This is a genomic window from Cronobacter turicensis (assembly GCF_041222865.1).
GTDB classification, from domain to species: Bacteria; Pseudomonadota; Gammaproteobacteria; order Enterobacterales; family Enterobacteriaceae; genus Cronobacter; species Cronobacter turicensis.
Genome location: NZ_CP165997.1, coordinates 3,606,504 through 3,663,438, shown reverse-complemented (window position 1 = coordinate 3,663,438; position 56,935 = coordinate 3,606,504). Strand labels below are relative to the sequence as shown.

General features: G+C 59.1%; 51 protein-coding genes and 1 riboswitch (2 of these 52 only partly in view). Of the genes, 19 read left to right on the top strand and 32 right to left on the bottom strand.

What is annotated here, in order from left to right; translation table 11 throughout:
- From lspA to ispH, 3 genes are all read left to right on the top strand, one after another.
- Positions 1 to 449, top strand: the 3' portion of a protein-coding gene (gene lspA / locus AB8W27_RS17500; RefSeq protein WP_007699831.1) for a signal peptidase II. The gene continues 49 nt to the left of window position 1, outside the view; only the last 449 of its 498 coding nucleotides appear in the window; its start codon lies off the left edge, out of view; it ends in the stop codon at positions 447 to 449.
- Between the two features lie 114 nt (positions 450 to 563).
- Positions 564 to 1,034 (top strand): FKBP-type peptidyl-prolyl cis-trans isomerase, encoded by a 471-nt coding sequence (fkpB, locus tag AB8W27_RS17495; protein WP_004386255.1) that lies wholly within the window; start codon positions 564 to 566, stop codon positions 1,032 to 1,034.
- Positions 1,015 to 1,965, top strand: coding sequence for a 4-hydroxy-3-methylbut-2-enyl diphosphate reductase (gene ispH, locus AB8W27_RS17490; protein WP_012815239.1), 951 nt, complete (start codon positions 1,015 to 1,017; stop codon positions 1,963 to 1,965). Before fkpB ends, ispH begins: the two co-directional genes overlap by 20 nt.
- Before the next feature lie 60 nt (positions 1,966 to 2,025).
- Here the strand turns inward: ispH and AB8W27_RS17485 are convergent, their stop codons facing one another.
- The 9 genes from AB8W27_RS17485 to AB8W27_RS17445 form a co-directional block, all read right to left on the bottom strand.
- Entirely contained in the window at positions 2,026 to 2,808 is a 783-nt protein-coding gene (locus AB8W27_RS17485; protein ID WP_012815240.1) for an SDR family NAD(P)-dependent oxidoreductase, read from the bottom strand.
- A gap of 12 nt (positions 2,809 to 2,820) precedes the next feature.
- Positions 2,821 to 3,726 (bottom strand): dihydrodipicolinate synthase family protein, encoded by a 906-nt coding sequence (locus tag AB8W27_RS17480; protein ID WP_012815241.1) that lies wholly within the window; start codon positions 3,724 to 3,726, stop codon positions 2,821 to 2,823.
- Complete coding sequence (ilvD, locus tag AB8W27_RS17475; protein ID WP_012815242.1) at positions 3,723 to 5,432, bottom strand: dihydroxy-acid dehydratase; 1,710 nt, start codon at positions 5,430 to 5,432, stop codon at positions 3,723 to 3,725. The genes AB8W27_RS17480 and ilvD overlap by 4 nt, the downstream gene beginning before the upstream one ends.
- Before the next feature lie 21 nt (positions 5,433 to 5,453).
- On the bottom strand, positions 5,454 to 6,827 hold the full coding sequence (locus AB8W27_RS17470) for an MFS transporter (protein ID WP_041923175.1): 1,374 nt from the start codon (positions 6,825 to 6,827) through the stop codon (positions 5,454 to 5,456).
- Positions 6,828 to 6,851: 24 nt separating this feature from the next.
- Complete coding sequence (locus AB8W27_RS17465; protein ID WP_041923176.1) at positions 6,852 to 8,276, bottom strand: sugar porter family MFS transporter; 1,425 nt, start codon at positions 8,274 to 8,276, stop codon at positions 6,852 to 6,854.
- Between the two features lie 24 nt (positions 8,277 to 8,300).
- Positions 8,301 to 9,164, bottom strand: coding sequence for an SMP-30/gluconolactonase/LRE family protein (locus tag AB8W27_RS17460; protein WP_041923177.1), 864 nt, complete (start codon positions 9,162 to 9,164; stop codon positions 8,301 to 8,303).
- Complete coding sequence (locus tag AB8W27_RS17455; RefSeq protein ID WP_041923178.1) at positions 9,164 to 9,814, bottom strand: 2-dehydro-3-deoxy-6-phosphogalactonate aldolase; 651 nt, start codon at positions 9,812 to 9,814, stop codon at positions 9,164 to 9,166. The genes AB8W27_RS17460 and AB8W27_RS17455 overlap by 1 nt, the downstream gene beginning before the upstream one ends.
- The gene (locus AB8W27_RS17450; RefSeq protein ID WP_012815247.1) at positions 9,811 to 10,713 is read right to left on the bottom strand and encodes a 2-dehydro-3-deoxygalactonokinase; all 903 of its coding nucleotides are present in this window, start codon (positions 10,711 to 10,713) and stop codon (positions 9,811 to 9,813) included. The genes AB8W27_RS17455 and AB8W27_RS17450 overlap by 4 nt, the downstream gene beginning before the upstream one ends.
- A gap of 105 nt (positions 10,714 to 10,818) precedes the next feature.
- A complete protein-coding gene (locus AB8W27_RS17445; protein WP_012815248.1) occupies positions 10,819 to 11,550 on the bottom strand; it encodes a FadR/GntR family transcriptional regulator in 732 nt (243 codons plus the stop codon).
- A 94-nt stretch (positions 11,551 to 11,644) separates the two neighbouring features.
- On the opposite strand from AB8W27_RS17445, the gene rihC reads away from it, so the two are divergent.
- Positions 11,645 to 12,562 carry a ribonucleoside hydrolase RihC gene (gene rihC / locus AB8W27_RS17440; RefSeq protein WP_012815249.1) on the top strand — a complete coding sequence of 306 codons (918 nt, stop codon included), beginning with the start codon at positions 11,645 to 11,647 and terminating at the stop codon, positions 12,560 to 12,562.
- Here rihC and AB8W27_RS17435 read toward each other — a convergent pair.
- Positions 12,559 to 13,455 carry a LysR family transcriptional regulator gene (locus tag AB8W27_RS17435; protein WP_012815250.1) on the bottom strand — a complete coding sequence of 299 codons (897 nt, stop codon included), beginning with the start codon at positions 13,453 to 13,455 and terminating at the stop codon, positions 12,559 to 12,561. The genes rihC and AB8W27_RS17435 overlap by 4 nt on opposite strands.
- Positions 13,456 to 13,549: 94 nt before the next feature.
- On the opposite strand from AB8W27_RS17435, the gene AB8W27_RS17430 reads away from it, so the two are divergent.
- The 7 genes from AB8W27_RS17430 (at position 13,550) to AB8W27_RS17400 (ending at position 22,083) form a co-directional block, all read left to right on the top strand.
- Entirely contained in the window at positions 13,550 to 14,182 is a 633-nt protein-coding gene (locus AB8W27_RS17430; RefSeq protein ID WP_012815251.1) for a hypothetical protein, read from the top strand.
- A gap of 190 nt (positions 14,183 to 14,372) precedes the next feature.
- Positions 14,373 to 15,194, top strand: a complete 822-nt coding sequence (gene dapB / locus AB8W27_RS17425; protein ID WP_012815252.1) for a 4-hydroxy-tetrahydrodipicolinate reductase — start codon at positions 14,373 to 14,375, stop codon at positions 15,192 to 15,194.
- Positions 15,195 to 15,661: 467 nt separating this feature from the next.
- Positions 15,662 to 16,810 (top strand): glutamine-hydrolyzing carbamoyl-phosphate synthase small subunit, encoded by a 1,149-nt coding sequence (carA, locus tag AB8W27_RS17420; protein WP_041923179.1) that lies wholly within the window; start codon positions 15,662 to 15,664, stop codon positions 16,808 to 16,810.
- 17 nt (positions 16,811 to 16,827) lie between these two features.
- Positions 16,828 to 20,052: a carbamoyl-phosphate synthase large subunit gene (gene carB / locus AB8W27_RS17415; RefSeq protein WP_012815254.1), complete on the top strand. Its 3,225-nt coding sequence runs from the start codon at positions 16,828 to 16,830 to the stop codon at positions 20,050 to 20,052.
- 159 nt (positions 20,053 to 20,211) lie between these two features.
- Positions 20,212 to 21,075: a hypothetical protein gene (locus AB8W27_RS17410; RefSeq protein ID WP_041923180.1), complete on the top strand. Its 864-nt coding sequence runs from the start codon at positions 20,212 to 20,214 to the stop codon at positions 21,073 to 21,075.
- Positions 21,076 to 21,208: 133 nt separating this feature from the next.
- Positions 21,209 to 21,442, top strand: a complete 234-nt coding sequence (locus tag AB8W27_RS17405) for a YgdI/YgdR family lipoprotein (RefSeq protein WP_012815256.1) — start codon at positions 21,209 to 21,211, stop codon at positions 21,440 to 21,442.
- 149 nt (positions 21,443 to 21,591) lie between these two features.
- Positions 21,592 to 22,083 carry a toxin-antitoxin system YwqK family antitoxin gene (locus AB8W27_RS17400; protein ID WP_282913954.1) on the top strand — a complete coding sequence of 164 codons (492 nt, stop codon included), beginning with the start codon at positions 21,592 to 21,594 and terminating at the stop codon, positions 22,081 to 22,083.
- Positions 22,084 to 22,207: 124 nt separating this feature from the next.
- Here the strand turns inward: AB8W27_RS17400 and AB8W27_RS17395 are convergent, their stop codons facing one another.
- Positions 22,208 to 22,573: a putative T6SS immunity periplasmic lipoprotein gene (locus AB8W27_RS17395; RefSeq protein ID WP_012815258.1), complete on the bottom strand. Its 366-nt coding sequence runs from the start codon at positions 22,571 to 22,573 to the stop codon at positions 22,208 to 22,210.
- Positions 22,574 to 22,746: 173 nt separating this feature from the next.
- Here AB8W27_RS17395 and kefF point away from each other — a divergent pair, with 173 nt between their 5' ends.
- Together kefF and kefC are read left to right on the top strand one after the other, a co-directional pair.
- Positions 22,747 to 23,277, top strand: coding sequence for a glutathione-regulated potassium-efflux system oxidoreductase KefF (gene kefF / locus AB8W27_RS17390; protein ID WP_041923181.1), 531 nt, complete (start codon positions 22,747 to 22,749; stop codon positions 23,275 to 23,277).
- Positions 23,270 to 25,132, top strand: a complete 1,863-nt coding sequence (gene kefC / locus AB8W27_RS17385; RefSeq protein ID WP_041923182.1) for a glutathione-regulated potassium-efflux system protein KefC — start codon at positions 23,270 to 23,272, stop codon at positions 25,130 to 25,132. Before kefF ends, kefC begins: the two co-directional genes overlap by 8 nt.
- A 51-nt stretch (positions 25,133 to 25,183) precedes the next feature.
- Here kefC and AB8W27_RS17380 read toward each other — a convergent pair whose 3' ends face one another.
- Positions 25,184 to 25,798 (bottom strand): LysE family transporter, encoded by a 615-nt coding sequence (locus AB8W27_RS17380; protein ID WP_012815261.1) that lies wholly within the window; start codon positions 25,796 to 25,798, stop codon positions 25,184 to 25,186.
- Between the two features lie 265 nt (positions 25,799 to 26,063).
- On the opposite strand from AB8W27_RS17380, the gene folA reads away from it, so the two are divergent.
- Positions 26,064 to 26,543, top strand: coding sequence for a type 3 dihydrofolate reductase (gene folA, locus AB8W27_RS17375; protein ID WP_004386239.1), 480 nt, complete (start codon positions 26,064 to 26,066; stop codon positions 26,541 to 26,543).
- Between the two features lie 170 nt (positions 26,544 to 26,713).
- Here folA and apaH read toward each other — a convergent pair whose 3' ends face one another.
- From apaH to lptD, 6 genes are read right to left on the bottom strand one after another with little or no spacing between them, the layout of a single operon-like run.
- On the bottom strand, positions 26,714 to 27,565 hold the full coding sequence (gene apaH, locus AB8W27_RS17370) for a bis(5'-nucleosyl)-tetraphosphatase (symmetrical) ApaH (RefSeq protein WP_012815264.1): 852 nt from the start codon (positions 27,563 to 27,565) through the stop codon (positions 26,714 to 26,716).
- A gap of 4 nt (positions 27,566 to 27,569) precedes the next feature.
- Positions 27,570 to 27,947 (bottom strand): Co2+/Mg2+ efflux protein ApaG, encoded by a 378-nt coding sequence (apaG, locus tag AB8W27_RS17365; protein ID WP_007764350.1) that lies wholly within the window; start codon positions 27,945 to 27,947, stop codon positions 27,570 to 27,572.
- Between the two features lie 2 nt (positions 27,948 to 27,949).
- Positions 27,950 to 28,771: a 16S rRNA (adenine(1518)-N(6)/adenine(1519)-N(6))-dimethyltransferase RsmA gene (gene rsmA / locus AB8W27_RS17360; RefSeq protein ID WP_007764351.1), complete on the bottom strand. Its 822-nt coding sequence runs from the start codon at positions 28,769 to 28,771 to the stop codon at positions 27,950 to 27,952.
- Positions 28,768 to 29,763, bottom strand: a complete 996-nt coding sequence (pdxA, locus tag AB8W27_RS17355) for a 4-hydroxythreonine-4-phosphate dehydrogenase PdxA (RefSeq protein ID WP_012815265.1) — start codon at positions 29,761 to 29,763, stop codon at positions 28,768 to 28,770. Before pdxA ends, rsmA begins: the two co-directional genes overlap by 4 nt.
- A complete protein-coding gene (surA, locus tag AB8W27_RS17350) occupies positions 29,763 to 31,049 on the bottom strand; it encodes a peptidylprolyl isomerase SurA (RefSeq protein ID WP_041923183.1) in 1,287 nt (428 codons plus the stop codon). The genes pdxA and surA overlap by 1 nt, the downstream gene beginning before the upstream one ends.
- Before the next feature lie 53 nt (positions 31,050 to 31,102).
- Positions 31,103 to 33,466 (bottom strand): LPS assembly protein LptD, encoded by a 2,364-nt coding sequence (gene lptD / locus AB8W27_RS17345; protein ID WP_041923184.1) that lies wholly within the window; start codon positions 33,464 to 33,466, stop codon positions 31,103 to 31,105.
- Between the two features lie 183 nt (positions 33,467 to 33,649).
- On the opposite strand from lptD, the gene djlA reads away from it, so the two are divergent.
- The gene (gene djlA / locus AB8W27_RS17340; protein WP_007765051.1) at positions 33,650 to 34,462 is read left to right on the top strand and encodes a co-chaperone DjlA; all 813 of its coding nucleotides are present in this window, start codon (positions 33,650 to 33,652) and stop codon (positions 34,460 to 34,462) included.
- Positions 34,463 to 34,530: 68 nt separating this feature from the next.
- Here the strand turns inward: djlA and rluA are convergent, their stop codons facing one another.
- The 6 genes from rluA to araB form a co-directional block, all read right to left on the bottom strand.
- Positions 34,531 to 35,187, bottom strand: a complete 657-nt coding sequence (rluA, locus tag AB8W27_RS17335; protein WP_041923185.1) for a bifunctional tRNA pseudouridine(32) synthase/23S rRNA pseudouridine(746) synthase RluA — start codon at positions 35,185 to 35,187, stop codon at positions 34,531 to 34,533.
- A gap of 12 nt (positions 35,188 to 35,199) precedes the next feature.
- Positions 35,200 to 38,106, bottom strand: a complete 2,907-nt coding sequence (gene rapA / locus AB8W27_RS17330) for an RNA polymerase-associated protein RapA (protein WP_012815271.1) — start codon at positions 38,104 to 38,106, stop codon at positions 35,200 to 35,202.
- A 133-nt stretch (positions 38,107 to 38,239) separates the two neighbouring features.
- Positions 38,240 to 40,600, bottom strand: a complete 2,361-nt coding sequence (gene polB, locus AB8W27_RS17325) for a DNA polymerase II (RefSeq protein WP_012815272.1) — start codon at positions 40,598 to 40,600, stop codon at positions 38,240 to 38,242.
- A gap of 133 nt (positions 40,601 to 40,733) precedes the next feature.
- Complete coding sequence (araD, locus tag AB8W27_RS17320) at positions 40,734 to 41,429, bottom strand: L-ribulose-5-phosphate 4-epimerase (RefSeq protein ID WP_012815274.1); 696 nt, start codon at positions 41,427 to 41,429, stop codon at positions 40,734 to 40,736.
- 87 nt (positions 41,430 to 41,516) lie between these two features.
- The gene (gene araA / locus AB8W27_RS17315; RefSeq protein ID WP_041923186.1) at positions 41,517 to 43,019 is read right to left on the bottom strand and encodes an L-arabinose isomerase; all 1,503 of its coding nucleotides are present in this window, start codon (positions 43,017 to 43,019) and stop codon (positions 41,517 to 41,519) included.
- A gap of 10 nt (positions 43,020 to 43,029) precedes the next feature.
- Complete coding sequence (araB, locus tag AB8W27_RS17310) at positions 43,030 to 44,742, bottom strand: ribulokinase (protein ID WP_012815276.1); 1,713 nt, start codon at positions 44,740 to 44,742, stop codon at positions 43,030 to 43,032.
- Positions 44,743 to 45,081: 339 nt separating this feature from the next.
- Here araB and araC point away from each other — a divergent pair, with 339 nt between their 5' ends.
- Both araC and AB8W27_RS17300 read left to right on the top strand, forming a co-directional pair.
- A complete protein-coding gene (gene araC / locus AB8W27_RS17305; RefSeq protein ID WP_146376772.1) occupies positions 45,082 to 45,927 on the top strand; it encodes an arabinose operon transcriptional regulator AraC in 846 nt (281 codons plus the stop codon).
- 116 nt (positions 45,928 to 46,043) lie between these two features.
- Positions 46,044 to 46,814, top strand: a complete 771-nt coding sequence (locus AB8W27_RS17300; RefSeq protein WP_012815277.1) for a DedA family protein — start codon at positions 46,044 to 46,046, stop codon at positions 46,812 to 46,814.
- Here AB8W27_RS17300 and thiQ read toward each other — a convergent pair.
- The 4 genes from thiQ to sgrR form a co-directional block, all read right to left on the bottom strand.
- On the bottom strand, positions 46,808 to 47,509 hold the full coding sequence (thiQ, locus tag AB8W27_RS17295; RefSeq protein ID WP_041923187.1) for a thiamine ABC transporter ATP-binding protein ThiQ: 702 nt from the start codon (positions 47,507 to 47,509) through the stop codon (positions 46,808 to 46,810). The two genes, AB8W27_RS17300 and thiQ, sit on opposite strands and share 7 nt — an antisense overlap.
- On the bottom strand, positions 47,493 to 49,103 hold the full coding sequence (gene thiP / locus AB8W27_RS17290; protein WP_012815279.1) for a thiamine/thiamine pyrophosphate ABC transporter permease ThiP: 1,611 nt from the start codon (positions 49,101 to 49,103) through the stop codon (positions 47,493 to 47,495). Before thiP ends, thiQ begins: the two co-directional genes overlap by 17 nt.
- The gene (gene thiB / locus AB8W27_RS17285) at positions 49,079 to 50,062 is read right to left on the bottom strand and encodes a thiamine ABC transporter substrate binding subunit (protein WP_041923188.1); all 984 of its coding nucleotides are present in this window, start codon (positions 50,060 to 50,062) and stop codon (positions 49,079 to 49,081) included. The genes thiP and thiB overlap by 25 nt, the downstream gene beginning before the upstream one ends.
- A 32-nt stretch (positions 50,063 to 50,094) precedes the next feature.
- A riboswitch (TPP riboswitch) is annotated at positions 50,095 to 50,196 on the bottom strand.
- Between the two features lie 35 nt (positions 50,197 to 50,231).
- Positions 50,232 to 51,896, bottom strand: a complete 1,665-nt coding sequence (gene sgrR / locus AB8W27_RS17280; protein WP_012815281.1) for an HTH-type transcriptional regulator SgrR — start codon at positions 51,894 to 51,896, stop codon at positions 50,232 to 50,234.
- Between the two features lie 86 nt (positions 51,897 to 51,982).
- Between sgrR and sgrT the strand changes: the two genes are divergently transcribed.
- Together sgrT and AB8W27_RS17270 are read left to right on the top strand one after the other, a co-directional pair.
- Positions 51,983 to 52,147: a glucose uptake inhibitor SgrT gene (sgrT, locus tag AB8W27_RS17275; protein ID WP_012815282.1), complete on the top strand. Its 165-nt coding sequence runs from the start codon at positions 51,983 to 51,985 to the stop codon at positions 52,145 to 52,147.
- Positions 52,148 to 52,266: 119 nt separating this feature from the next.
- Positions 52,267 to 53,445, top strand: coding sequence for a sugar efflux transporter (locus AB8W27_RS17270; protein WP_041923189.1), 1,179 nt, complete (start codon positions 52,267 to 52,269; stop codon positions 53,443 to 53,445).
- 120 nt (positions 53,446 to 53,565) lie between these two features.
- Here AB8W27_RS17270 and leuD read toward each other — a convergent pair whose 3' ends face one another.
- The 4 genes in view from leuD to leuA are tightly spaced (at most 10 nt apart) and all read right to left on the bottom strand, a layout consistent with a single transcriptional unit that may run on beyond the window.
- Positions 53,566 to 54,171 carry a 3-isopropylmalate dehydratase small subunit gene (gene leuD / locus AB8W27_RS17265; RefSeq protein ID WP_012815284.1) on the bottom strand — a complete coding sequence of 202 codons (606 nt, stop codon included), beginning with the start codon at positions 54,169 to 54,171 and terminating at the stop codon, positions 53,566 to 53,568.
- Positions 54,172 to 54,181: 10 nt separating this feature from the next.
- Entirely contained in the window at positions 54,182 to 55,582 is a 1,401-nt protein-coding gene (leuC, locus tag AB8W27_RS17260; RefSeq protein WP_012815285.1) for a 3-isopropylmalate dehydratase large subunit, read from the bottom strand.
- A 2-nt stretch (positions 55,583 to 55,584) separates the two neighbouring features.
- Positions 55,585 to 56,676 (bottom strand): 3-isopropylmalate dehydrogenase, encoded by a 1,092-nt coding sequence (leuB, locus tag AB8W27_RS17255; protein WP_012815286.1) that lies wholly within the window; start codon positions 56,674 to 56,676, stop codon positions 55,585 to 55,587.
- Positions 56,676 to 56,935: the final stretch of a 2-isopropylmalate synthase gene (leuA, locus tag AB8W27_RS17250; protein ID WP_012815287.1), read on the bottom strand. The gene runs 1,312 nt beyond the window's last position; only the last 260 of its 1,572 coding nucleotides appear in the window; its start codon lies off the right edge, out of view; its stop codon occupies positions 56,676 to 56,678. Before leuA ends, leuB begins: the two co-directional genes overlap by 1 nt.

Below are 56,935 nucleotides of genomic sequence, written 5' to 3'. Positions count from 1 at the left end.
TGGTCGTGCTGATTGTCGATCTGGGTAGCAAGGCGTTAATCCTCCAGCACTTCGCGCTGGGGGAGACGGTCTCGCTGTTCCCGTCGCTCAATCTGCATTATGCGCGCAACTACGGCGCGGCATTCAGCTTCCTCGCGGACAAAGGCGGCTGGCAGCGCTGGTTCTTCGCCGGTATCGCTATCGGTATCTGCGTGCTGCTGGCGGTCATGATGTATCGCGCGAAGGCGAGCCAGAAGCTCAACAACATTGCTTACGCGCTGATTATTGGCGGCGCGCTGGGCAATCTGTTTGACCGTCTGTGGCACGGCTTTGTGGTCGATATGATTGATTTCTACGTCGGCGACTGGCACTTCGCGACGTTCAATCTGGCCGATACCGCTATCTGTATCGGCGCCGCATTAGTCGTGCTGGAAGGCTTCCTGCCTTCCAAACAGAAAGCCACGGCATAAACCCTGGCCGGGCAGCGTTCGCTGACCCGGCCCACAGAATGTGCGGCCTTCCGTAGGCCCGATAAGCGTAACGCACCGGGCAAACAGACGACCCAAAATAAGTGAGCAACCTGCATGTCTACATCCATACAGAGCAACAGCGCGGTGCTTGTGCACTTTACGCTGAAGCTTGAAGACGGCTCCACAGCGGAGTCCAGCCGCAACAGCGGCAAACCCGCGCTGTTTCGCCTGGGTGACGGCTCGCTGTCGCAGGGCCTGGAGCGCGAGTTGCTCGGCCTGCATGCCGGCGACAAAAAAGCGTTTACGCTACTGCCGGAAGACGCTTTCGGCACGCCAAGCCCGGATCTTATCCAGTACTTTTCCCGCCGCGAGTTTATCGACGCGGGCGAGCCGGACATCGGCGCTATCATGCTCTTTACCGCAATGGACGGCAGCGAAATGCCGGGCGTCATCCGCGAAATCAACGGCGACTCCATCACGGTGGATTTCAACCATCCGCTCGCCGGGCATACCCTTCATTTTGATATAGACGTGCTGGAGATCGATCCGGCGCTGGAGAGTTCTGATGCAGATCCTGTTGGCTAACCCGCGCGGCTTCTGCGCAGGCGTGGACCGCGCTATCAGCATTGTGGAAAACGCGCTGGCCATTTACGGCGCGCCTATCTACGTTCGCCATGAAGTCGTGCATAACCGTTATGTGGTGGACAGCCTGCGCGAGCGCGGCGCGATTTTTATCGAGCAAATCAGCGAAGTGCCGGATGGCGCGATCCTGATTTTCTCCGCCCACGGCGTCTCTCAGGCGGTTCGCAATGAAGCGAAAAGCCGCGATCTGACGGTGTTTGACGCCACCTGCCCGCTGGTGACCAAAGTGCATATGGAAGTGGCGCGCTCCAGCCGCCGCGGCGAAGAAGCCATTCTTATCGGCCACGCCGGACACCCGGAAGTGGAAGGCACGATGGGCCAGTACAGCAACCCGGAAGGGGGCATGTACCTGGTGGAATCGCCGGATGATGTCTGGAAAATCACCGTGAAGGATGAAAATAATCTCTCCTTTATGACCCAGACGACGCTGTCAGTGGATGACACATCCGAGGTGATCGACGCGCTGCGCAGCCGTTTTCCGAAAATCGTCGGCCCACGTAAAGATGACATCTGCTACGCCACCACCAACCGTCAGGAAGCCGTGCGCGCGCTGGCGGAGCAGGCGGACGTAGTGTTAGTGGTCGGGTCGAAAAACTCCTCTAACTCCAACCGTCTGGCGGAGCTGGCCCAGCGTATGGGCAAAACGGCCTATCTTATCGACGACGCGAACGACATTCAGGAAGCCTGGGTGAAAACCGCCGACTGTGTAGGCGTGACCGCAGGCGCCTCAGCGCCGGATATTCTGGTGCAGAACGTCATCACGCGCCTCAAAGCGCTCGGCGGCAGCGATGCCCATGAGCTGACCGGCCGTGAAGAGAACATCGTGTTCGAAGTGCCGAAGGAGCTGCGCATCGACGCGCGCGAAGTGCAGTAAATTTCACGCGCGAGAAGCGATGACATCACAGACGGGGAGCCAGGCGCTCCCCGTTTTCATTCAGGCTTCGTCTTCATCCTGCATCAGGGCGCTGCGTCCGCCGTCCATGACGATAGTGGTGCCCGCAATAAACCCGGCGCGCTCGCTTGCCAGAAACAGACACAGCTCGCCGACCTCTTCGGGGCGGCCAATGCGCCCGACCGGATGTTTACGTACCGTTTTTTCCCGCACACGTTGCGCATCCGGGTGGCTGTCAAACCACGCCTGGTTGCCTGCGGTGTCGATAAATCCCGGCGCGATGCCCACGGTACGAACCTCCGGGCCCCATTCGATGGTGAGGCTCTGCACCAGCGAGAGCAGGGCGCGCTTGCTGATGTTGTAAGGCGCGCAGCCTGGCATTGTGGAAAACGCATGGTTAGACGTGATGATTAACATCACCCCATGGCTTTTTGCCAGCGGTTCACGCGCGCATTTCGCCAGAAACCAGTGCGAGCGCAGGTTGAGCTCAAGATTATGCGTCCATGTTTCCAGGCTGCAATCGACGCCTGCAAACACATTTTTCCCGGCGTTCGACACCACAACGTCAATACGTCCCGCCAGTGCCAGCGCCTCCTCAACAAACTGCTGGATGTGCCCGGTTTGCGTCATATCTACGGAAAAGTAAAAAAACTGCCCGGGCCAGGCCGCCAGCAATGTCTGTACCTGCGGCGCGTTTTCAGAAGACGGGAGCGCGCAGCCGATCACCAGGTCGCCGTGCGCTAAAAAAACAGTGGCGATGGCGTGGCCGATCCCCTGACTGGCGCCGGTCACGATGACCACGCGCGGAGTCTGTCGTAATGTCATGGCGTTATTCCCTCACAAGGAAAATTCTTCGATAAGCCGGGCAATAGCCTGACGATCGGCCTGCGTCAGCGGCCAGCCTGGATGGCGGCAGTAGTCGCTCGCGATAATGCCCCGGCGGTACAGCAGCGTTTTTTCCGCCTGGATGATGTACTCACAATGGCTCATCCACTGCTGGATCCAGGGCAGGAGCCGCTGATGCAGCGCCTGCGCTTCGGCTTCCTCCCCCGCCTGCCAGTGGCGGTAAATCCGCACATAGACTTCGGTAAACGAACAGCCAGGCATTACGCCTCTGGCGCCAGCCTCCAGCATTTGCAGCATATACAGGCCCGCATAGCCATTGAGCACGCCCGCCTGCGGCGCGTCGGCGAGAAACGCCCGGGTATATTCCACCGGCGGGTTGCATTCGATTTTGAACACCGCGTGCGGGTAGCGCGTCGCCACGGCCGCCAGCTGTTCCGGCGGGACAGACAACCCAGTTTCACCCGGCGCGTACTGCACCATCACCGGAATATCTACCGCTTCCAGCACCGCGAAAATATGTTCCTGGATAGCCTGCGGGCGAGGTTGCAGGAAGAATGGGGGCAGCAACATCAGCGCGTCAGCGCCCAGCGCCTGATACTCTCTGGCGCGTTTTACCGCCAGCTCGGTACTGTGATCGGTCACAGAGAGGGCGCGAAATAAAGGGCTGCCGGAGAGCGTATGGATAAACCTCTGCGCCAGCCGATCGCGCTCTGTGTCGCTGAGTTTGGGAAACTCGCTGGCGATGCCAAACAGCGTGACGCCATCCGCGCCGGTCGCGGCGAGATGCTCCAGTAAGCGAACAAAGCTGCGCTCGTCGATATCGCCGTTCGCGGTAAACGGCATCGCCACGATGGGATTTACGCCTGCGATACTGGCAGCGTCATAAGCGTTACTCATGCCTCATCCTCCCGGTCTGCCAGCACGGCGCCCTGCGCGGCGGGCAGCGCCCAGCGGCGATAGAGACGCAGAAAGCCGCGCGGGACTTCCTTATAGACCGGCTGCCACACGGCGCGGCGCAGGGCCAGCGTGTCGTCATCCACATGTAAAATCAGAAGGCGATCCGGAATATGGATGGAGATTTCATCGCCGTCTTTCACCAGGCCCAGCGCGCCGCCGTCGGCCGCTTCCGGCGAGATATGCCCGACAAACAGGCCTCGATTCGAGCCGGAGAAACGCCCGTCCGTGATCAGCGCGCAGTGGTCAGATAACCCCATGCCTTCCAGACATTTCATCGGCTTATACATTTCCGGCATCCCCGGCCCGCCTTTTGGCCCTTCGTAGCGCAACACCAGCACGCTGCCAGGCGGAATGCTGCCGGACATAATGGCCTCCACGGCCTCCTGTTCGCTGTTGAACACCACGGCCGGGCCACGGAAGATCATTAAATGCTCGGGAACGGCAGCGGGTTTCACTACGCAGCCCAGCGGCGACAGATTGCCGTGCAGTACCGCCACGCCCGCCTCGTTACGCACCGGGATGGCTAAGGTATGAATAACGTCCGGGCGCGGGCTGCGATGGCCTGCGGCAATGAGCTGCGCTTTGGTTTTCCCGGAAACCGTCATGGCGGACGTCTTCATCAGCGAGGCGATCTCCCGCTCCACCGCCGGTACGCCGCCTGCCTCATGAAAATCGATCATGTCGTATTCCGATGCCGGATATAACGACGCCACCAGCGGCACCTGATGGCTGAGCGCGTCAAACGCCGCCAGCGGCAGATGGCCCAGCCCGGCTTCATAGTGGATGGCCTGCAAATGCAAAATAGCGTTGGTCGAGCCGCCGGTCGCCAGCAGATAGACCATCGCATTGTGGATGGATTCCGGGGTGATTAGCTGGCGGGCGTTCATGCCATGGGTGACCAGCTTCACGGCCTGACGCCCGGTTTCTGTCGCACAGGTACGGCGCTGCGCTGAAATCGCGGGTAGCGTGCTGCTGCCCGGCAGGCTCATGCCTAATACTTCAGCGATGCAGCACATCGTGTTGGCGGTGCCGTACATGGTGCAGGAGCCGGGGCCGGGCTCTGCAATGTTTTCGATGTGGGCGAACTCGGCCTCGGTTATCTCTCCACGTTTCTTCCAGCCGATGGCTTCGGTGACGATATTGCCATCCCAGTGCTTGCCCTGGTATTGCGCCGGGTACATCGGCCCGCCGTTTACCATAATCGCCGGAATGTCCAGACGGGCGGCGGCCATCAGCATCGCCGGAACGATTTTGTCGCAGGAGCCGAGCAGCACCATGCCGTCAAAGCGATGGGCGCGCACCATGGTTTCAATCGAGGCGGCAATCACTTCCCGCGCGGCGAGAATGTAGCGCATGCCCAGATGCCCTTCGGCGATGCCGTCGCAGGGCGCGATAGTGCCAAACACCATCCCGACGCCGCCCGCTTCATCGATGCCCTGTAAAACGTTCGCCGTCAGCTCGTTCAGATTGACATGCCCGGCGGTGGCGTTGGTATAGCTGTTGACCACCGCAATGACCGGGCGGCGCAACTGTTCGTCCGTGTGGCCCATCGATTTATACAGCGCGCGTTTCAGCGCGCCGTTATCGCCTTCCAGTATCGGATTAAAATGGGTATTACAGTGGGCGCATCCTTCGTTACAGCTCATAGTCATCCTCTTTTACATCAGTTAGCGACGTGCCGTCGCATCGACAGAAGGGGCAGTGTCAGACTGCTCATCATGGGGTTCAGATGCCGCAAGGCGTTTTTTGGGGTTCGCCAGACGCGCGGGCAGGGCAAGGATCAGCGGCGCGCACAACAGCAGGAAGCCAGCCAGAATGTAGAGCCCCGTGTCGGTGCGGCCGGTGGCGTCTTTCAGCCAGCCCAGTACGGTCGGGCCGAAGAAACCGGCGAGGTTGCCGATGGAATTGACCAGCGCGATGCCTGCCGCGGCGGCGGTGCCGGACAGCATCGCGCCCGGCAGACTGATATAGGTGGGAATGAGCGCCAGCGTGCCGGACATCGCAAGGCAAATCCACGTCATCATCCAGAAGGTGGACGTGCTGCACCAGGCGCTCAGCGCAAGGCCAATGCCGCCGATGAGCGCCGGGACGGCGATATGCCAGCGGCGCTCCTGCTTCAAATCGGAGTGATGGCTGTTCCACACCATAAACACCGCGCCGCACACATACGGCAACGCGGCGAGTAAGCCAATGTAGATATCGTCGCTGACGCCGGAGGTTTTAATGATCGACGGCAGCCAGAAATTAATGCCGTAATAACCGATGTTGAAGCTAAAAAAGATCAGCGCCAGCAGCCAGACATAGCCGTTGTTAAACATATCTTTCAGGCTGCGATCGGCTCTGCCGTGGCGGGCGCGCTCGCGGTTCAGCGCGTCTTTCGCCATATCGCCGATAACCACCTGTTTTTCGGTTTCGCTCAGCCAGCGTGCGGCCTTCACGTCATTATCGAGATAGCGCAACACCACAAACGCCAGCACAAAAGAGGGGATCGCCTCGACAAGAAACAGCCATTGCCAGTTATGCAGCCCTTCCACGCCCTCAAACAGCGTCAGAATTAGCCCCGACAGCGGACTGCCGATAATGGTTGAGAGCGGCGTGACCAGAATAAACAGCCCCAGCGTGCGGGCGGAGCGCCAGGAAGGGAACCACAGCGTTAGATAGAAGACGATGCCCGGAAAGAATCCGGCTTCGGCGACGCCCAGTAAAAAGCGCAGCACGTAAAACTGCGTCGGGGTGCTGATAAAAATCATCGCCGCCGACAGCACCGCCCAGGTCACCATAATGCGGGCTATCCAGAAACGCGGGCCGAAGCGCTGCATCAGCAGATTGCTCGGCAGCTCAAACAGAAAGTAACCGATAAAGAAAATCCCGGCGCCGAGGCCATAAACCGTGTCGCTGAAGTTCAGCGCATCCTGCATATGCAGTTTGGCGAAACCGACGTTGACGCGGTCAAGGTAGGCGAAGAAATAGCACAGGATCAGAAACGGGATGAGCCTGCGGGTTATTTTGCGATAGACCTTATCTTCAGATGTCAGAAGCATGTCATTAACCTCCAGGAGAGCAACTTAGCGCGCGGTCGCAGCGCGGGGAGCATCAGACGCAACAGGCTGACCAATAAGGCGCAGCGGCGCGCCGTTCATCAGGTTGCGTTCGATGTCTTCCAGAGAGATATTTTTGGTTTCCGGCACAAACAGCAGCGTCAGAACAATGCACACGACATTGAGCAGGCCATACAGCCAGAAGGTGTTCGGACTACCGATAGTGTCGATAAGCGTCAGGAAAGAAGCGCCAATGATCATATTGGCTATCCAGTTCGCCATCGTGGAACAGGTGACCCCGAAATCGCGCCCGGCCAGCGGCTGGATCTCCGAGCACAACACCCAGATAAGCGGACCGGCGCTCATGGCGAAACCCGTGATGAAAAGCAGCAGGATCAGCACCGCCAGATATTGCCCGACGGCGCTGTGCAGCCCGCTGTAAAACATGAAGCCGAGAATGCCCATGCAAACCGCCATCACTGCGAACCCCAGTTTCAGGACAGGCTTGCGGCCCCAACGATCCACAAGGCCAATCGCAATAAAGGTGGCGAGCACATTCGTCAGCCCGGCGATCACGGTGCCCCACATCTGCTGTCGGGTTGTGGCGAATCCGGCGATTTCAAAGATTTTCGGCGCGTAGTACATGATGACCGTCATGCCGGTGAACTGCTGCATAAACTGCAACAGAATGCCAAGGCCGGTGGAGCGGCGAAAATGGGCGTTGTGACGGAATAATTGCCAGCCGCGCTGTTTTATTTTTACGCTTTCACGGATCTGGTTTAGCTCGTGCTGCGCGTCTTTATCGCTGTTACGCAGTCGTTTAAGTACGCTCGCCGCCAGCGCATCACGGCGTTTCATCATCAGCCAGCGCGGGCTTTCCGGCAGCGTCAGCACGCCGATAAACAGCACCACTGCCGGAAAGGTGATAATGCCCAACATCCAGCGCCAGTGGCCGCCGCCGCTCAGGGCCGTATCAGAAATGAACGCGGCCAGAATGCCGATAGTGATCATCAGCTGATACAGCGAAATCATACTGCCGCGAATACGTTCCGGGGCGATTTCAGAGAGATACAGCGGCGCCGTGAACGAGGCCACGCCGACCGCCAGACCCAGAATAAAGCGCGCTATCGCCAGCATTGGCATATTCCCTGCCGCCGCGCAGCCGAGCGAGCCGACGACAAACAGCGTGGCGCCGAGCAACAGGCTTCTGCGGCGGCCCAGCGAGGAGGACATCGGGCCGCTGCACAGCGCGCCCAGCGCCGCGCCGAACATCATGACGCTGACCACAATTTCCTGCTGGTGGCTGTTAAGGTCGAATGTTCGCGCGAGAAACGGTAGCGCGCCTGCGATGACGCCCATATCGAGGCCAAACAGCAACCCGGCGAGCGCCGCGAGAAAGCAGACGGTAAACGCCTGCCGGTTCAAAGTGTGAGAGTGTGTTGAAGTCGTCATAATCGGTCCCGTGTCAGAAAAGGATCACAGCCGAAAACGGTTTTCAGGCTGGCCGGTCAACGTTGTTTTTAGAATTAACAGTGCGCCATCAAGCGGGCCGGGATGCGCGATGCCATCCCTGGCGGAGGTGATGTAGAGATCGCTGAGCGTGTCGCCGCCAAAGGCGCAACTACTCGGTTGCAGTACCGGCAGCGCGAAGGATTCTTCTTCCCGCATCGTCCCGGCGCGCAGGGCGTGACAAACCAGCTTTCCCGCGCCCCAGCGGGCATTTATCAGATGTCCATCCATGCTCAGGGCGGAGCCGTCCGCAATGCCCTCGACCTCATATTCCTGAAGAAGAGTGAATTCAGGCGGCCTGAACGCGGCGCGGTAAAAACGGTGACGCAGCGAATCGGCAAACCACTGCGCGTCTTCATACCAGACCATGGTATTGGGCACCCACTGCCGCGCCAGCAGAATCTGCGGCGCGGTAGCGCCGGGCTCCAGGCGGTACCAGCGGCCGATGGCCTGCGCTGCCTGCGGCTCCATCGTGCTGAACCACAGCGCGCCGTCGGGCGCGATAGCCGCGTCGTTCGGCCGGGTGCGGGTTTCGCTTTCCGGCCACGGCAGAAGCAGCGACATGCGCGCCCGGTCGTAGTCATAAATCCCTATGCCCGTCTGGCTGACGACCAGAAAATGGTCGCTCCGGGTCGTCAGCAATACCGCGCTGGTGAAGCGGGGCATATCGCGAATCGTGAGGCGCTGCGTTGACGGCCAGTAGCGCAGCAGTTTGCCTGCCAGAATGTCGACCCACAGCAGCGAGGCGCTGCGATCGCACCACACCGGGGTTTCGCCGAGCCGGGCGCGCCAGGCGCCAATGGGGACGGGATCGCCGCGAAAGTACGTCATCACGCGTCTGCCAGGATGTGCCAGGCCTGCCGGAACGCGCCAGCGCGCAGGCGTAAATCGTGCAGGCTCATCCCCGCCTGATACAGCGCGCCCCCAAGCCCGAAGCCATCCGCGCCAGCCCGACGATAAGCGCCCATCTGCGTCGGATCAGGCTGAATGCCGCCTACCGGTAAACAGACGAGGTGTGGCGGCAGTACCGCGCGCAGGGCTTTCACGATGGCCGGGGTAATCTGTTCTGCCGGAAAGAGTTTCAGCGCGCTGGCGCCTGCGCCGATAGCGCTAAAGGCTTCGGTGGGCGTTATCACGCCGGGAAGGCTTATCAGCCCCCGCTCGCGGGTGCGGCGAATCACCGCCGGGCAGCCGTCGGGAGAGACGATAAGCTGTCCGCCGCATCTCGCCACGTGGTCGACCTGTTCCGGGGTTAGAACCGTCCCTGCGCCGACTCTGGCGCTATCGCCCACCACCTCACGCATCAGCCTGATGGACGTCAGCGCCGAAGGACTGTTAAGCGGAACCTCAAGCCAGTGAAAACCTGCGTTAACCAGAATTTCTGCCGCGGGTTGCGCGTCGGCGGGCGTGATCCCGCGCAGAATAGCGATAAGCGGCAGCGTCTCCTGCTGCCAGCAGGTATAAAAGTCCGTCGGTGTCATGGATGAGTGTCCCGAAGCAGGGCACGGATGGCGGCCATACCGCGAAGGAAGCAAGCGTCGCCGTCTGCGGCATGTAATGTCAGATGAAACGCCGGAGCGGCAAGCTGGTAGCGGGCCGTGAGCGAAGGGGAGCCCACTACCCAGATATCGTCGGTGCCAGGCATCGCGGCCAGCTCATACCCAATCAGCAGGCCGGAAAGATAGCTATGGACATGCTCCGGGGCGATGTCGCCTGCCAGCCGTCGCGTGCGGGCAGAAAAAATCAGATGGCTGAATGGCGCGCTCTGCTCAGCGCTCTCCACCCCCGCGAGAAAACTAAGCCGATCCTCATGCTGCGGCGGCAGATCGCGCCCGAGTAGCGAGTGCTCACTCAGCACTGAAAACAGTTCGCCGGTCATAAACGTTGAAAAATGGGTAATGGCGCCCTGACGCATAAAAACATGCTTACTGTGCGTGCCGGGCAGAATGACCGCATGGCGCGCCGCGGGATGCAGCGCATTAAGCCCCATCAACTGCACTTCTTCCCCCCGCATCACGTCAGGCAGGCCGAATGCGCTGACGCAACTGACGCCGGGGATAATCCATGTCGCACCGCCCCACGGCGTGACGAGCGGGAACGCCTTCGCCGCCAGCGACGCGGTACTGGCAGGCGTGGTGACATACGGCACTTCCTGCCAGCCCTGACGCGATCCCACCATGCCAGCCATCAGAACCGGCAACGCGCCATAATCCTGAAGCCATTGCGCCAGGTGGCGTAGCGACGTGGTGGCAAAGGCGTTTTTCTCTACGAACAATAAACCGCAGTCGTGAAAAGATCTGGCAATAACGTCTTGCTTATCAAGGAGAAAGGCGCGAAAGTTGGTCGTGCCCCAGTCGATGGCGATCCAGTACCTGCTCATGATGTAGTACAAACCTAGTTATCTTGTAATACAAGAAGGATGGAGCAAAAAATAGCCACAATCTGTGAGAGGGATCGGAATTACGTCAGAAGAGGATCGAAGAAATCAGAGAATGCGATCGACGAAAGCGGGGCGTTCCTGCCAGATGCTTTTCCCGGCGGCATGTAGCAGGATAGTGCGCATACAGACCCTGGCCTCATCGACCTGTCGCAGTCGAATGGCTTCAAACAGGCGGAAGTGTTCATCGATGGCTGTGTGGGTGAGTCGCACATCGGCTTCCAGCGTCTGGCGAAAGGAAAGCATCATCGCGGCGCTCAGCGCATTGCCAAGCGCGAGCAAAAACGGGTTGTGCGTTGCACGCAGCAGCGCCTGGTGAAAAGCCATATCCCCGGCTTCAAAAGCCGCTTTTTCTGCTTCCGTTTGCCCACGGCGCATCAATCCCAGCGCATCTTCCATGGCTGCCAGATCGTGCGCGTCGGCGTTAATCGCCGCCAGGGCCGCCACGCTGGGTTCAAAAATAAGGCGCGTGAGCATTAACTGTTCAACCAGTTGTGCATCGACTTTGCCTTCGGCGAGCCAGCCCAGCACGTCAAGGTCAAGCAGGCTCCACTGCTCCCGGGCGTTAACCGTGCTGCGTTTTTTAGCCTGAATAGCGATAAGCCCTTTGGCCGCAAGCGTCGCCAGCGCATTACGGATAGAAGTACGGGAAACGTTATATTCGGCCGCCAGCTCGTTTTCGCCGGGTAACGATAAACCCGCCGCCAGCTCGCCCCGCATAATGCGCCCGGCAAGGTGCCGGGTAACGGATTCAGAAACACTGGCCTGCGCAACTTTCATGACAATTCCCGGCTAAATTTGAAGACGATGATGTGTTACATAGTAAGCCAACCACGAGCGAAATAGCTAACAAACGCATAAGGGAGAATCACTTATGGAAGCCATTCCCATCCTTCTCGACACCGATCCTGGCATTGACGACGCCGTGGCTATCGCCGCCGCGCTGTTTTCGCCCGCGCTGGATTTACAACTCATCACCACTGTCGCAGGGAATGTGTCTGTGGAGAAAACGACCCGCAACGCGTTACAGCTGCTGCATTTCTGGAACGCGGACGTGCCGGTGGCGCAGGGCGCCGCCACACCGCTGGCGCGCCCGCTGCGCGATGCCGCGTCGGTTCACGGCGAATCGGGAATGGAAGGCTACACGTTTGTCGAACATGACCGGCTGACGCTCGACGTTCCGGCGTTTCAGGCCATTTACGAACGCCTGATGACCGCCACGGAGCCGCTGACGCTCGTCACCATCGGGCCGCTGACCAATATCGCGCTGCTGCTGACGCACTACCCGGCGTGTAAAGCGAAAATCAAACGGTTGGTGATGATGGGCGGCTCTTCAGGACGCGGCAACTTTACCCCCAACGCCGAGTTTAATATCGCCATCGATCCGGAAGCCGCCGCGCGGGTGTTTGACAGCGGCATTGAGATAGTGATGTGCGGGCTGGATGTCACCAACCAGGCGGTGCTCACGCCGGATTATCTCGCCGCGCTGCCGTCGCTTAACCGCACCGGGAAAATGCTGCACGCGCTGTTCAGCCACTACCGCAGCGGCAGCATGACGACGGGCCTGCGTATGCATGATCTCTGCGCCATCGCCTGGCTGGTTAAGCCTGAACTGTTCACGCTCAGGTCCTGCTTCGTGGCGGTGGAGACGCGCGGCGACTACACGGCGGGCGCCACGGTAGTGGATATCGAAGGGCGGTTAAACCGACCGGCGAATGCGCTGGTTGCGCTCGGTATCGATGTGGCCGCGTTTCGTGAATGGGTCGCGCAGACGCTCATGCTGGCCCCTTAGCAGAGCCTTTCCGTCAGGTAGTCGATGAGCGCCCGGATTTTGGCGGGCATATGGCGGCTCGTCGACCACAGCAGCCAGAGCTTGCCGGAATAGCTGCTGATAAATTCCCACTCCGGCAACACCTGAACAATCTCGCCTGCCGCCAGCGCGTCGCTGGCGGTAAAGCGCGGCAGGCTGCCGATGCCCAGATGGCGCTTTACGGCATCGAGACGCACGCCGGTATGGTTAGCGGCGTACCGCCCGTGCGTCTGCACCACCACGCTTTTCCCGTCGCGACGAAACTTCCAGCGCGCATCCGCCGCCGTTTCGCCAAGGCTGATGCAGCTGTGCTGGCGTAATGCCTGCGGCGTTTCCGGCGTGCCGTGGCGCGCCAGATAGTCCGGCGTGGCGCACAACAGATGGTCTATCTGCATCAGCGGTTTGCCGTATAGCCCAGGGGAGGGGGAATCGGTAATGCGTAGCGCCAGATCCACCTCGTCATCAATCAGATCCATATACCGGTCTTCCAGGCGCAGACAGATATCCACTTCCGGGTAGCGCGCCAGAAACGCTTCCATCAACGGGTGGATCACGAAGCGGCCTACCGCTTTCGGCACGCCGAGCGTGACGCGCCCCTGCGGCGCCTGTGAGGCGGTACCGCCCTGAGCCATCACGTCACGGGCGGCGTCCATCATGCTGGCGGCGCGCTGAAACACGCCGCTGCCTGCCTCGCTGAGGCGCAATTTGCGCGTGGTGCGAACCAGCAGCTTGCAGCCCAGCTCGCGCTCCAGGCGGGAGACGCTGCGGCTGACGGAAGAGGGTGTGCTGCCGAGCTTGCGCGCGGCGGCGGAGAAGCTGCCGGACTCCACCACCTGAACAAAAACCGCGATATCGGGCAGAAGGGCTAAATTCATATTTGTGCGCCTGGTGCAAAGGTTCGTTGTCGCCGTGCAGGATTATCGCTGCGGGAATAATAAATATACTGTGTGGTGAACCGGGAGGACAACGATGACACACAGAGAGTACTACCTGAGCGACGCGCTACAGGGCGAAGCGAACGTGTTGCGCTGCGAGCAAAACGCGCAGGGCGATTATGAAGTCGAGCTGGATACGACGCTGTTTCACCCGCAGGGCGGCGGACAGCCCTCTGACAGCGGCACGATAAACGGCGCGCCGGTGCTGCGCGTGGAAAACCGCGGCGACACGGTCATTCATCTGCTGGCGCAGCCAGTAGCGACAGGCCCCGCCACGCTTGTGGTCGACGAAGCGCTGCGCAAGCGTCATACCCGCTGGCACTCTGCGGGCCATCTGATTGGTTATGCGGGCGAGCAGCTCGGCTGGCAGCCGGTGAAAGCGCACCACTGGCCCGGCGAAGGGAAAATTACGTTTGCCCCGGCGCAGGCTTCAGACGCGCCTGACGCCGACGCGTTAAGCGAGAAAATCGCCGCCTGGATCGCCGCCGACCTGCCGCGCTATGTTGGTTTCATTGACGGGCGGCGGCAGGTGCGCTTCGGCGAACTGCCCGTTTACGGCTGCGGGGGGACGCATGTGGCATCGTTGTCCCAGGTCGGCGAGGTGACGCTTACCAGCATTAAAGTGAAAAAAGGCCAGTTGCTGGTGGCTTATCAGCTGGCGGATTAAGGCTCGCGGCAGGCGGCGCGCCTGCCGTATTACCCTGCTATAACCCTAAAAATATCAGGTGATCCACGCCTTTTACTGATATCCCCGCCGTTTTGTCATAAATTTCTAATTATCCATGTTTTCAGCTGGCAGCCTGCGGGCTGGCTGGTTAACCTGAGAACGATTTCTAAGCAATCTGAAGAGTATAACTATGCAAGAAGCACAGGTCCGCGTTGCGATCGCGGGAGCGAATGGCCGTATGGGACGGCAGTTAATCCAGGCGGCACTCGCGATGGACGGCGTGGCGCTGGGGGCCGCGCTGGTGCGCGAAGGCTCCTCGCTGCTGGGCGCGGATGCGGGCGAACTGGCGGGCGCAGGCGCGACCGGCGTAACCCTCCAGAGCAGCATTGAGGCGGTGAAAAATGACTTTGACGTACTTATCGATTTTACGCGTCCTGAAGGCACCTTAGCGTACCTGGCGTTTTGCCGCGCGCACGGTAAAGGCATGGTTATCGGCACGACCGGGTTTGACGATGCCGGTAAAGCGGCCATCCGTGAAGCCGCCGCGGCGATCCCTGTAGTCTTTGCCGCCAACTTTAGCGTTGGGGTGAACGTGATGCTGAAACTGCTCGAAAAAACCGCGCAGGTCATGGGCGATTACACCGATATCGAAATTATTGAAGCGCATCACCGCCATAAAGTGGATGCGCCTTCCGGCACGGCGCTCGCAATGGGCGAGGCGATTGCCGGCGCCCTGAATAAAGATCTGCAAAGCTGCGCGGTCTATGCGCGTGAAGGCCACACTGGCGAGCGCGTGCCCGGCACCATTGGGTTTGCTACGGTGCGCGCGGGCGATATCGTCGGTGAACACACCGCCATGTTCGCCGACATCGGCGAGCGCATCGAAATTACGCACAAAGCGTCGAGCCGAATGACGTTTGCGAATGGCGCAGTTAGATCTGCATTCTGGTTAAAAGGACGCGAAACAGGCCTTTATGATATGCGAGATGTGCTGAATTTGAATGGATTATGATTTTTATTACCCATCGTGATGTGGTTATTACAATCATAAGTTTATGATTGAAGGGGCAATAATTTATTGCCCTTTTTTATTTCTTCTTTTTTTAACGATCTAACCTGTAAACCTGATTTAAGTCGTCAAAAAATAGTATTTATGAGCATTTTTCCGTTAACGGTTTGTGAATTTTGACCGTTTGGTCCGTTTTAAAAGCTGTGTTATGATTCGTTTTTACTTTTCTTGCTGAGCAACCGTTTTCTGCGCTTCGTTTTCTTTGGTTTTTACCCGTCATTTCTTCTCTTTTCATCAAAGCCCTCAAAAAAACAATAAAAAGTGCGTTTTAAGGTAGACTTCCCTGTGGGTTCTCTCTAGAATGCCGCCGTTTGCCAAAAATTCGCTGTTCAGGCGTTTTTGCGTTGATTTAGCCATACTGGTTGAATTAATATGCAAATAAATTGACTGTTTATTCCCTGGAGGACGTTTTGATTAAGTCAGCGCTGTTGGTTCTGGAAGACGGAACCCAATTCTACGGTCGGGCCATCGGGGCAACAGGTACGGCAGTAGGGGAAGTCGTTTTCAATACTTCAATGACCGGTTATCAAGAAATCCTCACTGATCCTTCCTACTCCCGCCAGATCGTCACTCTCACTTATCCTCATATTGGTAATGTCGGCACCAACGACGCTGACGCTGAATCCTCTCAGGTGCACGCCCAGGGCCTTGTGATCCGCGATTTACCGCTGATTGCGAGCAACTACCGCAACACCGAGGATCTCTCTTCTTACCTGAAGCGCCATAACATCGTGGCGATTGCCGATATCGATACCCGCAAGCTGACGCGTCTGCTGCGTGAGAAGGGCGCTCAGAACGGTTGCATCATCGCAGGGGATAATGTCGATGCCGCGCTGGCGCTGGAAAAAGCGAAAGCCTTCCCGGGCCTGAACGGCATGGATCTGGCGAAAGAAGTGACCACGACTGAAGCCTACAGCTGGACGCAGGGCAGCTGGACGCTTTCAGGCGAACTGCCGGAAGCGAAAAAAGAAGAAGAGCTGCCTTACCACGTGGTGGCGTATGACTACGGCGTGAAGCGCAACATCCTGCGCATGCTGGTGGACAGAGGCTGCCGCCTGACGGTTGTTCCGGCACAAACCTCCGCTGAAGACGTCCTGAAAATGAACCCGGACGGCGTGTTCCTCTCCAACGGCCCTGGCGACCCGGCGCCGTGCGACTATGCCATCGACGCTATCCAGAAATTCCTCGAAACCGACGTGCCGGTCTTCGGCATCTGCCTCGGCCACCAGTTGCTGGCGCTCGCGAGCGGCGCGAAAACCGTGAAAATGAAGTTTGGTCACCACGGCGGCAACCACCCGGTGAAAGATATCGACAACAACCGCGTGATGATCACCGCCCAGAACCACGGTTTTGCGGTGGATGAAGCGACCATGCCGTCAACGCTGCGCGTGACTCATAAATCCCTGTTCGATAACACGCTCCAGGGGATTCACCGCACGGATAAACCGGCTTTCAGCTTCCAGGGCCACCCTGAAGCGAGCCCCGGCCCGCATGACGCCGCGCCGCTGTTTGACCACTTTATCGAATTAATTGAGCAGTATCGTAAGACCGCCAAATAATCGGGAGAAAGAGAGCAATGCCAAAACGTACAGATATTAAAAGCATCCTGATTCTTGGCGCAGGCCCGATTGTGATCGGCCAGGCGTGCGAATTCGACTACTCCGGCGCCCAGGCGTGTAAAGCGCTGCGCGAAGAGGGCTACCGCGTCATTCTGGTGAACTCCAACCCGGCGACGATCATGACCGACCCGGAGATGGCCGATGCCACCTACATCGAGCCGATCCACTGGGAAGTAGTGCGTAAAATCATTGAAAAAGAGCGCCCGGACGCGGTGCTGCCGACCATGGGCGGCCAGACGGCGCTTAACTGCGCGCTGGAGCTGGAGCGTCAGGGCGTGCTGGCCGAATTCGGCGTAACCATGATTGGCGCGACCGCCGATGCGATTGATAAAGCCGAAGACCGCCGCCGTTTTGACGTCGCGATGAAGAAAATCGGCCTCGACACCGCGCGCTCCGGCATTGCGCACAATATGGAAGAAGCGCTGGCGGTCGCGGCCGATGTCGGTTATCCGTGCATTATTCGCCCGTCGTTCACCATGGGCGGCACCGGCGGCGGCATTGCGTATAACCGCGAAGAGTTCGAAGAGATCTGCGCCCGCGGCCTGGATCTTTCGCCGACCAAAGAGCTGCTCATCGATGAGTCGCTGATCGGCTGGAAAGAGTACGAGATGGAAGTGGTGCGTGATAAAAACGACAACTGCATCATCGTCTGCTCGATTGAAAACTTCGACGCCATGGGTATCCATACCGGCGACTCCATCACCGTCGCGCCTGCCCAGACGCTGACCGACAAAGAATATCAAATCATGCGTAACGCCTCGATGGCGGTACTGCGTGAAATCGGCGTCGAAACCGGCGGCTCCAACGTGCAGTTTGCGGTGAACCCGAAAAACGGCCGTCTGATTGTTATCGAAATGAACCCGCGCGTGTCGCGCTCTTCGGCTCTGGCCTCCAAAGCGACCGGTTTCCCGATTGCCAAAGTGGCGGCGAAACTGGCGGTCGGCTACACGCTCGACGAGCTGATGAACGACATCACCGGCGGCCGTACCCCGGCGTCGTTCGAGCCGTCCATCGACTACGTGGTCACCAAAATTCCGCGCTTTAACTTCGAAAAATTTGCCGGCGCCAACGACCGCCTGACCACCCAGATGAAATCGGTGGGCGAAGTGATGGCGATTGGCCGCACCCAGCAGGAGTCGATGCAGAAAGCGCTGCGCGGCCTGGAAGTGGGCGCGACCGGTTTTGACCCGAAAGTGAGCCTTGACGACCCGGAAGCGCTGACCAAAATCCGCCGCGAGCTGAAAGACGCGGGCGCCGAGCGTATCTGGTACATCGCCGATGCCTTCCGCGCCGGTCTGTCGGTAGACGGCGTGTTTAACCTGACCAATATCGACCGCTGGTTCCTGGTGCAGATTGAAGAGCTGGTGCGCCTCGAAGAGCAGGTGGCCGAGCAGGGCATTAACGGCCTCAGCGCCGATTTCCTGCGTATGCTCAAGCGTAAAGGCTTCGCCGATGCGCGTCTCGCGAAACTCGCGGGCGTCAGCGAATCGGAAATCCGTAAACTGCGCGAGCAGTACAAGCTGCACCCGGTCTACAAGCGTGTGGATACCTGCGCGGCGGAGTTCTCGACCGATACCGCCTACATGTACTCCACCTATGAAGAAGAGTGCGAAGCCAACCCGAACCAGGATCGCGAAAAAATCATGGTGCTGGGCGGCGGGCCGAACCGTATCGGCCAGGGCATTGAGTTCGACTATTGCTGCGTACACGCCGCGCTCGCGCTGCGCGAAGACGGTTACGAAACCATTATGGTCAACTGCAACCCGGAAACCGTCTCCACCGACTACGACACCTCCGACCGTCTCTACTTCGAGCCGGTGACGCTGGAAGACGTGCTGGAAATCGTGCGTATCGAGAAACCGAAAGGCGTTATCGTGCAGTACGGCGGCCAGACCCCGCTGAAACTGGCGCGCGCGCTGGAAGCGGCAGGCGTGCCGGTCATTGGCACCAGCCCGGACGCTATCGACCGCGCGGAAGACCGCGAGCGCTTCCAGCAGGCGGTGGATCGCCTGAAGCTGAAGCAACCGGCGAACGCCACCGTGACCGCGATTGAAATGGCCGTTGAGAAAGCGAAAGAGATTGGTTACCCGCTGGTGGTGCGCCCGTCTTACGTACTGGGCGGCCGCGCGATGGAAATCGTCTACGACGAAGTCGATCTGCGTCGCTACTTCCAGACGGCGGTGAGTGTTTCCAACGACGCGCCGGTGCTGCTGGACCGCTTCCTGGATGACGCCGTCGAAGTGGATGTCGACGCCATCTGCGACGGCGAAATGGTGCTGATTGGCGGCATCATGGAGCACATCGAACAGGCGGGCGTACACTCCGGCGACTCCGCGTGCTCTCTGCCGGCGTATACCTTAAGCCAGGAGATCCAGGACGTAATGCGCCAGCAGGTGCAGAAACTGGCCTTTGAACTCCAGGTGCGCGGCCTGATGAACGTCCAGTTCGCCGTGAAAGATAACGAAGTGTATCTGATTGAAGTAAACCCTCGCGCCGCGCGTACCGTGCCGTTCGTCTCCAAAGCCACCGGCGTGCCGCTGGCGAAAGTGGCGGCGCGCGTCATGGCGGGCAAAACGCTGAGCGAGCAGGGCGTCACCAAAGAGATCATCCCGCCGTACTACTCGGTGAAAGAAGTGGTGCTGCCGTTCAACAAATTCCCGGGCGTTGACCCGCTGCTGGGGCCGGAAATGCGCTCCACCGGCGAAGTCATGGGCGTGGGCCGCACCTTCGCAGAGGCGTTCGCCAAAGCGCAGCTCGGCAGCAACTCCACCATGAAGAAACAGGGCCGCGCGCTGCTCTCGGTGCGTGAAGGCGATAAAGAGCGTGTGGTGGATCTCGCCGCCAAGCTGCTGAAGTACGGCTTCGAGCTGGATGCGACCCACGGCACCGCGATTGTGCTGGGCGAAGCAGGTATCAACCCGCGTCTGGTGAACAAAGTGCATGAAGGGCGTCCGCACATTCAGGACCGTATCAAGAATGGCGAATACACCTACATCATCAACACCACCGCAGGCCGCCAGGCGATTGAAGACTCCAAGCTGATTCGCCGCAGCGCACTGCAGTATAAAGTGCATTACGACACCACGCTGAACGGCGGCTTCGCCACCGCGATGGCGCTGAACGCCGACGCTACCGAAAAGGTGACGTCCGTTCAGGAGATGCACGCGCAAATCACGAAATAACACGACATGAGTGAGCCAAAAGCCAGCGTAAGCTGGCTTTTTTTATTGGCGCCCCCCTAAATTTAATAGCCAATTAGTTTTTCACTCCTGCGTAACCATCCGTTACCCTTCAGGCTGTCTCGTTTACCGACTTCCCGGTTCACGTTTAAGGAGAAACACGTGTTAAAAAAAGTCCTGCTTCTGGGTGCCTGTCTGACACTCACCGCCTGCTTTGGCGACGGTGACAGCAAAGAGTTCCTGATTGATAACCCGACCGGTAAACCGCTGGCGATTTCGGTAGACGATCAAAAAATTACGATCCCGGCAGAGCAATCACAAAATATTAAACTGGACGCGGGCCAGCATACGCTGACGCTTGAGAATGGCGACAAAGTGAAATTCAGCGTGTTTAGCGCCTGGCCTCACACGGGCGTGAGCGGTCTTATCAACCCGACCCGCACCCGTTACATTTACGTGATACAAAAATACCTGGCGGAAGGGGTAAAACCGTCCAGTGAAAACGGCGATGTTCATACCCTGACGATTGAAGGACAGACCGTGACCGGCCCGTTTGAAGATATGGGCAGCGAGCTCTTTATGGATAATTTTGCGAAAGAGTGGAATCTGACTCCGACAGAGCCTTTCCCGGAATCGATGTCATCGACGTCTGCGGATAATTACAAAACCAAAATTTTCCGTATCGAAGACTTTAAAAATTATTACAACAATGAGTTCTCTCCCTCCGTTGAATACACGGAAAATATGCGTATCACAGAGTCGCGCTATCAGCCGCCTGCCATCACCGCGCATTTCACTTCTGCGGAACTTCAGCAGAACCTGAATGAAGCCACCAAAATTTATACCGACTTCATTCACGCCGGGTCGGCGAGTGAACAAAAAGATTTGCTGAAAGCGTTTGAAAAACAGAACAGCGAAAAATGGCGCAAGCCTGCAGCGGGCGGCGAAGAGTTGACCCGTTATTATGAGGTCATGACCAACCTGAATCACATTATGATGAGTTCCATTCTGGAGCTGAAGCAGTAACATCTGACCGCCGGGCGTCTGCGTCTCAGGATGCCCGGCCTCAGAACCGTCTGTATTTCCAAAAATTATCAGTCAGTTAACCTAAAATAATAAAGTGATTCATCAAATCCAACTGAAAGCAGGGGAGAACACCATGCGATCGAAACTACTGATAACGTCCATTTTTGCTGCCGCTACGCTGTTTACCGTGTCGGGCTGTTCATCTAACCAGGCCGTTAAGACGACCGACGGTAAAACCGTGGTCACCGACGGTAAGCCGGAAGTCGACAGCGATACCGGGCTGGTTTCTTATAAAAACGCCCAGACCGGACAGACCGAGCAGATTAACCGCGACCAGGTGAAATCCATGAGCGAACTGGATAACTAACCACCGCGTTAATTATCCTCACGCCTTAAAAGACGGATGCTGATGCATCCGTTTTTGTTTTCAGGCGCTACCAGATTTCGGGGGATTGCGTGGCGCATTACGCTACCTGAAAGCATAAAATGTCCTCTTTATATAATGAGGATTTCATTTTGCAACGTACCGCTACGCTCCTTGCCTTGGCTCTTATGCTTTCCGGCTGTGCCGATTTCTCCGCTTCGGTCACGCATACCATCGATGCCATGGGCATGACGCCAGACTACGCGAAAGGCCTGAATGAAGATCTACATCCGCAAAACCAGAAGGTAGAAGTGCCCGCCATCTCCGTGACGGAAAACGTCCCGGAGGGCAAGCTTACCGAGCGCTACCCTGACGGCAGCGTTAAGTTTGAAACTGTCGTGAAAAACCGCTGTTTCGATCAGTATCTTGACCTCTATTATCCGAATGGCAAACTGCGCACCCATACGCCGCTGGTAAATTGCAAAGCGCAGGGCGTCTCGCAGGGCTATACGCCGGAAGGGAAATTACGCACCGTCATTCACTACCAAAACGGCCTTGCCGATGGCGAAGCGGTAACTTACGACGAAAACGGTAAAGCGAAGCAGACCGTCACTTATAAAGCGGGATATCCTGTAAAAGCATAAATCGAAGGGGAGTTTCATCATTCCCCGCCGCTTCTGTTTTTGCGGCCGTGTTTCGCGCGCGTGGCTGTGGCTATAGTGACAAAACCACTGCAAAGAAAGCGTGAAGGGAAACGGGGCGAGCGCACTATCTTATCGCCCCTTTTCTCACCGTAAACTCATGAGTGACGTAGTGATGCGATGACGTATCAACCGATACGCTGTACGTTTTGCCATCGACAAAGTGAAACCCCTCCAGCGCCTGCGCGCAGCGATGCGCGTCCAGCATTAACGTGCTGTATGCCAGGTTTTTGTTATAAACATCTTTTTGCGCCTCGTAGCTCCATACCCTGACACGCAGGATCTTTTCCGGCGCAGGCACGATCTCTTCATCCACTGCAACGCAGAGCTGTTCATCGACGAGGTTAACCTGCGCAAGCAAAAAACGAACGCGATCTCCCAAGGGGCAGCCTGAGAGCAGAAATACAAAAAGGGGAATAACGGTTTTTTTCATAGAGGCAGTCCTGTGCCGGCGTCAATTAAGACACATTATGCCTGCCGGTAAGCCGTAGCAAACCTGTTAACTTTCATCACCGCCCAATATCCCTGCGGATTGTCCCTGTAAGCGCGCCCGTTAACTGGCTACACTCATTGCATTCCCACGGTGGGCAGGACACAGGCAAGGTTATGATTTTAATTATTTATGCGCACCCTTATCCGCATCACTCCCACGCCAACCGGCGGATGCTGGAGCATGTGCAGGGGCTGGACGATGTCGAAGTGCGCTCGCTTTATCAGCGCTATCCCGATTTCAACATCAACGTGCCCGCCGAGCAGGAGGCGCTGGCGCGCGCCGATCTCATTGTCTGGCAGCATCCGATGCAGTGGTACAGCGTGCCGCCGCTTTTCAAACTCTGGATAGACAAAGTGTTATCGCACGGCTGGGCCTATGGCAAAGGCGGAACGGCGCTCAGAGGGAAAAGCGTGCTGTGGGCCGTGACGACCGGCGGCGATAAACACCATTTTGATACTGGCGACCATCCGGGTTTCGACGTCCTCGCGCAGCCATTACAGGCGACCGCGCTCTATTGCGGCCTGAACTGGCTGGCGCCCTATGCGATGCACCGCACCTATGTCTGCGATGACGAAACGCTCGAAGGCAAAGCACGGGAATATCAGAAACGCTTAACCGACTGGCAGGAGCGTCATCATGGATAGTCATACGTTGATTCAGGCGCTGATCTACCTTGGGTCGGCCGCGCTCATTGTGCCTGTCGCGGTGCGTCTTGGGCTTGGCTCGGTGCTGGGATACCTGATTGCAGGCGGGCTGATTGGCCCGTGGGGATTGCGGCTGGTAACGGACGCGCAGGCTATCCTGCATTTCGCGGAGATAGGCGTGGTGCTGATGCTGTTTGTGATTGGCCTTGAGCTCGATCCGCAGCGACTATGGAAATTGCGCGCCTCGGTCTTCGGCGGCGGCGCGTTGCAGATGGGCGCGTGCGGCCTGTTGCTCGGCGGCTTTTGCGTGGCGCTCGGGCTGCGCTGGCAGGTGGCGCTGCTGATTGGCCTGACGCTCGCGCTCTCCTCCACGGCCATCGCCATGCAGGCGATGAACGAGCGTAACCTGACGGCGTCGCAAATGGGGCGCAGCGCCTTTGCCGTGCTGCTGTTCCAGGATATCGCCGCGATCCCGCTGGTGGCGATGATCCCGCTGCTGGCCGCGAGCGGCGAAGCGACAACCGCCAGTACATTTTTCCTCTCGGCGCTGAAAGTCGTCGGCGCGCTGGCGCTGGTGGTGTTGCTCGGACGTTTTGTGGCGCGACCGGCGCTGCGCTTTGTCGCGCGCTCCGGACTTCGCGAAGTCTTCAGCGCCGTGGCGCTGTTTCTGGTGTTCGGCTTCGGTCTGCTGCTGGAAGAGGCCGGGCTGTCGATGGCGATGGGCGCGTTTCTGGCGGGCGTGTTGCTGGCAAGCTCGGAATACCGCCACGCGCTGGAGAGCGATATCGAGCCGTTTAAAGGACTGCTGCTGGGCCTCTTTTTTATCGGCGTCGGGATGTCGATTGATTTCGGTACGCTGGTGGCGCATCCGCTGCGCGTGCTTACGCTCCTGTTCGGCTTTCTGATTATCAAAACCGTCACGCTGTGGCTTATCGCAAAACCGCTGAAGGTGCCGGGCCGCCAGCGGCGCTGGTTTGCTGTGCTGTTAGGGCAGGGGAGCGAATTCGCGTTCGTGATTTTCGGCGCGGCGCGCAGCGCCGAGGTGCTGGATGCCGAATGGGCGAAGGCGCTGACGCTCGCGGTCGCGCTTTCGATGGCCGCGACGCCGCTGTTGCTGGTGTTGTTAACCCGCCTCGAGAAAGCGGGCCAGCAGCAGGCGCGTGAAGCCGATGAAATCGATGAAGAGCAGCCGCGGGTGATCATCGCGGGCTTTGGGCGCTTCGGGCAGATCGCCGGACGTTTGCTGCTCTCCAGCGGCGTGAAGATGGTGGTTCTCGATCACGATCCGGATCATATCGAAACGCTGCGCAAATTCGGCATGAAGGTGTTTTACGGCGACGCGACCCGTGTCGATCTGCTGGAATCGGCTGGGGTGGAGAAAGCCGAAGTGCTTATTAACGCCATTGACGATCCGCAGGCGAATTTACAGCTGACGGAGCTGGTGCAGACACACTTCCCGCAGGTGCGGATTATTGCCCGCGCCCGCGACGTCGATCACTACATTCGCCTGCGTCAGGCAGGTGTGGCGCAGCCGGAGCGTGAAACGTTCGAAGGCGCGCTGCGGGTAGGGCGTATGGCGCTGGAAGAACTGGGCATCGGCAGCTACGAAGCGCGCGAGCGCGCCGATCTGTTCCGCTGCTACAACCAGCAGATGGTGGACGAAATGGCCGAGGGCGACAACGATACTACCGCGCGCGCCGCCACCTTCAAGCGCACCAGCGCGATGCTGACGGAGATCATCAGCGAAGACCGCGCGCATCTGTCGCTGATCCAGCGCCACGGCTGGCAGGGCACGCAGGAGGGCAAGCACACCGGCGATGCCGCCGACGAGCCGGAAGTGAAACCGCAGCCATAAAAAAACGCCCCGTCCGGGGCGTTTTCTTTTGCGCAAAGGCAGGGCGCGGCGTTAGCTCAGCGCCACTTTGATGCCGAGCGCCAGCAGCATGCCGCCCAGCAGTTTATCGATCACCTTCTGCGCTTTGGTCAGGCCGCGGCGCACCGGCTGGCTCTGAATCAACAAGACCAGCAGCGGCCACCAGACCAGCGTCAGGGCGACAATAATGCCCGCGTACCAGAGTTTTTCCATCAGGCCGGAATTCACATTCAGCACCTGAGTGAACATCGCCAGAAAGAACAGCGTGGCTTTGGGGTTCAGTAGGTTGCAGAGATAGCCCTGAATAAACGCTTTTTTCAGCGAGGTGCTCTCCTGCGCCACGCCATCCAGCGCAAGACTGGTGGTGCCGCGCGCCAGCAGCGCATTAATGCCAAGCCAGACCAGATACGCCGCGCCGACATATTTCAGCGCGCCGAAAAGCCAGGGCGTCGTGGTGATGACCACAGCAATACCCGCCACGCAGTAGGTCATGTGCGTCACGACGCCTGCGATAACGCCGGCAGCCGTCATCATCGCGGCGCTGCGCGGATAGCGCGCGGCGTTTTTGATAACCAGAAAGAAATCGGGGCCCGGCGACAGCATGCCCAGCGCCGCAATGGTGGCAACGAAAAGGGTGGTTTCCAGCATGGTCAATCCTCACATCAACAAGCGCGCACTATAAAGCATTCAGCGCGTTTTGACATCCGCCGCCGCAGGCGACACGGCGGCTTTACGCCGGTGTAAAGACGAAACGCGTTTGGTTTCAGTCGTATAACGCAGCGGCGAAAAAAGCTGCATCGTGCCCTGCACAGCAGAACAAAAAAAATTCTCTGCCTGGTTCGGGTCGCCAGTCGACTAAAGATTGCGCTTTCCGTATAGTGGCGGCAATTTTTTTATACCTGGGAAATTATCAATGATCAGTCTGATTGCGGCTTTAGCGGTGGATCGCGTGATTGGTATGGAAAACGCCATGCCGTGGGACCTCCCTGCCGATCTCGCCTGGTTTAAACGTAACACGCTTAACAAACCGGTTATCATGGGTCGTCTGACCTGGGAATCGATCGGTCGCCCGTTGCCGGGCCGTAAAAATATCGTGCTCAGCAGCCGTCCGGGCGACGACGACCGCGTGGTGTGGGTGCGCTCTGTTGAGGAAGCCTTACAGGCCTGCGGCGATGCCGAAGAGGTCATGGTGATTGGCGGCGGTCGCGTTTACGAGCAGTTCCTGCCGCGCGCGCAGCGTCTTTATCTCACCCATATCGATGCCGAAGTGGAAGGCGACACCCATTTCCCGGATTACGAGCCGGACGAGTGGCAGTCGGTGTTCAGCGAATTCCATGACGCCGATGAGAAGAACTCACACAGCTATTGTTTCGAGATCCTGGAGCGCCGTTAATTCGCGTTCAGGGTTGGTAGCGTTGAAAAAGCGGATGCGCATGGCGTGTCCGCTTTTTTTATGGGTCTGCGACGGCGGGTGCGCGTTGCTTACCCGCCCTACGGGATGGTGGTGAGAAAAGGTAGGGTGGATAAGCGAAGCGCATCCACCTTTCTACAGAGAAAACCCGGTCAGGACGCGATTGCCGCTTTATCTTCGTCGCCGTCGGTCTGGCGATTAGAATGCTGCGTGAACACCGCTTTATCTTCCCAGCGCAGGCAGGTCAGCGTACCGCCCCAGCAGCAGCCGGTATCCAGACCGTAGATATTTTCCGGCGTGCCTTTGCCTTCCAGCGACGCCCAGTGACCGAAGACAATGGCGTACTCCTGCGCCACGGGGCCTGGGATCGCGAACCACGGTTTCAGCGGCGCCGGCGCGCTTTCCGGGCTCTCTTTGCAATACATATCGAGCTGGCCGTTCGGGAAGCAATAACGCATTCGCGTCAATGCGTTCGAAATAAAGCGCAGACGCGCAAGCCCCGTCAGTTCCGGCGACCAGTTGTTCGGCATATCGCCGTACATCGCATCAAGGAACAACGGGTAACTGTCGCTCGCCAGCACTGCCTCGACATCGCGCGCGCACGCCTGAGCGGTGGCGAGATCCCACTGCGGCGTAATGCCTGCGTGGGCCATCACCAGCTTTTTCTCTTCATCCACTTGTAACAGCGGCTGACGGCGCAGCCAGTTGAGAAGCTCGTCGGCATCCGGCGCTTCAAGCAGCGGCGTGACTCGGTCTTTCGGTTTATTGCGGCTGATGCCTGCGAAAACCGCCAGCAGATGCAGATCGTGGTTCCCCAGCACCATGCGGACGGAATCGCCGAGCGAACGCACGTAGCGCAGCACTTCCAGCGAGCCGGGACCGCGGGCCACCAGATCGCCGGTCAGCCACAGCGTATCCTGGCCTGGGGTAAAGTCGACCTGCTGTAACAGCGCGACCAGTTCATCGTAGCAACCATGAACGTCGCCAATCAGATATGTAGACATGGTATTAATGGATCAGTGTGGGAACGGCGAGGCGGAAAACCGGGATATCAAGGTGAAAACCGTTGCCCTGATCGTCCACCATCTCGTAGTGGCCCTGCATCGTGCCGAACGGCGTTTCAATAACCGCGCCGCTGGTGTACTGGTATTCGCCGCCGGGCTGGATGTGAGGCTGAACCCCTACCACGCCTTCACCCTGGACTTCGGTCTCTTTACCGTTGCCGTTGGTGATAAGCCAGTAGCGGCCCAGCAGCTGAACAGGCGTTCGCCCCAGGTTGCGGACAGTGACGGTATAGGCAAAGACGAAACGCTCATCTTCAGGTGAAGACTGGGCCTCGATATAAACACTTTGAACCTGTACGCAAACGCGGGGTGAATCAACCATGTTTAGCTCTCCTTCGAGGGCGGATTATCGGCTAAATAATTCGCCATCTGGCAATACTGCGCAACAGAAATATTCTCGGCGCGCATGGCCGGGTCGACGCCCAGCGAGACCAGCACGTCAGGGGTGAACACATTGCCGAGGCTGTTACGAATCGTTTTACGACGCTGGTTAAATGCTTCGGTGGTCAGACGGCTTAACAGACGCAGTTCTTTCACCGGATGCGGCGGCGTGGCGTGCGGCACAAGGCGTACCACGGCGGAATCCACTTTAGGCGGCGGCGTAAAGGCGGTAGGCGGCACTTCGAGCACCGGGATCACATTGCAGAAATACTGCGCCATCACGCTTAAGCGACCGTAAGCCTTGCTGTTCGGCCCCGCAACCAGACGGTTGACCACCTCTTTTTGCAGCATAAAGTGCATGTCGGCAATCGCATCAGTATAGCTAAAGAGGTGGAACATCAGCGGCGTCGAGATGTTGTACGGCAGGTTACCGAACACGCGCAGCGGCTGGCCCATCTTCTGAGACAGTTCGCCGAAATCCATGGTCATGGCGTCCTGCTGATAAATCGTCAGCTTCGGGCCAAGGAACGGATGCGTTTGCAGGCGCGCCGCGAGATCGCGGTCCAGCTCAATAACGGTGAGCTGGTCGAGACGTTCGCCGACCGGCTCGGTTAATGCGGCAAGGCCCGGGCCGATTTCTACCATCGCCTGGCCTTTTTGTGGATTAATTGCAGAGACGATGCTGTCTATAACGAACTGATCGTTAAGAAAGTTTTGCCCGAAGCGTTTGCGGGCTAAATGGCCCTGATGGACTCGATTATTCATTGATTCTTACTGTTCACAATCATGCTGATAGCGAGATTAAGCGCCGTAATAAAACTGCCGACGCTGGCGTTTCCGGATCCTGCCAGCTCCAGCGCGGTGCCGTGATCGACCGACGTGCGGATAAAGGGCAGGCCGAGCGTAATGTTCACCGCGCGGCCAAATCCCTGGTATTTTAGCACGGGCAGGCCCTGATCGTGGTACATCGCCAGCACCGCATCGGCGTTTTCGAGGTATTTGGGCTGGAAAAGGGTATCGGCGGGGAGGGGACCGGTCAGGCGCATCCCTTTCGCGCGCATCGCTTCCAGCACGGGGATAATCGTGTCGATCTCCTCAGTGCCCATATGACCGCCTTCGCCTGCGTGCGGGTTCAGGCCGCAGACCAGCACATGCGGATGCGAGATACCGAATTTGCTTTGCAGGTCGTGGTGCAGCGTCGTGAGGATATGGCACAGGAGATCAGGGGTAATGGCGTCAGCCACCGCTTTCAGCGGCAGATGCGTGGTCACCAGGGCGACCCGCAGCGCTTCGGTGGCGAGCATCATGACGACTTTTTCGCTACCACTGCGCGCCTCAAAAAACTCGGTATGGCCGGTAAAGGGAATACCCGCGTCGTTGATGATCCCTTTGTGCACCGGGCCGGTCACCAGCGCGTCGAATTCGCCGCAAAGACAGCCATCGCAGGCGCGCGCCAGCGTTTCCACGACATAAGCGCCGTTCGCCGCATCCAGTGTGCCTGGAACGACAGGGACTTTTAGCGTGACGGGCAGAAGCGTAAGCGTACCTGCCGCCTGAGGGGCGGCAGGTTTATCGGAAGAGAAGGGCAACAGCGTGAGCGGTAAGCCGAGCTGCGCCGCCCGCGCGGTGAGAAGCGCCGGGTCGGCGCAGACAACCAGTTGCGCAGGCCAGCTGTTCTGCGCCAGCGCGACGACCAGGTCGGGGCCAATCCCGGCGGGTTCGCCGGGCGTAATGACCACGCGGGGTGTTTTTACCATCAGTTGCTCAGAATTTTCACGTAAGCGCTGGCGCGTTGTTCCTGCATCCAGGTCGCCGCTTCTTCGGAGAATTTGCGGTTAAACAGCATGCGATAGGCGCGATCTTTCTGCGCCGCGTCGGTGCGGTCAGACTTACGGGTATCCAGCAATTCGATCAGGTGCCAGCCGAAGGAGGAGTGCACCGGCGTACTCATCTGGCCTTTGCTGAGATTCATCAGCGCATCGCGGAAGGCCGGATCGTAAATGTCCGCCGCCGCCCAGCCGAGGTCGCCGCCCTGGTTTGCGGAGCCCGGATCCTGAGAGAACTCACGCGCTGCCTGAGCAAACGTGGTTTTACCGCTCTTAATGTCCGCGGCGATCTCTTCAAGCTTCTGACGCGCCTGTTGATCGGTCATGATCGGCGACGGCTTCAGCAGAATGTGGCGCGCATGCACTTCGGTGACCGACACGGTCTGAGACTGGCCGCGCAGATCGTTAACTTTAATGATGTGGAAGCCGACGCCTGAACGAATCGGGCCAATCACGTCGCCTTTCTTCGCGGTGCTCAGCGCCTGAGCGAAGACGGAAGGCAGCTCCTGAATACGGCCCCAGCCCATCTGGCCGCCTTTCAGCGCCTGCTGATCAGCGGAATAGGTAATCGCAAGCTTACCGAAATCGCCGCCGTTACGCGCCTGATCGATAATTGAGCGCGCCTGGGTTTCCGCCTCGCTCACCTGATCGGCCGTCGGGTTTTCCGGCAGCGGGATCAGAATGTGGCTCAGGTTCAGCTCGGTGCTGGCGTCGTTCTGGTTGCCGACCTGCTCGGCCAGCGTTTCCACTTCCTGCGGCAGGATCGTGACGCGGCGGCGCACTTCGTTATTGCGGACTTCAGAGATAATCATCTCTTTGCGGATTTGGGCGCGATAGGTGTTGTAGTTCAGACCATCATAGGCCAGACGGCTACGCATCTGATCGAGCGTCATGTTGTTTTGTTTGGCGATGTTAGCGATGGCCTGATCGAGCTGGTCGTCGCTGATTTTTACGCCCATTTTCTGGCCCATCTGCAACATTATCTGATCCATGATCAGACGTTCCAGAATCTGATGACGCAGCGTGCTGTCATCCGGGAGCTGCTGGCCTGCCTGGTTTGCGTTAAGCTTTACCGATTGCATGAGGCCATCAACGTCACTTTCCAGTACCACGCCGTTGTTCACGACGGCTGCAACTTTATCGACAACCTGCGGAGCAGCGAAGCTGGTATTCACCACCAGGGTGATACCGAGAAGCAGCGTTTTCCAGTTCTTCATACCTTTTCCATTTCGTTTAACCGCAAAGCGGAGGATGTTTCAAAATCTGAGCATTACATGGAGCGCTGATACGGCAGAATATTCGAGCGCAGCATCTGCTGAGTGCCGAGGCCGTAGTTGGAACTCAGGCCGCGCAGCTCAATGTTGAAGCCAATGACCTCGTCGTATTTGCTCTTATCAGTATCCCAGCCGTTGAGTTTCCGCTCATAACCGACGCGGATAGCATAACAGCAAGAGTTGTACTGCACGCCGAGCATCTGATCGGCCGCTTCGTTGGCGTTGGTATCGTAGTAATACGCGCCCACCACCGACCAGCGATCCACAATCGGCCAGCTCGCCGTCATGCCCACCTGATTAATACCGTCTTTATACTGCTCTGCCGTGGAATACGAAGGCAGCGTCGCCTGGATATACTCCGGGCTTGCGTAACGGTAGTTCAGCTGCAACACGCGATCGTCATCGCGACGATATTCGATAACGCCGTTGCCGGTGGCGACGTTCGCGAGACGCGCGTCATACTGCACGCCGCCGCGCAGGCCCCAGCGATCGCTGATGCGCCAGTACGTGTCGCCCGCCCAGACCATCGAGCCCGTATCTTTATTCTTCTCCCAGTTAATATCGTCATCGCCGGTACGGGACTGGGTGAAGTAGTAGATTTGACCTACAGAAACGTTAAAACGTTCAACGGAGGCGTCATCATAAATACGCGACGTGACGCCGGTCGTGACCTGGTTTGCTGAGGCGATACGGTCCAGGCCGCCGTAGGTACGGTCGCGGAAGAGGCCCGAGTAGTCGGACTGCAGCAGCGAGGAGTCGTAGTTATTAATGGAACTCTGATCGCGGTAGGGCACATAGAGATACTGCGCGCGCGGCTCCAGCGTCTGGGTAAAGCCGTCGCCGATAAGACCGGCGTCGCGCTCAAAGACCACCTTACCGTCGAGCTTAAACTGCGGCAGGACGCGATTCACGGAGTCTTCCAGATTGTTAGCCGCTTCGTTATTGCCGCCGCGGTACGCGCGATAGCGATCGAGATTATCCTGCTGATAGTGGGTCGCCAGCAGCTTCGCTTCGGCATTCAGGCTGCCCCAGTCGTTAGAGACCGGCAGGCTAATGGTCGGCTCAAGGTGCAGACGCGTGGCTTCCGGCAGGTTTTCGTTCACGTTGGTAAAGTGTACCGCCTGGGCATAGAGACGCGTGTCGAACGGCCCGACATCATTCTGGTAGAAGTTGACATCAAGCTGCGGCTCGGCGCGGTAAGAATCCCCGCGCGAGGTATCGAACACCTGGAACTGGAGCGTCGAGAGCGTCGCGTCGAAGTTTTCGACCGCATAACCGACGCTGAAAAACTGTCTGGCGTAGCCGTCGGTGCTCGAGCCGTATTTGGAGTTGAAATCGTTAAAGTAGCTCGTGTCGCTGACTTTGGTGTAGTTAACGTTAAAGCGCCACACCTGATCCATTACGCCGCCATGCTGCCAGTAAAACAGCCAGCGATGCTTGTCGCTCATCCCTGGATTTTCGTCCTGGTAGACGTTATCCGACGGCAGATAGTCGAACTCCATCAGGCCCATACCCGCCTGCGTCAGGTAGCGGAATTCGTTCTGCCACTGCACGTTGCCACGCTTATGCATATAGTGCGGCGTAATGGTGGCGTCGAAGTTCGGGGCGATGTTCCAGTAATACGGTAACGAGAACTCGAAGTAGTTGGTTTTGCTGTATTGCGCGTTCGGGATCAGGAAGCCTGAGCGGCGCTTGTCGCCGACCGGCAGCTGTAAATAAGGGCTGTAGAACACCGGCACCGGGCCGAGTTTAAAGCGGGCATTCCAGATCTCGGCAACCTGCTCTTCGCGGTCGTGGATCACTTCGCTACCGACCACGCTCCAGGTATCCGAGCCCGGCAAACAGGAGGTAAAGGAGCCATTTTCCAGGATGGTGTAGCGGTTTTCGCCGCGCTGTTTCATCAGATCCGCTTTACCGCGGCCCTGACGGCCCACCATCTGGTAATCACCTTCCCAGACGTTGGTATCTTTCGTGTTTAAATTCGCCCACGCTTTAGGACCTTTCAGGATGACCTGATTGTCATCATAGTGCACATTACCCAGGGCATCGACCGTGCGCACGGGCTCTGGCTGGCCTTCCGCTTGTTTCTGATGAAGCAGCACTTCATCCGCCTGCAGGCGACCGTTACCTTGCTGAATATCCACATTACCGGTAAATACCGCATTGTCCGGGTAGTTACCTTTAGCGTGATCGGCGTTAATCGTCACCGGCAGCTGGTTGGTATCGCCCTGCACCAGAGGACGATTATAGGTGGGTATGCCAAGCTTACATTGAGAAGCAAGATCGGCAGCCATGCCTTGTTGGCTGTAAAGGGCTGTGCCAATCATGGTGGCCAGCAAGGTGGGAATACGTTTTTTCATACGAGTTATTCGTGGTTCCATCATCAATGGCTTCGCGTCGGCAAACGGTCAGAGACTAACTTACTCATCACTACAGCGCCAGTGTTATCCTGTCTGCTTTTCTGCCTGCCGGTTAGGCACCGCTTTGAATGGCAGGTATGATAAAGGAATTTCTGGCTGACGGCATGACCATTTGGGGAGTATATGCAGTATTGGGGAAAACTGGTTGGAGGGCTCACCGGGCTGCTGGTCGGCGGTGGAGTCTGGGGCGTCATCCTCGGCCTGGTAATAGGCCATATGATAGACAAAGCGCGCAGCCGCCGTACCGTCTGGTTCACCAGCCAGCAGGAACGTCAGTCGCTCTTCTTCGCCACCACGTTTGAGGTGATGGGACACCTGACCAAATCGAAAGGTCGTGTCACCGAGGCCGATATCCAGGTAGCGACGCAGTTTATGGATCGCATGAACCTGCACGGCGCATCGCGAGACGCGGCCCGCAACGCGTTTCGCGTTGGCAAGGAGAATGACTATCCGCTGCGCGATAAAATGCGTCAGCTGCGCAGCGTCTGTTTCGGCCGCTTTGATCTGATTAGGATGTTTCTGGAAATTCAGATCCAGACCGCGTTCGCGGACGGCTCGTTGCACCCGAAAGAGCGCGACGTGCTGTACGTGATTGGCGAAGAGCTGGGGATTTCCCGCCTGCAGTTTGATCAGTTCCTGCGCATGATGCAGGGCGGCGCGCAGTTCGGCGGCGGTCAGCAATCCTGGCACAACGGCGACACGCAGCAAGCCTCGCGCGGGCCGACGCTGGAAGACGCCTGCAACGTGCTGGGCGTGAAAACCACCGATGACGCCACGACTATCAAACGCGCTTACCGTAAGCAGATGAGCGAACATCACCCTGACAAGCTGGTCGCCAAAGGGCTGCCGCCGCAGATGATGCAAATGGCGCAGCAGAAGGCGCAGGAAATCCAGAAAGCCTACGACATGATCAAGACGGCGAAAGGGTTTCGTTAAAGCTATTTGAGGCCATAAAAAAGAGACGCGCCTGCGTCTCTTTTTATTTATGGGCTAACGAGCGCCGTTCAGAAATCGGCTGGCGCCCGGAACGTCATCGGCGTGCCGTAGGCCGGATGCGTAATCGTCAGCTGTTCGGCGTGCAGCAACAAACGCGGCGCGCGGGCCAATGCTTCGGGTGTGGCGTAAAACTTATCGCCCAGGATCGGATGGCCGAGCGCCATCATATGCACGCGCAGCTGATGCGAACGCCCGGTGATCGGCCTGAGCAACACGCGGGCGGTATTATCGTCCGCATACTCCAGCACGTCATACTCGGTTTGCGCCGCTTTGCCGGTTTCATAGCAGACCTTCTGCTTCGGCCGGTTCGGCCAGTCGCAAATCAGCGGTAAATCCACAACCCCTTGCGCTTTTTCCGGGTGCCCCCAGACTCGCGCCACGTAGTGCTTCTTCGGCTCGCGCTCGCGGAACTGTCGCTTGAGCTCACGCTCCGCGGCTTTAGTGAGCGCAACCGCAATCACCCCGCTGGTGGCCATATCCAGACGGTGTGCCGACTCCGCATTCGGGAAATCGCGCTGAATGCGGGTCATCACGCTATCTTTATGCTCCTCAAGCCGTCCTGGCACAGAGAGCAGGCCGCTGGGTTTGTTCACCACCATGATGTGCTCATCCTGATAAAGGATGAGCAGCCACGGATCTTGCGGCGGGTTGTAGGCGTCCAGCATGTTTCGCTCCGGTTACTGGTGAGTCACTACGATAAGACGCAGCGCATCCAGTCGCCAGCTCGCCTGGTTAAGGTTCTCCAGGACCTGCTGACGGTTATGCTCAATCGCCGCCAGTTCGTCGTCGCGAATGTTCGGGTTCACGGCGCGCAGCGCTTCGAGACGCGACAGCTCGGCGGAGAGTTTGTCATCGGCTTCCTGACGCGCCGCATCGATAAGCTCGCGCGCCGCTTTCTCCACCTGCGCCTCGCCGCCTTGCAGGATCGCATGGACTTCCTGCTGAACCGCGTTCACCAGCTTGCTGCCGGTATGACGGTTGACGGCGCTAAGCTGGCGGTTGAAGCTTTCAAACTCCACCTGGCCTGCCAGATTGTTGCCGCTTTTATCGAGCAGCATGCGTACCGGCGTCGGCGGCAGGAAGCGGTTAAGCTGCAACTGCTTCGGCGCTTTGGCTTCGACCACGTAAATCAGCTCCAGCAGCAGCGTGCCGACCGGTAACGCTTTATTTTTCAGCAGCGAAATGGTGCAGCTGCCGGTGTCGCCGGAGAGGATCAGATCCAGACCGTTGCGGATAAGCGGGTGTTCCCAGGTAATGAACTGCGCGTCTTCGCGCGACAGCGCCACGTCGCGGTTAAACGTAATGGTGCAGCCATCTTCCGGCAGGCCAGGGAAATCCGGCACCAGCATGTGATCGGACGGCGTCAGCACAATCATATGTTCGCCGCGGTCATCCTGATTGATGCCCACGATATCGAACAGGTTCATGGCGAAATTCACCAGGCCGGTATCGTCATCCTGCTCAGCGATGGCATCAGCCAGCTGCTGGGCTTTTTCGCCGCCGTTGGAGTGGATCTCCAGCAGGCGGTCGCGGCCCTGCTCAAGCTGCGCTTTCAGTTCATCGTGCTGTTTACGGCACGCCTGAATCAGCTCGTCAAAGCCCTCGCTGTTTTCCGGTGCGGCCAGGTAGCCAATCAGCTGCTCATAGACGCTGTCATAAATCGCGCGTCCGGTAGGGCAGGTGTGTTCAAACGCGTCCAGCCCCTCGTGATACCAGCGCACCAGCACCGACTGCGCGGTTTTCTCAAGGTACGGCACATGGATCTGGATATCGTGCGCCTGGCCGATACGGTCCAGACGGCCGATACGCTGCTCCAGCAGATCGGGGTTGAACGGCAGATCGAACATCACCAGCTGGCTGGCGAACTGGAAGTTACGGCCTTCGGAGCCGATTTCCGAGCACAGCAGCACCTGCGCGCCGGTATCTTCTTCGGCAAACCAGGCCGCTGCGCGGTCGCGTTCGATAATCGACATGCCTTCATGGAACACGGCGGCGCGAATGCCTTCACGCTCGCGCAGTACCTGCTCCAGCTGCAGCGCGGTGGCGGCTTTGGCGCAGATCACCAGTACTTTCTGCGAGCGGTGGCTGGTGAGATAGCCCATCAGCCACTCCACGCGCGGATCGAAGTTCCACCAGGTGCCGCTGTCGCCTTCAAATTCCTGATAAATCTGCTCCGGATAGAGCATATCGCGCGCGCGCTCCTCGGCGGATTTACGCGCGCCCATAATGCCGGAGACTTTAATGGCGGTCTGGTACTGGGTCGGCAACGGCAGCTTAATGGTGTGCAGCTCGCGTTGCGGGAAGCCTTTCACGCCGTTACGGGTGTTACGGAACAGCACGCGGCTGGTGCCGTGACGGTCCATTAGCATGGACACCAGCTCCTGACGCGCGCTTTCGGCGCCGTCGCGGTCGCTGTTGGCGGCTTGCAGCAGCGGCTCGATATCCTGTTCGCCAATCAGCTCGCTTAAGGTATTGAGCTGTTCATCGCTCAGATGCGTGCCCGCCAGCAGCAGCGCCACGGCATCCGCCACCGGGCGATAGTTCTGCTGTTCTTCGACAAACTGTTCGAAATCGTGGAAACGGCTCGGGTCCAGCAGACGCAGGCGCGCGAAATGGCTCTCCATACCGAGCTGTTCCGGCGTCGCGGTCAGGAGCAGCACGCCCGCCACGCGTTCGGCCAGCTGTTCAATGGCCTGATATTCGCGGCTCGGCGCGTCTTCGCTCCAGACCAGGTGATGGGCTTCGTCCACCACCAGCAGGTCCCACTCGGCATCGCACAGATGCTCAAGGCGCTGCTTGTTGCGGCGCACGAAATCCAGCGAGCAGATAACCAACTGTTCGGTATCGAACGGGTTCTCGGATTCATGCTGGGCTTCGGCGTAACGCTCGTCGTCAAACAGCGAGAAGCGCAGGTTGAAGCGGCGCAGCATCTCCACCAGCCACTGGTGTTGCAGCGTTTCCGGCACGACAATCAGCACGCGCTCCGCCGCGCCTGCGAGCAGCTGTTGGTGAATGATCATGCCGGCTTCGATGGTTTTACCGAGGCCCACTTCATCGGCCAGCAGGACGCGCGGCGCATGGCGGCGGCCCACGTCATTGGCGATATTGAGCTGGTGCGGGATCAGGTTAGTACGCTGACCGCGCAGGCCGCTCCACGGCATCCGGTACTGTTCGCTCTGGTATTTGCGGGCGCGAAAGCGCAGGGCGAAGCGGTCCATACGGTCAATCTGACCGGCGAACAGGCGGTCCTGCGGTTTGCTGAACACCAGTTTGCTGTCGAGGAAAACCTCGCGCAGCGCGACATTTTCCTCAAGCGTATCCAGACGGGTGCCGATATAAATAAGTAAGCCGTTTTCTTCCTTTACTTCATCCACTTTCAACTGCCAGCCTTCGTGGCTGGTCACGGTATCGCCCGGGTTGAACATCACGCGGGTGACCGGGGAGTCATTTCGGGCATACAGACGATTTTCACCGGTAGCCGGGAAAAGCAGAGTCACCATGCGGGCGTCGATCGCTACCACGGTGCCCAGTCCCAGTTCGCTTTCCGTATCGCTGATCCAGCGTTGACCAAGTGTAAAAGGCATATATATCGGCTCTATTCTCTTATCAAATGTGCAGGCAATAGTATGACTCCCGCCTGCGCGCAGGCGGGGTGTCGCAATCAGGGTGATGTGAAAAGGGCGCTATGGTACTGGATGCCAGGACGTTCGTCACGTGTCAAAAAAGCCCCATCTGCCCTGTCATCAGTGTAGCAAAGTCATCTTGCATAAAAGGCAGGATGCCGTCCGCGACGGGCTGTAACTGCTTCGTTAAATAGTGATCGTAGTCCGGCGTGCCCTGCTGATAATCCACCGGCTCCGGGCCGTTCATCGTCCAGACATATTTGATCGTGCCGCGATTCTGGTACTGCGCAGGACGCCCGAGGCGCGCGTTATGCTCATCGGCAAGCCGCGCCGCGCGAACATGCGGCGGCACGTTGCGCTGATATTCGCTGAGCGGGCGGCGCAGGCGTTTGCGGTACACCAGTTGATCGTCCAGCTCGCCCGCCATCAGCCGGGCGATAGTGTCGCGTATGTAATCCTGATACGGCTCGCGGCGAAAAATACGCAGGTAGAGATTTTGCTGGAACTGCTGCGCCAGCGGCGTCCAGTCGGTACGTACCGTCTCCAGCCCTTTAAAGACCATGCGCTGGCGGTCGCCCTCCTGAATCAGCCCGGCGTAGCGCTTTTTACTGCCCATCTCCGCGCCGCGTATCGTCGGCATCAGGAAGCGGCTAAAGTGGGTTTCGTACTCCAGCTCCAGCGCGCTCTCAAGACCCATGCTCTCTTTAAGGTGACGCTGCCACCAGGCATTGACGTGCGCAATCAGCCGCTGGCCTATCTCTGCGGCTTCCTCTTCCTGGTGCGCCCGCTTAAGCCAGACGAACGTGGAGTCGGTATCGCCGTAAATCACCGTATAGCCCTGCGCTTCGATAAGCGCTTTGGTCTGGCGCATGATCTCATGCCCGCGCATCGTGATAGAGGAGGCGAGGCGCGGATCGTAGAACCGGCACGCGCTGGTGCCAAGCACCCCGTAAAACGCGTTCATGATGATTTTCAGCGCCTGGGAGAGCGGTTTGTTGCCGAGGCGTTTGGCCTCTTCGCGCCCCTGCCAGATCTGCGTGACGATCTCCGGCAGGCAGTGCGTCTCGCGCGAAAACCAGGCGCCGATAAAGCCTTCCACACTCGTCGCCGGTTCCGGCGCGCCCAGTCCTTCCACCAGCCCCACCGGATCGATTAAAAAGGTGCGGATAATCGACGGATAAAGGCTTTTGTAATCCAGCACCAGCACCGAGTCATACAGGCCGGGCTGCGAATCCATCACATAACCGCCGGGGCTTGCCTGCGGCGCTACCGCGCCGAGATTCGGCGCGACAAAGCCCGCGCGGTGCATACGCGGAAAATAGAGGTGGCTGAATGCCGCGACAGAGCCGCCGTGGCGGTCGACCGGCAGGCCATTCACCGTGGCGCGCTCCAGCAAAAACGGCATGATCTCCGTTTTATGGAAGATGCGCGTTACCAGCTCGCAGTCTTTCAGGTTATAGGTGGCGAGCGCGGGTTTATCTTCGGCGAAGCGCCGGTCGATTTCATCCATGCGCTGCCACGGGTTGTCGATGGCTTTGCCTTCGCCGAGCAGCTCCTGCGACACTGACTCCAGCGAAAACGACGAGAAATTCCAGAAGGCGGATTTCAGGGCTTCGATCCCGTCGATAATTAATCGCCCTGCGGCCTGTGCGAAAAAGACGCCGTTTTTAAAACCGTGCTCGCGCCACTCCAGCTCGCTGTTGCCGCGCCCAAGCCGCAAGGGCACGCCGTAACGCTCGGCATGTTTTTGCAGCATCCGCAGATCGAACTGGATAACGTTCCAGCCGATCAACACATCCGGATCGTGCCGTGCAAACCACGCGTTGAGTTTTTCAATCAGCAGCGGGCGGCTTGCAACATATTCCAGTTCGAAATCGAGACCGCGGGCGTCGCCGTTTTCCGGCCCGAGCATGTACACCACGCGCGAGCCGCAGCCTTCAAGGCCGATGCAGTAAAGCTCGCCGTGGCGGTTAGTTTCGATATCCAGCGACACCCATTTGAGCGGCGGGCGGTAGTGCGGGTTCGGCTTCAGGCGCGCGTTAATCAGCCGCTCGCCCTGACGATCGCCGCTGACCCACACGGGCGCCGTAATAAAGCGCTCCATCAGAAAGCGCTCGGGCGGGCGAATATCCGCCTCATAGACCGTGACGCCGTTTTCGCGCAGCAGCTTTTCAAGCCGCATCAGCTGGCGGTGCGAGCGGCAATAAAGGCCGCACACTGCCTGACGCTGAAAATCTTTCAGTGAAAGTGCCGCGAAGCGCGCGTCGTTTTCCTGCGCAAGCAGGCTTTCAGCGCGCGCGCGTTCGGCTTCGGGAATAAACGCGACGGACTCCTGCGGCGGCAGGCAAACCCGCAGCGGCCCGGCATCCGTCGCGAGCCAGAATTCGATCTCCGTTCCCTGCGGTGTATCCCGCCAGTGACGGCTTACAATAAATCCCTGATGCGCTTCAGACACACGGCGTACTCACGTAAAAAACCAGGCGTGATTATAGCCTGGTTGCGTCTGTTTTGCTGGGGTTTTATACAGGTGCGCGGCGGCGGAACAGGCCGCACGCAGGCCTGGTAAGCATCGCGCCGCCGGGCACGGTTTACTGCCCGTAATACGCTTTTGCGCCGTGTTTGCGCAGGTAGTGTTTATCCAGCAGCGTCTGTTGCATCTGCGGCAGTTCCGGGGCGAGCTGACGGCAGAAAATCCCCATATAGGCGACTTCTTCCAGCACGATGGCGTTATGTACCGCATCGACCGCATCTTTACCCCAGGCGAACGGGCCGTGGGAGTGCACCAGCACGCCAGGCATCTGGGCCGGATCGATATCGCGCTGACGGAAGGTTTCGGCGATCACCACGCCGGTTTCCCACTCATACGCGCCGTTGATCTCTTCATCCGTCATTTTGCGGGTGCAGGGGATCTCGCCGTAGAAGTAATCGGCATGGGTGGTGCCGGTCGCCGGGATCGGCAGGCCCGCCTGCGCCCAGATGGTGGCGTGGCGCGAATGGGTATGCACAATCCCACCAATGGTCGGGAATTGCTGATAGAGCAGGCGATGAGTAGGCGTGTCGGATGAGGGCTTTTTCTTGCCTTCGACGACCTCGCCGGTCTCGATGCTGACCACCACCATATCGTCAGCGGTCATCACGGTGTAATCCACGCCCGAGGGCTTGATAATAAACACCCCGCGCTCGCGGTCGACGGCGCTCACATTGCCCCACGTGAGTGTCACCAGATTATGCTTTGGCAGCGCCAGATTGGCTTCCAGCACCTGACGCTTGAGTTCTTCTAACATGCCTCTCTCCACGCCGGATGGCGCGTCGCCGCGTTGGCCTGCGAAATCACAGGCCCGGCAAACGACGCGCCACCGGGCATCCGGGATTTAACGTTTCAAACCGTAATACACTTCGTTCCAGCGCAGCGCGTCTTTAAACGCGGGCAGGCGGGTGTCGTTGTCGATCACGGCGATTTCAAGGTCATGCATCTCCGCGAACAGGCGCATATCGTCGAGCGTCAACGCCTGGCTGAAGACGGTATGGTGCGCGCCGCCGGCCAGGATCCAGGCTTCAGACGCGGTCGGCAGATCCGGCTGGGCTTTCCACAGCGCGTTGGCCACTGGCAGCTTCGGCAGGTCGTGCGGGGTTTTCACCGCGTCGACGCAGTTCACCAGCAGGCGGAAACGATCGCCCAGATCGATAAGGCTCGCGTTCACGGCGGGGCCGGTGGTGGTGGAGAAGATCAGGCGCGCCGGATCGGCTTTACCGCCGATGCCGAGGTACTGCACGTCGAGGATCGGTTTTTCCGGCGTGGCGATGGTCGGGCAGACTTCCAGCATATGGGAGCCGAGCACCATGTCGTTGCCATTCTCGAAGTTGTAGGTGTAGTCCTCCATAAAGGAGGTGCCGCCTTCAAGACCGCCAGACATCACTTTCATGATGCGCAGCAGCGCGGCGGTTTTCCAGTCGCCTTCGCCCGCAAAGCCGTAGCCCTGCTGCATCAGACGCTGTACCGCGAGGCCCGGCAGTTGTTTCAGCCCATGTAAATCTTCAAACGTCGTGGTGAAGGCGTGGAAACCGCCATCCTCCAGGAAGCGCTTCATGCCAAGCTCAATGCGCGCCGCATCGAGAACGTTCTGGCGTTTGTCGCCGTTGATCTGCGCGGCAGGGGTCAGGCGGTAGCTGCTTTCATATTCGTCCACCAGCGCGTTGATATCGCCTTCGCTGACGTCGTTAACCACAGCCACCAGATCGCCCACGCCCCAGGTGTTCACTGAGAAACCAAACTTGATCTGCGCGGCGACTTTATCCCCTTCGGTCACGGCGACTTCACGCATGTTGTCGCCAAAGCGCGCCACTTTCAGATGACGGGTATCTTGTTTCGATACCGCCTGACGCATCCACGCGCCAAGTCGTCCCTGAGACTGTTTATCCTGCCAGTGGCCCGTCACCACGCTATGTTGCAGACGCATACGCGCGCCGATGAAGCCGAACTCGCGGCCGCCGTGCGCGGTCTGGTTCAGGTTCATAAAGTCCATATCGATGCTGCCCCACGGGATCTGCGCATTGAACTGGGTATGGAATTGCAGCAGCGGTTTGTTGAGGATGGAAAGACCGTTGATCCACATCTTCGCAGGCGAGAAGGTATGCAGCCAGACCACCAGACCCGCGCATTTATCGTCATAGTTGGCGTCGCGGCAGATGGCGGTGATCTCGTCCGGCGTAGTGCCGAGCGGCTTTAACACCAGTTTGCACGGCAGCTTCGCTTCGGCGTTCAGTGCGTTCACTACCTGTTCGGCGTGCTGGTTGACCTGACGCAGCGTTTCAGGGCCGTAAAGGTGTTGGCTGCCAATCACAAACCACACTTCATACTGATCGAAAATTGTCATCATCGTGTCCTTAATGTGTCAGGGCCGCCTGGCCTGCGCGCTCGGCAGACTGCGGGGTGGCGGCTGAAGGGAGATAGTGTTGTTCCGCGCTTTGCGACCATTGCTGGAAGCGGCGGTAGAGTTGTTCGAAGCGTGCGGCGCTCTCCGGCTGCGGCTGTAGCGTGTTCTCAATCTGGCTGGCCATCGCCTGCTGCGCCTGCGGGATATCGGCATGCGCGCCGGCGGCGACCGCGGCGAAAATGGCCGCGCCCAGCGCACAGCACTGATCGGAGGCGACGATTTGCAGCGGACGGTTCAGCACGTCGCAGCAGACCTGCATGATCACCGGGTTTTTACGAGCGATGCCGCCGAGCGCCATCACGTTGTTCACGGCGATGCCCTGATCGATAAAGCACTCCTGAATGGCGCGCGCGCCAAAGGCGGTGGCGGCAATCAGCCCGCCGAACAGCAGCGGCGCGTCGGTGGCGAGGTTAAGATCGGTAATGACGCCTTTCAGGCGCTGGTTGGCGAACGGCGTGCGGCGGCCGTTAAACCAGTCGAGGATCACCGGGAGATGATCGAGCGACGGATTTTTCGCCCAGGCTTCCGTAAGCGCAGGCAGCAGCTGTTTTTTGCTGGCCTCGATCTGAGGTTTCAGTTCCGGATGCTGCTTCGCGAGCGTATCCAGCGGCCAGCCGAGCAGGCGGCCAAACCAGGCGTAGATATCGCCAAAGGCGGATTGCCCGGCTTCCAGACCGATGAAATCCGGCACCACGCTGCCATCTACCTGACCGCAGATGCCTTTAACGGCGCGCTCGCCGACATCCGCTTTCTCCGCTACCAGGATGTCGCAGGTGGAGGTGCCGATGACTTTCACCAGCGTATTCGGCTGTGCGCCCGCGCCGACCGCACCCATATGGCAGTCAAACGCGCCACCGGAGATAACGACGCTTTCCGGCAGGCCGAGGCGCTGCGCCCAGTCGGCGCAAAGATTGCCTACCGGGATGTCGGCGGTGAAGGTGTCGGTGAACATCGGGTAGTCGAGATGCTGGTTAATCAGCGGATCAAGTTCATCGAAGAAGCTTGCCGGCGGCAGGCCGCCCCAGCTTTCATGCCACAGCGATTTATGACCTGCGCTGCAACGGCCGCGGCGAATATCCGCCGGACGGGTGGTGCCGGAGAGCAGGGCAGGCACCCAGTCGCACAGCTCAATCCACGAGGCGGCGGCCTGCGCGACGGCGTTGTCCTGGCGCGTTACATGCAGGATTTTGGCCCAGAACCATTCGCTGGAATAAATACCGCCGATGTAGCGTGAATAGTCCGCTTTGCCGGGCGTATGGCACAGGCGGGTGATTTCTTCCGCTTCTTCCACCGAGGTGTGATCTTTCCACAACACGAACATCGCGTTGGGGTTGTCGGCAAATTGAGGGTTGAGCGCCAGCACGTTGCCGTCGGCGTCAATCGGGGCGGGCGTGGAGCCGGTGCTGTCAACGCCAATGCCGACCACGGCGGCGCGCTGTTCTGGCGAGAGTTCCGCCAGCACGGTTTTTAACGCCGCTTCCATTGATTCAATGTAATCCCGCGGATGATGGCGGAACTGGTTACGGGCCGCGTCGCAATAGCGGCCTTCCTGCCAGCGTGGATACCACTCCACGCTGGTGGCAAGCTCGGCGCCAGTGGTGCAATCCACCGCCAAAGCCCGAACCGAGTCGCTGCCAAAATCGAGTCCCAGCGCAATAGCCATCTTCATACTCCATGCGATAAACAAACATGGAGAGAACATTAGTTTTACCCCGCCAAAAGGGTCAGGGTGGATCCGCTGAACTTATGGACGAAAATGCTGTGAAGCGAGAATTTGTGACGCCACGCAAATATTCGATGTGGACATTTCTGCCGCACTTATAGACACTTCGGTTATGGATTAAAAAGCCTGACAGCGAAGACAATACAGGTTATTTTCTGTAATAAAGCGGGCTTAAGACGCCGCTGCTATTATACCGGGCGCTCAGGCGCCTGCCGCTGCCAGCAAAATTAACGATATGGACAAATGGTTTCTTCTCTCTCGCTTCGGAGCGCCGTGAAAATGGCTGAAACGCAAAACGATCCTCTGCTGCCTGGTTATTCATTCAATGCCCATCTGGTGGCCGGGCTGACGCCGATTGAGGCCGATGGCTGGCTCGATTTTTTCATCGACCGCCCGCTCGGCATGAAAGGCTTTATTCTCAACCTGACGGTGCGCGGCGAAGGCGTGGTGAAAAACCAGGGGAAAGAATATCTCTGCCGCCCCGGCGATATGCTGCTCTTTCCGCCAGGCGAAGTGCACCACTATGGCCGCAACCCGGAGGCCAAAGAGTGGTATCACCAGTGGGTCTATTTCCGCCCGCGCGCCTACTGGCACGAGTGGCTGAACTGGCCTGCGATTTTCGCCAATACCGGTTTTTATCGCCCGGATGAGGCGCATCACGAACAGTTCTCCGCGCTGTTTCAGGCGATTATCGACGCCGCTCAGGGGCCGGGGCGCTATGCCGAACTGCTGGCGATAAACCTGCTGGAACAGTTGCTACTGCGCCGCGTCGAGGCGATTAGCGAGTCCCTGAAAGCGCCGCTCGACAGTCGCGTGCGCGATGCCTGCCAGTACATCAGCGATCACCTGGCCGACAGCCATTTTGATATCGCAAGCGTCGCGCAGCATGTCTGTCTTTCGCCGTCGCGCCTGTCGCACCTCTTCCGCCAGCAGTTAGGCGTCAGCGTGCTGAGCTGGCGCGAAGATCAGCGCATCAGCCAGGCGAAGCTTCTGCTCAGCACCACCCGGATGCCGATAGCCAGCGTCGGGCGCAATGTGGGCTTTGAAGATCAGCTCTATTTCTCACGGGTATTTAAGAAGTGTACCGGGGCGAGCCCGAGTGAATTCCGCGCCGGGTGCGAATAACGGAACGTGGGTTTCGTGTCATGACCGGTAAAGTAAAGTATGGTTAAAGAATGATGGCTTGACGCAGCACATAGCGCTCAGGAGAATCCTCTGTTCCACACTTTACCGGATGCGTTATGGAAGCCTTTCTGGAACACTTTATCACTCAGTCAGTCGCCTATTCGCTGATTGCTATTGCGCTGGTAGCGTTCCTCGAATCCCTGGCGCTGGTCGGGCTGTTGCTGCCCGGCACCGTGCTGATGGCCGCCCTGGGCGCGCTTATCGGCAGCGGCGAGGTCAATTTCTATGAGGCCTGGGCCGTGGGAATTATTGGCTGCCTGCTCGGCGACTGGATCTCGTTCTGGCTCGGCTGGCGCTTTAAAAAGCCGCTGCATCGCTGGGCATTCCTCAAAAAACATAAAGCGTTGCTCGATAAAACCGAACACGCGCTGCATCAGCACAGCATGTTTACCATACTCGTCGGGCGTTTTGTCGGGCCGACGCGTCCGCTGGTGCCGATGGTGGCAGGGATGCTTGACCTGCCGGTGCGGAAATTCCTCGCGCCGAATATCGTCGGTTGCCTGCTCTGGCCGCCGTTTTACTTTCTGCCGGGGATCCTCGCGGGCGCCGCTATCGACATTCCGCCGGAGATGAAAAGCGCCGCATTTAAATGGCTGCTCGGCGGCGTGGCGTTGCTGGTCTGGCTGGCGGCGTGGCTGCTCTGGCGCTGGTGGCGCAGCGGCAAAACGCAAGACCGCCTCACGCGCTATCTGCCGCGCGGGCGTCTGCACTGGCTGGCGCCCGGCGTGGCCGTGGCGGCGGCGGCGGCGCTGTTCGCCATTCAGAGCCACCCGCTGATGCCGGTTTATCGCAGTATTCTGTGGAAAGTGGTGACCGGCGCTCAGTGAGGCGTAATGCCGAGCAGCGCCGACGCGCTGGTCTCGCCGCTCAGCAACTGCGCGGTGGGGCCGTCCCAGACGATATGTCCTTCAACGACCACCAGACTGCGCGCGGCGATACGCGCCGCATCTTCCACGCTGTGCGAGACCATGAGTAGCGTGGTGCCTTCCTCTTCGCATATCTGCTCCAGCAGCGTCAGCATCTCCTGACGCAGCGCCGGATCGAGCGCGGAGAACGGCTCATCAAGCAGCAGAACCGGACGCTTTCGCACCAGACAGCGCGCCAGCGCCGCCCGCTGACGCTGGCCGCCAGAGAGCGCGGTCGGCAGCCGCTCCAGCAGATCGCCAATCGCCATGTTGTCGGCTATCGCCTCCACCTCACGCTTTTGCTGCGCGTTCAGCCGCAGGCCGGGCGAGAGCCCGAGCGCAATGTTCTGGCGCACCGTCAGATGGTTAAACAGATTATTTTCCTGAAACAGCATCGACACCGGGCGTTGTGACGGCGGCGTGCGGGTGTGATCCGCCCCGTTGATACTGAGCGTGCCGCTGTCAGGCGCGAGAAACCCGGCGATCAGGTTAAGCAGCGTGCTTTTGCCCGCGCCGCTTGGTCCCAGCACCGCGACCCGTTCAGCGTCGCGCACGTCCAGCGTAAAGCGCATCGGCAGATGGTGATACAGCCAGGTGAGATCAGTCAGTGTCAGCATGGCGCCCCGGAAGTTTTTCAATCAAGGTGAACAGCAGGAAACAGAGCAGCAGCAGAAGCAACGCCGTGACGGCGCCCGCATCGCTACGGTAGGCGCCGATCTGCTGGTAGAGATAAAAGGGCAGCGTGCGGAAATCCTCATTGCCAAACAGCGCTACGACGCCGAAATCGCCAATGGATAATACGCAGGCGAACGCCATCGCCTGGGCGAGCGGCACCCGCAGCGCGCGGGCCTCCACCAGCCGCAGCCGGTTCAGGCCGCGCATCTCAAGCGAGGCGCAGAGCGCGCCGTAACGCGCGGCGATATCGCGCATCGGGTTATCAAGCACTTTTAGCGCGTAAGGGATTGCCATCAGGGCGTTGGTGAAAATCACTATCGCATCGGCGCGTTCCGGCAGCCCGACGGTGGCATTGAGCAACAGGAAAAAACCGGTCGCCAGTACAATGCCCGGCATCGCGAGGATCAGCACGCCGCAGAGCTCCAGGCTTTGCCCGGCGAGACGGCGGTGTCGCAGGTACAGCTCGCGCGTGCTCCAGAGCAGCATCATGGTCAGGATAACGCACAGCGCCCCCGCGCAGAGCGCGATGCGCAGCGACGTCCAGAGCGCGCCCCACAGCGCCGGATCGGCCAGCGCGTGGCCGATGTCGCCGCGTAAACCATCAACCAGCACCGCCAGGAGGGGCGGCAGGAGAAGCAGCAGCGCGCCGGTAATCAGCAGGGAATCGATGAGTTTGCTGCGCCACGAATCCTCCGGGTTGCGCCAGCCGCGCACCAGCGTCGCGCCGACCGGGATCGCCTTGCTGAGCCGCTGGCTTAACAGGATAAGCGACAGGCAGCAGCCCATCTGGATAAGCGCCAGCAGCGCCGCGCGGCCCGGATCGTAGTCATAGCTCAGCGCCTGGTAGATGGCGAGCTCAATGGTGGTGGCCTGCGGCCCGCCGCCAAGCGCCAGCACCGTCGCGAAGCTGGCGAAGCACAGCATAAAAATCAGCGCCGCCACCGGCGGGATCTGGCGGCGCAGCCAGGGCCACTCCACCAGCCGGAAGAAATCCCAGCCGCGCATGCCGAGCTGCGCGGCGAGCTGGCGCTGTTCGCCGGGGATCTGCGTCAGCGTCTGGTACAGCAGGCGGGTCGCCATCGGCATATTAAAAAAGAGGTGCGCCAGCAGGATGCCCTGCAAACCATAAGGCGAGAACGTCCATTCGATGCCGAGCGTCGCGCAGAGCGCGGCAAGCCAGCCGCTGCGCCCGTAGACGCTGAGCAGGCCGAAAATCGCCACCAGCACCGGCAGGATCAGCGTCATGGCGCACAGGCGCAGCAGCGTTCGCCGCCCCGGAAAGCGGCGGCGGTAGAGCGCGCGGGCGAGTGGAATAGCGGGCACGACGGAAAGCAGGGCGGAGAGAAACGCCTGCCAGAACGAGAAGCGCACCACGTGCCACAGATAGCTGTCGTGCAGCAGCGCGCGTACCTCGGTGTGGGGCGCGTGCGTCCAGAGCGCCGCGAACGCCGCCAGCGCCACCGCCGCCATTAGCAAGGCGGCGATGAGGCCGGGCCAGAGCCAGCCTGGGATCAGCGGCTCACGGCGCGTTGCCATTCACTCGTCCATTGCGCTCGCTGTGTGGCGACATCCTGTGAGGTAAATTGCAGGGTGGTCTGCGGCCGGGTCAGGGCGTTAAACCCTTCCGGCAAGGCGACGTTGGTCACCGGGTACATCCAGTTGCCTGCGGGGATCGCATTCTGGAATGCGGGCGAAACCATGAACTTCAGGAATTTTTCCGCCAGCGCAGGCTGTTTGCTGGCGGCGGTGCGCGCGGCGACTTCCACCTGCAAATAGTGGCCTTCGCTGAAGTTCGCCGCCGCGTAGTTCTCTTTTTTCTCTTCAATGATGTGGTAGGCGGGGGAGGTGGTGTAGCTCAGCACCAGATCGCCTTCGCCTTTGAGGAACAGGCCGTAGGCTTCGCTCCAGCCTTTAGTGACGGTGACGGTCTTCGCGGCGAGCTTCTGCCAGGCGTCCGGCGCTTTATCGCCGTAAACTTTCTGCATCCACAGCAGCAGGCCCAGCCCCGGCGTGCTGGTGCGCGGATCTTCATAGATAACGCGCCATTTCTGATCGCTTTCCACCAGCTCTTTCAGGCTTTTCGGCGGGTTTTTCAGTTTAGTTTTGTCATAGACGAAGGCGAACCAGCCGTAGTCGAACGGCACAAAGGTGTCGTTGTTCCAGCCGCCCGGCACGTTGACGTCATTCGCCGGAACGCCGCTCTTCGCGAACAGCCCGGTCGCGGTCGCGGCCTGAAGCAGGTTGTTATCAAGGCCCAGCACCACATCGGCTTTGCTGTTTTTACCTTCCATGCGCAGGCGATTCAGCAGCGAGACGCCATCTTCCAGCGCCACGAATTTCAGCTCGCAGCCGCAGTCGGCTTCAAAGGCGGTTTTAATTTTCGGGCCAGGGCCCCACTCCGAGGAGAAGGAGTCGTAGGTGTAGACGGTCAGAACGGGTTTGGCGAAAGCCGGAGCGGCGACGAGCGCCAGCAGGGGAAGCAGTTTTTTTAACACTTTGCACCTTTATCAAATGGGGGCAAAGGATTTTGAGCAGTAGCCTCAAATCCCTTCGCCGGCGTTATCCGGATCAGGTTCGACGGGTATTATCTCAGCGCACCGGTCAGCCGGCAGCACCCCGTTGAGAACGGCCCATTGTAATGATTTGCGTAATGTTGCGAAAGGGTTACGGCTCGGGCGGCGCAAACCAGGCGGATTTAAAATCAAACCAGCCGAGCGTGTTCATCCGCACGCCGCGCATACTGCGCTGGCCCTGGAGCATCAGCCAGTGGTGGATCAGCGGCAGAATGTCCTGACGCTCCAGCATGGTGCGGCACCACTGCGGCAGGTTCAGCGCGCCGGTACGCCAGCGCTGCGCGTCGCCCTGCCAGTCGAGCGGGATGCAGTGCTGAATCAGCGGCACTTCGCACAGGTGGGCGAACAGCGAGAAATCGAGCGGCAGCGTAAAGTTGGCGCTGTTAAGCCACAGATCGCTGGTGATGTCTCCCTGATACCACTCTTCATAGCTCACTTCCCGCAGCTCAAGCTCGACCTGATCCTGCGCCAGAATATCGCGCAGCAGCGCGCCGATAATGCGGTTTTCAATATGGTCGCCATAGAAGGTGAGCGTCAGGCGCTCCAGCCCGGCGGGTTTCTGCGCTTCAGGGATTTGCGGCGCGTGGTGCCAGCGCGGCAGCAGGCCGTAAGCCGGAAACCAGATGCGCTGATATTGCGGCGCGGCGCGGTGCAGCAGGCGGGCGGGCGTAAAGCGCGAGCTTATCCAGCGGCGCACCTCCGGCATGGCGCCGACGCGCGAGCGGGAATCAAATAGCAGATAGTAGCAGCCCTCTTCGAGGCGGCTCTCCACGGCTTTTTCGTCGGCGTCGCGCGTCGGACCCTCAAGCTGAACGGCGCAGCTCAGTTCCTCGCCTATCTCCGGCAGCACCCAGAAGTTGACCTCATCAATCAGCGCCCGGTAACCGAAGTAGTCATCGAAGGCGTGGATCTTAAGCTGGTTGCTGTTATTGCGTACCACCGCGTAAGGACCGGTGCCGACGGGCTGACTGGCGAATTTCGGCAGTTCCGGCCACTCCCGCGGCAGGATCATCGCAGGCACGCTGCCCATCAGCCACGGCAGCCAGTCGTCCGGCTCGCTCAGGTGAATATCCAGCGTCCAGGCCGTGGGGGAAGTCACCTGGCGGATATGCGCATAGAGCGGCAGGGCGCAGATGCGCTGTAGCGAGCTGATGACATCAAGCATGTCGAGCTCGCGGCCATGATGAAAATGGATACCGGGGCGTAAGAAAAAGCGCCAGTGAAAAGGGGAAATCTGTTGCCAGTGGTGTGCGATATCGGCTTCCAGTTCCCCGTTTTCCTCGTTTATGCGCGTCAGCCCGCTGAAAATCTGCCGGGCGATGTGGGTTTCTGAACGGCGCAACGCGCTGCCGGGCAACAGGTTTTGCAGCGGGCGGTAGTAGAGCACGCGCAGAATATGGCGTCCCTGGCGGAAGCTACGGCCCAGGTGCGAGAGCAGCATTTGGCGCACTGCGGATTTGTCGCCGACGATCTGCACCAGCTGATCAATCCTGTCCTGCTCCAGCAGATCCTCCGCCCGCTGCTGCTGGAGCGCGAGACCGGTATAAAGGAAACGTAGCCTGGAGCGCTTGCCGCGCCCGGCTTCGGCTTCCCACGTCAGCCAGCCGCGCGCCTGCATGGCGTTCAGCAGCGTGCGCATGTGGCGGCGCGAGCAGCTCAGCAGCTCGGCCAGTTCGTTCAGCGTGGTGTCCTGGGGCTTACCGTCGCAGCATTGCCACAGGCGGATAAATTGCTGTTGCAGACGACCTGAAGGCATAAAAGGGGAACTCCTGCCGGAAACTCATCAATTTAATATTCCCTATATTACGGCAATACTTCTCTTCGATGAAAGCGGAGGGGCTTATGGAAATGTCGTCAACAAGCAGGTTTTATCAGCAGTATTTCAGTGCAACGCAACGTCTTTCCCGCTCATGGCTGGCCCGCCTGAACGGTAAAACGCCGCAACGAATGCTGGATGAGATCATGCAGTGGGATGTGACACTCCCGATGACGTTTAAACGCCGCTAAGCGGACATCACGTGTAACTGAGTATTGGTGCTTTTCACCCGCCAGCAGTGTGCTACTGCTGGCTTTTTTCGTCTATCATGAACACGTCTTCGCCCGCCCCACATGAAAGGATGCGCCTGATGTTGTGGTTTCTTACGTTTGTCCGACGTCTTAATGTCGTCTATCTCTCCTTTATGGTCGTCGCCTTTATGATGGGGGTGGCGGGCGCGCTACAGGCGCCGACGCTGAGCCTGTTTTTAAGCCGCGAAGTGGGCGCGCCGCCGTTCTGGGTGGGGCTGTTTTATACGGTAAACGCCATCGCCGGGATCGCGGTCAGCCTGTTGCTGGCGAAGCGTTCCGACAGCCGGGGCGACCGGCGCAAGTTGATTCTTTTTTGCTGCATGATGGCGGTCGGCAACTGCGTCCTGTTTGCTTTTAACCGTCACTATCTGACGCTGATTACCGCAGGCGTGCTGCTGGCGTCGCTTGCGAATACCGCCATGCCGCAGCTTTTCGCGCTGGCGCGCGAGTATGCCGATAACTCCGCCCGCGAGGCGGTGATGTTCAGCTCGGTGATGCGCGCCCAGCTGTCGCTTGCCTGGGTTATCGGGCCGCCGCTGTCGTTTATGCTGGCGCTGAGCTTCGGCTTTACCACGATGTTTTTAATCGCCGCCGGGATTTTTATCCTGAGCCTGGTGATTATCTTTTTCGCGCTGCCGTCGGTGGCGCGCATTGAGCAGCCCGCCGACGTGGCGCTGACGCAGGTCAGCGGCTGGAAAGACAAGAATGTGCGGATGCTGTTTATCGCCTCGGTGCTGATGTGGACCTGCAATACGATGTATATCATCGATATGCCGCTGTGGGTGAGCCAGGAGCTGGCGCTGCCCGAGAGCCTCGCGGGCGTGTTGATGGGCACTGCGGCAGGGCTTGAGATCCCGGCGATGCTGCTGGCCGGTTTTTACGTGAAGCGGTTCGGTAAGAAGCCGATGATGCTGGTGGCGGTGGGCGCAGGCGTGCTGTTTTACGCCGGGCTTAATCTCTTTCACAGCCGCGAGGCGCTGCTGGGGTTGCAGCTGTTTAACGCGCTGTTTATCGGGATTGTCGCCGGGCTTGGGATGATCTGGTTCCAGGATCTGATGCCGGGGCGCGCCGGTTCCGCCACCACGCTGTTCAGCAACAGTATTTCGACAGGGGTGATTCTGGCGGGCGTGGCGCAGGGGGCGCTTGTGGAGAGCTTCGGGCATTACGCGGTATACCCGGTGATTGCCGGGATAGCGCTGGTGGCGCTGTGGCTGACGAGCAGGGTGAAGGACGTTTAAGGCGATGGTTTGATGGCGGGTGCGCTGCGCTTACCCGCCCTACAAAAAATACGTTTAAGCGTTTGTTGGGCGGGTAAGCGCAGCGCACCCGCCGTAGTCACTAAAGATGCCGCAAAACACTCACCCCATAAACGCGGGCTGTTTTTTCTCATACGCCGCGATGGCGTCGTCGTGCTGCAACGTCAGACCGATGCTGTCCAGTCCGTTCAGCATACAGTGGCGACGAAACGCGTCGATGCTAAAGCTGTAAGACTTCCCGCCCGCTTTCACCACCTGCGCTTCCAGATCCACTTCAAAGCGAATGCCAGGGTTCGCCTTCACCAGCGCAAACATTTCATCCACTTCTTCATCGCTGAGCGTCACCGGCAGCAGCTGGTTGTTAAAGCTGTTGCCGTAGAAAATATCGGCGAAACTCGGCGCAATCACCACTTTAAAACCGTAATCGGTCAGCGCCCACGGGGCATGCTCGCGCGAGGAGCCACAGCCGAAGTTTTCACGCGCCAGCAGGATAGACGCGCCCTGATATTCCGGGAAATTCAAGACGAATTCCGGATTCGGTTGCTCGCCTTTGTCATCGAGAAAACGCCAGTCGTTAAACAGATGCGCGCCGAAGCCGGTGCGCGTCACCTTTTGCAGGAACTGCTTCGGGATAATCGCATCGGTATCCACATTCGCCGCATCCAGCGGAACCACCAGACCGGTGTGTTGGGTAAATTTCTCTGCCATGGGGTTCCCCTTATTTCAGACTACGGATATCGGCGAAATGACCGGTAACGGCGGCGGCGGCGGCCATCGCCGGGCTGACCAGGTGCGTGCGTCCGCCGCGGCCCTGACGGCCTTCAAAGTTACGGTTGCTGGTCGAGGCGCAGCGCTCGCCCGGGTTCAGGCGATCATTGTTCATCGCAAGGCACATTGAGCAGCCCGGCAGACGCCATTCAAAACCGGCTTCGATGAAAATTTTGTCCAGCCCTTCGGCTTCCGCCTGCGCTTTCACCGGGCCTGAGCCTGGCACCACCAGCGCCTGAACGCCCGGCGCCACTTTACGGCCACGGGCGATTTCTGCCGCGGCGCGCAGATCTTCGATACGCGAGTTGGTGCAGGAACCAATAAACACTTTATCAATAGCTACATCGGTCAGCGGCACGCCGGGTTTAAGCCCCATATAGGCCAGCGCTTTCTCCGCAGAGGCGCGCTCGACCGGATCGGCGAACGAGGCCGGATCGGGAATGGCGTCACTTACGGCGATAACCTGGCCGGGGTTGGTGCCCCAGGTCACCTGCGGGGCGATCTCTTCGGCATTGAGCGTCACGACCGCATCGAACTGCGCGCCGTCGTCGGTTTTCAGGGTTTTCCAGTACGCCACGGCGTCGTCGAAATCCTGGCCTTTCGGCGCATGCAGACGGCCTTTGACATAATTAAACGTGATGTCGTCCGGCGCGACCAGGCCCGCTTTGGCGCCCATTTCAATCGCCATGTTGCACAGCGTCATACGGCCTTCCATGCTCAGCGCGCGGATAGCGTCGCCGCAGAATTCCACCACATAGCCGGTGCCGCCTGCGCTGCCGGTTTTACCGATGATCGCCAGAACGATATCTTTCGCGGTGATGCCCGGTGCTGCGCGGCCGTTGACCTCGATTTTCATGGTCTTCGCGCGGCCCTGTTTGAGGGTTTGCGTCGCCAGCACATGCTCCACTTCTGAGGTGCCGATACCGAACGCCAGCGCACCGAAGGCGCCGTGGGTGGCGGTGTGGGAGTCGCCGCAGACGATGGTCATGCCCGGCAGGGTAATACCCTGCTCCGGCCCCATTACATGCACGATGCCCTGATACGGGTGGTTCAGATCATACAGTTCGACGCCGAATTCGTTGCAGTTCTTAATCAGCTCCTGCATCTGAATGCGGGCCATTTCGCCGGACGCATTGATATCTTTGGTCTGGGTGGAGACGTTGTGATCCATGGTGGCGAACGTTTTGCGCGGCTGGCGCACCGGGCGGCCATGGGCGCGCAGGCCGTCAAACGCCTGCGGCGACGTCACTTCATGCACCAGATGACGGTCGATGTAGAGCAGCGGCGTTTCGTTCGGGGCCTCATGAACCACGTGAGCGTCAAACAGCTTCTGATATAAGGTCTTTGCCATGGTTACACCCCTTCGGCCACATAGCGGGCAATGATATCGCCCATTTCATCAGTGCTGACAGCCTGGCCGCCGCGGGCCAGGTCGCCGGTGCGCACGCCTTCTTCCAGCGCGCGGTTGATCGCGTTTTCAATCGCCGTCGCCGCGTCGTCGGCTTCCAGGCTGTAGCGCAGCAGCAGAGACAGCGAGAGGATCTGCGCCACCGGGTTGGCGATGTTTTTCCCGGCGATATCCGGCGCGGAGCCGCCTGCCGGTTCGTACAGGCCAAAGCCCTGCTCGTTGAGGCTTGCGGAAGGCAGCATCCCCATTGAGCCGGTAATCATGGCGCACTCGTCAGAGAGAATATCGCCAAACAGGTTAGAGCAGAGCAGCACGTCAAACTGCGACGGATCTTTAATCAGCTGCATGGTGGCGTTGTCGATGTACATGTGCGTCAGTTCGACGTCCGGATACTCTTTGCCAATTTCATTGACGATTTCACGCCACAGCAGCGACGTTTGCAGCACGTTCGCTTTATCAATCGAGGTGACTTTATTACGACGTTTGCGCGCCGACTCAAACGCGATGCGTGCGATGCGTTCGATTTCAAAACGGTGATAGACCTCGGTGTCGAACGCTTTTTCATGCATGCCGCTGCCTTCGCGGCCTTTCGGCTGGCCGAAGTAGATGCCGCCGGTCAGCTCGCGCACGCAAAGGATATCAAAGCCGTTGGCGGAGATATCGGCGCGCAGCGGGCAAAATTCTTCCAGGCCCTGGTAGAGCTTCGCCGGACGCAGGTTACTGAACAGCTTGAAATGTTTACGCAGCGGCAGCAGCGCGCCGCGCTCCGGCTGCTGTGCCGGGGGCAGGTTTTCCCACTTCGGGCCGCCGACCGAGCCAAACAGGATGGCATCGGCCTGCTCGCAGCCCTCTACGGTCGCCTGCGGCAGCGGGTTGCCGTGGCGATCGATGGCGATGCCGCCAACGTCGTAGTGGCTGGTGGTGATACGCATATCAAAACGACCACGAACGGCATCCAGTACTTTCAGGGCTTGCGCCATCACTTCCGGGCCAATACCGTCGCCCGGCAAAACTGCAATATGATAATTTTTAGACATCACACGGTTTCCTGATTGTGTTCTTTATTCTGTGCTTTTCGTTGCAACTCTTTCTCGACTTCGCCGGCGCGCCAGATGTTGTTCAGCACGTTGATCATCGCGCGGGCGGAGGATTCGACGATATCGGTCGTCAGACCCACGCCGTGGAAGTGGCGGCCGTTATAGCTGACCACGATATCTACCTGGCCCAGCGCGTTTTTGCCGTGGCCTTTCGCGCCTAACTGGTATTTCACCAGCTCGATGTCGTAGTCGGTAATGC

Coding starts and splice junctions, on each gene's coding strand:
- AB8W27_RS17485 (WP_012815240.1), bottom strand. CDS start 2,808: ATGACATTACGACAGACTCCGCGCGTGGTCATCGTGACCGGCGCCAGT.
- AB8W27_RS17380 (WP_012815261.1), bottom strand. CDS start 25,798: ATGCTGGAAACCACCCTTTTCGTTGCCACCATTGCGGCGCTGGGCATG.
- rsmA (WP_007764351.1), bottom strand. CDS start 28,771: ATGAATAATCGAGTCCATCAGGGCCATTTAGCCCGCAAACGCTTCGGG.
- folA (WP_004386239.1), top strand. CDS start 26,064: ATGATCAGTCTGATTGCGGCTTTAGCGGTGGATCGCGTGATTGGTATG.
- ispH (WP_012815239.1), top strand. CDS start 1,015: ATGCAGATCCTGTTGGCTAACCCGCGCGGCTTCTGCGCAGGCGTGGAC.
- AB8W27_RS17445 (WP_012815248.1), bottom strand. CDS start 11,550: ATGAAAGTTGCGCAGGCCAGTGTTTCTGAATCCGTTACCCGGCACCTT.
- AB8W27_RS17430 (WP_012815251.1), top strand. CDS start 13,550: ATGACACACAGAGAGTACTACCTGAGCGACGCGCTACAGGGCGAAGCG.
- araC (WP_146376772.1), top strand. CDS start 45,082: ATGGCTGAAACGCAAAACGATCCTCTGCTGCCTGGTTATTCATTCAAT.
- leuC (WP_012815285.1), bottom strand. CDS start 55,582: ATGGCAAAGACCTTATATCAGAAGCTGTTTGACGCTCACGTGGTTCAT.
- surA (WP_041923183.1), bottom strand. CDS start 31,049: ATGAAGAACTGGAAAACGCTGCTTCTCGGTATCACCCTGGTGGTGAAT.
- rihC (WP_012815249.1), top strand. CDS start 11,645: ATGGAAGCCATTCCCATCCTTCTCGACACCGATCCTGGCATTGACGAC.
- araA (WP_041923186.1), bottom strand. CDS start 43,019: ATGACAATTTTCGATCAGTATGAAGTGTGGTTTGTGATTGGCAGCCAA.
- djlA (WP_007765051.1), top strand. CDS start 33,650: ATGCAGTATTGGGGAAAACTGGTTGGAGGGCTCACCGGGCTGCTGGTC.
- AB8W27_RS17450 (WP_012815247.1), bottom strand. CDS start 10,713: ATGAGCAGGTACTGGATCGCCATCGACTGGGGCACGACCAACTTTCGC.
- apaH (WP_012815264.1), bottom strand. CDS start 27,565: ATGTCTACATATCTGATTGGCGACGTTCATGGTTGCTACGATGAACTG.
- rapA (WP_012815271.1), bottom strand. CDS start 38,106: ATGCCTTTTACACTTGGTCAACGCTGGATCAGCGATACGGAAAGCGAA.
- rluA (WP_041923185.1), bottom strand. CDS start 35,187: ATGCTGGACGCCTACAACCCGCCGCAAGATCCGTGGCTGCTCATCCTT.
- pdxA (WP_012815265.1), bottom strand. CDS start 29,763: ATGGTAAAAACACCCCGCGTGGTCATTACGCCCGGCGAACCCGCCGGG.
- AB8W27_RS17395 (WP_012815258.1), bottom strand. CDS start 22,573: ATGAAAAAAACCGTTATTCCCCTTTTTGTATTTCTGCTCTCAGGCTGC.
- leuB (WP_012815286.1), bottom strand. CDS start 56,676: ATGTCTAAAAATTATCATATTGCAGTTTTGCCGGGCGACGGTATTGGC.
- ilvD (WP_012815242.1), bottom strand. CDS start 5,432: ATGAGCTGTAACGAAGGATGCGCCCACTGTAATACCCATTTTAATCCG.
- AB8W27_RS17300 (WP_012815277.1), top strand. CDS start 46,044: ATGGAAGCCTTTCTGGAACACTTTATCACTCAGTCAGTCGCCTATTCG.
- AB8W27_RS17455 (WP_041923178.1), bottom strand. CDS start 9,814: ATGACACCGACGGACTTTTATACCTGCTGGCAGCAGGAGACGCTGCCG.
- araD (WP_012815274.1), bottom strand. CDS start 41,429: ATGTTAGAAGAACTCAAGCGTCAGGTGCTGGAAGCCAATCTGGCGCTG.
- thiQ (WP_041923187.1), bottom strand. CDS start 47,509: ATGCTGACACTGACTGATCTCACCTGGCTGTATCACCATCTGCCGATG.
- AB8W27_RS17470 (WP_041923175.1), bottom strand. CDS start 6,827: ATGCTTCTGACATCTGAAGATAAGGTCTATCGCAAAATAACCCGCAGG.
- dapB (WP_012815252.1), top strand. CDS start 14,373: ATGCAAGAAGCACAGGTCCGCGTTGCGATCGCGGGAGCGAATGGCCGT.
- carB (WP_012815254.1), top strand. CDS start 16,828: ATGCCAAAACGTACAGATATTAAAAGCATCCTGATTCTTGGCGCAGGC.
- AB8W27_RS17480 (WP_012815241.1), bottom strand. CDS start 3,726: ATGAGTAACGCTTATGACGCTGCCAGTATCGCAGGCGTAAATCCCATC.
- araB (WP_012815276.1), bottom strand. CDS start 44,742: ATGGCTATTGCGCTGGGACTCGATTTTGGCAGCGACTCGGTTCGGGCT.
- AB8W27_RS17270 (WP_041923189.1), top strand. CDS start 52,267: ATGTTGTGGTTTCTTACGTTTGTCCGACGTCTTAATGTCGTCTATCTC.
- AB8W27_RS17435 (WP_012815250.1), bottom strand. CDS start 13,455: ATGAATTTAGCCCTTCTGCCCGATATCGCGGTTTTTGTTCAGGTGGTG.
- sgrT (WP_012815282.1), top strand. CDS start 51,983: ATGGAAATGTCGTCAACAAGCAGGTTTTATCAGCAGTATTTCAGTGCA.
- lptD (WP_041923184.1), bottom strand. CDS start 33,466: ATGAAAAAACGTATTCCCACCTTGCTGGCCACCATGATTGGCACAGCC.
- thiP (WP_012815279.1), bottom strand. CDS start 49,103: ATGGCAACGCGCCGTGAGCCGCTGATCCCAGGCTGGCTCTGGCCCGGC.
- sgrR (WP_012815281.1), bottom strand. CDS start 51,896: ATGCCTTCAGGTCGTCTGCAACAGCAATTTATCCGCCTGTGGCAATGC.
- kefC (WP_041923182.1), top strand. CDS start 23,270: ATGGATAGTCATACGTTGATTCAGGCGCTGATCTACCTTGGGTCGGCC.
- kefF (WP_041923181.1), top strand. CDS start 22,747: ATGATTTTAATTATTTATGCGCACCCTTATCCGCATCACTCCCACGCC.
- leuD (WP_012815284.1), bottom strand. CDS start 54,171: ATGGCAGAGAAATTTACCCAACACACCGGTCTGGTGGTTCCGCTGGAT.
- AB8W27_RS17465 (WP_041923176.1), bottom strand. CDS start 8,276: ATGACGACTTCAACACACTCTCACACTTTGAACCGGCAGGCGTTTACC.
- AB8W27_RS17460 (WP_041923177.1), bottom strand. CDS start 9,164: ATGACGTACTTTCGCGGCGATCCCGTCCCCATTGGCGCCTGGCGCGCC.
- apaG (WP_007764350.1), bottom strand. CDS start 27,947: ATGGTTGATTCACCCCGCGTTTGCGTACAGGTTCAAAGTGTTTATATC.
- AB8W27_RS17405 (WP_012815256.1), top strand. CDS start 21,209: ATGCGATCGAAACTACTGATAACGTCCATTTTTGCTGCCGCTACGCTG.
- fkpB (WP_004386255.1), top strand. CDS start 564: ATGTCTACATCCATACAGAGCAACAGCGCGGTGCTTGTGCACTTTACG.